General features: G+C 63.9%; 38 protein-coding genes and 1 pseudogene (1 of these 39 cut by a window edge). 23 read left to right on the top strand and 16 right to left on the bottom strand.

Annotated elements, in window-relative coordinates:
* On the bottom strand, positions 1 to 289 hold the 5' portion of the coding sequence (locus E0H50_RS38675) for a hypothetical protein (RefSeq protein WP_131296126.1). 128 nt of this gene lie to the left of the window's left edge; the window shows 289 of its 417 coding nt (coding positions 1–289); the start codon lies at positions 287 to 289; the stop codon falls past the left edge of the window.
* Positions 286 to 570, bottom strand: a complete 285-nt coding sequence (locus E0H50_RS38680) for a hypothetical protein (protein ID WP_131296127.1) — start codon at positions 568 to 570, stop codon at positions 286 to 288. The genes E0H50_RS38675 and E0H50_RS38680 overlap by 4 nt, the downstream gene beginning before the upstream one ends.
* A 277-nt stretch (positions 571 to 847) precedes the next feature.
* Here E0H50_RS38680 and E0H50_RS38685 point away from each other — a divergent pair, with 277 nt between their 5' ends.
* Positions 848 to 1360 carry a DinB family protein gene (locus E0H50_RS38685; RefSeq protein WP_131296128.1) on the top strand — a complete coding sequence of 171 codons (513 nt, stop codon included), beginning with the start codon at positions 848 to 850 and terminating at the stop codon, positions 1358 to 1360.
* Positions 1361 to 1362: 2 nt separating this feature from the next.
* Here E0H50_RS38685 and E0H50_RS38690 read toward each other — a convergent pair whose 3' ends face one another.
* Positions 1363 to 1701: an ArsR/SmtB family transcription factor gene (locus tag E0H50_RS38690; RefSeq protein WP_131296129.1), complete on the bottom strand. Its 339-nt coding sequence runs from the start codon at positions 1699 to 1701 to the stop codon at positions 1363 to 1365.
* Positions 1702 to 1762: 61 nt separating this feature from the next.
* Here E0H50_RS38690 and E0H50_RS38695 point away from each other — a divergent pair, with 61 nt between their 5' ends.
* The 10 genes from E0H50_RS38695 (at position 1763) to E0H50_RS38745 (ending at position 17662) form a co-directional block, all read left to right on the top strand.
* Positions 1763 to 2800 (top strand): flavin-containing monooxygenase, encoded by a 1038-nt coding sequence (locus E0H50_RS38695; RefSeq protein ID WP_131296130.1) that lies wholly within the window; start codon positions 1763 to 1765, stop codon positions 2798 to 2800.
* A gap of 372 nt (positions 2801 to 3172) precedes the next feature.
* A complete protein-coding gene (locus E0H50_RS38705; RefSeq protein ID WP_131296131.1) occupies positions 3173 to 3433 on the top strand; it encodes a hypothetical protein in 261 nt (86 codons plus the stop codon).
* 292 nt (positions 3434 to 3725) lie between these two features.
* Positions 3726 to 4058 carry a helix-turn-helix domain-containing protein gene (locus tag E0H50_RS43610; RefSeq protein ID WP_272948560.1) on the top strand — a complete coding sequence of 111 codons (333 nt, stop codon included), beginning with the start codon at positions 3726 to 3728 and terminating at the stop codon, positions 4056 to 4058.
* A gap of 920 nt (positions 4059 to 4978) precedes the next feature.
* Positions 4979 to 6778, top strand: a complete 1800-nt coding sequence (locus E0H50_RS38715) for a tetratricopeptide repeat protein (RefSeq protein ID WP_131296132.1) — start codon at positions 4979 to 4981, stop codon at positions 6776 to 6778.
* Between the two features lie 563 nt (positions 6779 to 7341).
* The gene (locus E0H50_RS43615) at positions 7342 to 9528 is read left to right on the top strand and encodes an AAA family ATPase (protein ID WP_202868524.1); all 2187 of its coding nucleotides are present in this window, start codon (positions 7342 to 7344) and stop codon (positions 9526 to 9528) included.
* A gap of 2 nt (positions 9529 to 9530) precedes the next feature.
* Positions 9531 to 10685: a 5-methylcytosine restriction system specificity protein McrC gene (locus tag E0H50_RS38725; RefSeq protein WP_272948557.1), complete on the top strand. Its 1155-nt coding sequence runs from the start codon at positions 9531 to 9533 to the stop codon at positions 10683 to 10685.
* Between the two features lie 361 nt (positions 10686 to 11046).
* Positions 11047 to 12117 (top strand): pentapeptide repeat-containing protein, encoded by a 1071-nt coding sequence (locus E0H50_RS38730; protein WP_131296135.1) that lies wholly within the window; start codon positions 11047 to 11049, stop codon positions 12115 to 12117.
* Between the two features lie 654 nt (positions 12118 to 12771).
* A complete protein-coding gene (locus E0H50_RS43335) occupies positions 12772 to 13236 on the top strand; it encodes a hypothetical protein (protein ID WP_165547444.1) in 465 nt (154 codons plus the stop codon).
* 686 nt (positions 13237 to 13922) lie between these two features.
* Positions 13923 to 14945: a hypothetical protein gene (locus tag E0H50_RS38740; RefSeq protein WP_131296136.1), complete on the top strand. Its 1023-nt coding sequence runs from the start codon at positions 13923 to 13925 to the stop codon at positions 14943 to 14945.
* A 1010-nt stretch (positions 14946 to 15955) separates the two neighbouring features.
* On the top strand, positions 15956 to 17662 hold the full coding sequence (locus E0H50_RS38745; protein ID WP_131296137.1) for a hypothetical protein: 1707 nt from the start codon (positions 15956 to 15958) through the stop codon (positions 17660 to 17662).
* A gap of 229 nt (positions 17663 to 17891) precedes the next feature.
* Here the strand turns inward: E0H50_RS38745 and E0H50_RS38750 are convergent.
* The 9 genes and pseudogenes from E0H50_RS38750 to E0H50_RS38785 form a co-directional block, all read right to left on the bottom strand.
* Positions 17892 to 18668 (bottom strand): annotated as a pseudogene (locus E0H50_RS38750) (transposase domain-containing protein).
* Between the two features lie 106 nt (positions 18669 to 18774).
* Positions 18775 to 20853, bottom strand: a complete 2079-nt coding sequence (locus tag E0H50_RS38755; protein ID WP_131296138.1) for a DEAD/DEAH box helicase — start codon at positions 20851 to 20853, stop codon at positions 18775 to 18777.
* Complete coding sequence (brxD, locus tag E0H50_RS38760) at positions 20850 to 22184, bottom strand: BREX system ATP-binding protein BrxD (RefSeq protein ID WP_131296139.1); 1335 nt, start codon at positions 22182 to 22184, stop codon at positions 20850 to 20852. Before brxD ends, E0H50_RS38755 begins: the two co-directional genes overlap by 4 nt.
* Positions 22181 to 24811 carry a BREX-2 system phosphatase PglZ gene (pglZ, locus tag E0H50_RS38765; RefSeq protein WP_475009288.1) on the bottom strand — a complete coding sequence of 877 codons (2631 nt, stop codon included), beginning with the start codon at positions 24809 to 24811 and terminating at the stop codon, positions 22181 to 22183. The genes brxD and pglZ overlap by 4 nt, the downstream gene beginning before the upstream one ends.
* On the bottom strand, positions 24802 to 28587 hold the full coding sequence (locus tag E0H50_RS38770; RefSeq protein WP_131296141.1) for a DUF6079 family protein: 3786 nt from the start codon (positions 28585 to 28587) through the stop codon (positions 24802 to 24804). The genes pglZ and E0H50_RS38770 overlap by 10 nt, the downstream gene beginning before the upstream one ends.
* Before the next feature lie 11 nt (positions 28588 to 28598).
* Positions 28599 to 32204 carry a BREX-2 system adenine-specific DNA-methyltransferase PglX gene (gene pglX, locus E0H50_RS38775; protein ID WP_165547445.1) on the bottom strand — a complete coding sequence of 1202 codons (3606 nt, stop codon included), beginning with the start codon at positions 32202 to 32204 and terminating at the stop codon, positions 28599 to 28601.
* Complete coding sequence (gene pglW / locus E0H50_RS38780; RefSeq protein ID WP_131296143.1) at positions 32201 to 36379, bottom strand: BREX system serine/threonine kinase PglW; 4179 nt, start codon at positions 36377 to 36379, stop codon at positions 32201 to 32203. The genes pglX and pglW overlap by 4 nt, the downstream gene beginning before the upstream one ends.
* Before the next feature lie 545 nt (positions 36380 to 36924).
* Positions 36925 to 37047 carry a hypothetical protein gene (locus E0H50_RS44340; RefSeq protein WP_272948558.1) on the bottom strand — a complete coding sequence of 41 codons (123 nt, stop codon included), beginning with the start codon at positions 37045 to 37047 and terminating at the stop codon, positions 36925 to 36927.
* A gap of 53 nt (positions 37048 to 37100) precedes the next feature.
* Positions 37101 to 37295, bottom strand: a complete 195-nt coding sequence (locus E0H50_RS38785) for a hypothetical protein (RefSeq protein ID WP_131296144.1) — start codon at positions 37293 to 37295, stop codon at positions 37101 to 37103.
* Positions 37296 to 37450: 155 nt separating this feature from the next.
* Between E0H50_RS38785 and E0H50_RS44345 the strand changes: the two genes are divergently transcribed.
* Positions 37451 to 37585 (top strand): hypothetical protein, encoded by a 135-nt coding sequence (locus E0H50_RS44345; RefSeq protein ID WP_272948559.1) that lies wholly within the window; start codon positions 37451 to 37453, stop codon positions 37583 to 37585.
* A 319-nt stretch (positions 37586 to 37904) separates the two neighbouring features.
* Here E0H50_RS44345 and E0H50_RS44620 read toward each other — a convergent pair whose 3' ends face one another.
* From E0H50_RS44620 to E0H50_RS38800, 3 genes are all read right to left on the bottom strand, one after another.
* Positions 37905 to 38015, bottom strand: coding sequence for an Imm1 family immunity protein (locus tag E0H50_RS44620; RefSeq protein ID WP_131296145.1), 111 nt, complete (start codon positions 38013 to 38015; stop codon positions 37905 to 37907).
* A gap of 540 nt (positions 38016 to 38555) precedes the next feature.
* The gene (locus E0H50_RS38795) at positions 38556 to 38915 is read right to left on the bottom strand and encodes a hypothetical protein (RefSeq protein ID WP_131296146.1); all 360 of its coding nucleotides are present in this window, start codon (positions 38913 to 38915) and stop codon (positions 38556 to 38558) included.
* Between the two features lie 30 nt (positions 38916 to 38945).
* A complete protein-coding gene (locus E0H50_RS38800; RefSeq protein ID WP_131296147.1) occupies positions 38946 to 40418 on the bottom strand; it encodes a helix-turn-helix domain-containing protein in 1473 nt (490 codons plus the stop codon).
* Positions 40419 to 40528: 110 nt separating this feature from the next.
* Between E0H50_RS38800 and E0H50_RS38805 the strand changes: the two genes are divergently transcribed.
* The 10 genes from E0H50_RS38805 to tcmP all read left to right on the top strand — a co-directional run bounded on the left by E0H50_RS38805 (position 40529) and on the right by tcmP (position 46801).
* Positions 40529 to 40729: a hypothetical protein gene (locus E0H50_RS38805; RefSeq protein WP_131296148.1), complete on the top strand. Its 201-nt coding sequence runs from the start codon at positions 40529 to 40531 to the stop codon at positions 40727 to 40729.
* An 82-nt stretch (positions 40730 to 40811) separates the two neighbouring features.
* A complete protein-coding gene (locus E0H50_RS38810; protein WP_131296149.1) occupies positions 40812 to 41138 on the top strand; it encodes a hypothetical protein in 327 nt (108 codons plus the stop codon).
* A 246-nt stretch (positions 41139 to 41384) separates the two neighbouring features.
* Positions 41385 to 41627 (top strand): hypothetical protein, encoded by a 243-nt coding sequence (locus E0H50_RS38815; protein WP_238151639.1) that lies wholly within the window; start codon positions 41385 to 41387, stop codon positions 41625 to 41627.
* Positions 41628 to 41708: 81 nt separating this feature from the next.
* Positions 41709 to 42527: a DddA-like double-stranded DNA deaminase toxin gene (locus tag E0H50_RS38820; RefSeq protein WP_238151640.1), complete on the top strand. Its 819-nt coding sequence runs from the start codon at positions 41709 to 41711 to the stop codon at positions 42525 to 42527.
* 2 nt (positions 42528 to 42529) lie between these two features.
* Complete coding sequence (locus E0H50_RS38825) at positions 42530 to 42973, top strand: Imm1 family immunity protein (RefSeq protein WP_131296151.1); 444 nt, start codon at positions 42530 to 42532, stop codon at positions 42971 to 42973.
* 165 nt (positions 42974 to 43138) lie between these two features.
* Complete coding sequence (locus E0H50_RS38830) at positions 43139 to 43378, top strand: hypothetical protein (RefSeq protein WP_131296152.1); 240 nt, start codon at positions 43139 to 43141, stop codon at positions 43376 to 43378.
* Complete coding sequence (locus E0H50_RS38835) at positions 43356 to 43868, top strand: DUF6879 family protein (protein WP_131296153.1); 513 nt, start codon at positions 43356 to 43358, stop codon at positions 43866 to 43868. Before E0H50_RS38830 ends, E0H50_RS38835 begins: the two co-directional genes overlap by 23 nt.
* 31 nt (positions 43869 to 43899) lie before the next feature.
* Positions 43900 to 44757: a helix-turn-helix domain-containing protein gene (locus E0H50_RS38840; protein WP_131296154.1), complete on the top strand. Its 858-nt coding sequence runs from the start codon at positions 43900 to 43902 to the stop codon at positions 44755 to 44757.
* 81 nt (positions 44758 to 44838) lie between these two features.
* Positions 44839 to 45315 (top strand): hypothetical protein, encoded by a 477-nt coding sequence (locus E0H50_RS38845; RefSeq protein WP_131296155.1) that lies wholly within the window; start codon positions 44839 to 44841, stop codon positions 45313 to 45315.
* A 271-nt stretch (positions 45316 to 45586) separates the two neighbouring features.
* Positions 45587 to 46801 carry a three-Cys-motif partner protein TcmP gene (tcmP, locus tag E0H50_RS38850; protein WP_165547447.1) on the top strand — a complete coding sequence of 405 codons (1215 nt, stop codon included), beginning with the start codon at positions 45587 to 45589 and terminating at the stop codon, positions 46799 to 46801.
* A 2-nt stretch (positions 46802 to 46803) separates the two neighbouring features.
* On the opposite strand, the gene E0H50_RS38855 is transcribed toward tcmP, so the two are convergent.
* The gene (locus tag E0H50_RS38855; RefSeq protein WP_131296157.1) at positions 46804 to 47553 is read right to left on the bottom strand and encodes a DUF5131 family protein; all 750 of its coding nucleotides are present in this window, start codon (positions 47551 to 47553) and stop codon (positions 46804 to 46806) included.
* 203 nt (positions 47554 to 47756) lie between these two features.
* Here E0H50_RS38855 and E0H50_RS38860 point away from each other — a divergent pair, with 203 nt between their 5' ends.
* The gene (locus E0H50_RS38860) at positions 47757 to 49232 is read left to right on the top strand and encodes a restriction endonuclease (RefSeq protein ID WP_165547448.1); all 1476 of its coding nucleotides are present in this window, start codon (positions 47757 to 47759) and stop codon (positions 49230 to 49232) included.
* The last annotated feature ends 214 nt before the right edge of the window (positions 49233 to 49446 follow it).

Here is a 49446-nt window from a genome sequence, read left to right on the forward strand (position 1 = left end):
CCAGGGTCCCGATCAGGTTGTCGTTCTTGTTGCTTTCCTGCGTACCGCCGTACAGACCCCTGATGTACGGCCCGGCACCGGCCGCCGCCCTGAACTCCAGCCCCTTGGGCCGGTGCTTTCCCTTGACCGGCTCGCTGTTCGGCAGGGCCTGGGTCACGAACCCGTTCGGACCCTTGGCCCACCAGGCGACCCCGTTGTCCCAGACGAGCAACGGCGGATCGCTCGCCACCACCATCGGCACGGTGCCGGTATCGAACTCGAGCGGCTTGCCATCGGACAGACGGATCACGTCGACGTCCGTACGGTCCGCGTGTTGCAGCACGGTGTGGTCTGCGGCCGTTCCCCGGTGTTCCCACGGTCCACGCGACTGGTGCGTACCGGTCCAGCGAGCCTTCCGGTCCGCGCATCACGGACCTCCAACTGCCAGAACGCCGACATCCGCTTCGCGACTACGACCGAGTTCCCATCACCTGAGACCCCGACGACATCAACGTCGCGCCACAGCTCGTTTCCGTTCTTGGCGTCGAGCGCGACCGTCATCGGTTTCTTACCGTCGATGATCCACTTCACCGCACCATCCGCCGCGTTGAAACAACTGACCCGACCGCTCTCCGTCCCCGTTCCGTCAACCACCACGACGGTGTCCCCCACCACCCGCACCCGCCCCGGCGCAACCAACTCACGTCCACCAGTTCCCGCGGCGTCAGTTGGGTAGCCAGGTTGGGCCGGCAGTCCTTGGGAGCAGGGAGCGGTGAGAGTTCCGGTGGCGTCATACCCGCGAACGACGTACGGGCGAGACATGACCGCTCTCCTGGTGTCCGGGCCTTCCGGCGCGCAGCATGGAGGTATGGACAGGACGTCGGTGCACGAGGAACTCGAGCGGGTTCGTGCCGACTTCCGCTACCTGGTCGAGTCGGCCGACGACGAGGTACTGCGGAGGCCGTCGAACGGCACGCGGTGGAATAACCGCCAACTGCTGTTTCACATGCTGCTGGGCTACCTGATCATCCGCGCGCTGCTCAGGCTGGTTCGTGTCTTCGGTCGGCTGCCCCGCGGAGCAAGTCGCACGTACGCGCGATTGCTGAATGCAGGAACCCGGCCGTTCGACGAGGTCAACTTCCTTGGTTCGTACGCCGCCGGCCGCACGGTCAGTCCGGCTCGCATGGTCGTGATGTTCGACCACGTCGTCGACAAGCTTCACCGACGGCTCGACGCCGAAACCGACGCGGACCTGGCGCGAGGGATGCATTACCCGACCAGGTGGGATCCGTTTTTCAACGACTACATGACCCTGGCTGACGTCTATCACTTCCCGACCCAGCACTACGACTTCCACCGCGAGCAACTCGCACTGGACTGAGGTCAGCAACAGGTCTTCAGGTAATCCTGAAGGTCGGACAGTGCTGTGGCCGCGCCGTCGCGGTCGGCTCGGTAGAGGACGGTTTTACCTTCGCGGCGGGACGTGACGATGCCGCCGCGGCGGAGGATGTCCAGTTGCTGGGAGGCGGTGGACTGGCCGATGCCGGCTTGGGCGGCGACCTCGTTGACGGACAGCTCGGCGCCTCGAGCGAACAGGAGCATGATGCGCTGCCGCGTCGGGCTCGACAGGGCCTTCAGAAACTCGTGGGTCGCGGCGCTCAACTCGACGGCGTCGGCGGGCGCGCACGACGGCGCGCTCGGTGTCTCCGCGTGCTGCGCCATACCGCCAGCCTAGCTCATATCGTTATTTCGTCATATCGGGATATTACGATATGTTGCAGATATGACAGCTGACTCAGTCGTGATCATCGGTGGTGGCCAGTCAGGACTGGCCGGGGCGTTCGCGGCGCGGGAAGCGGGGCTGCGGCCGGTGGTGCTGGAGGCCGGCGACCGGGCCGTCGGGTCCTGGCCGGAGTACTACGACAGCCTGACGCTCTTCTCCCCCGCCCGCTACAGCGGCTTCCCCGGGGCACCGTTCCCCGGCGATCCGGATCGCTACCCGACCAGGGACGAGGTCGTCACCTATCTCGAAAAGCTTGCCCTCGGCATCGACGCCGAGATCCACACCAACAGCCGAGCGACCACGGTAGAAGCCTCCGACCGCGGCTTCGCAGTACACACGAACACCGGCGAGGAGCTCCGCGCCGCCGGGGTCATCTGCGCCAGCGGATCGTTCACCAACCCCCACATTCCCGACATCCCCGGCGAGTTCACCGGACCACTCCTGCATGTCGCGAACTATCGCAGCCCCACGCCGTACGCCGGTCAACGCGTCGTCGTGGTCGGCGCCGGAAACTCCGCGATCCAGGTCGCCTACGAACTCGCCCATGTCGCCACGGTGACGCTTGCCGTACGACGTCCCATCCAGTTCGTCCCGCAAGTCCGGGGTGGCCGCGACATGCACTACTGGCTGCACGCGCTACGCCTGGACCTCCTGCCACCTTCGGTCCTGAAGAGGCTGATCAGAGGCACGCCGGTGTTCGACACGGGCATCTACAGCCACGCCCTGAAGTCCGGCCTACTGGACCAGCGACCCATGGTCACCCGCCTCAACGCCGATCAAGTCGAATGGTCGGACGGCACCCGCGAACACGTCGACGCCATCATCTTCGCAACCGGCTACCGCCCGAACCTCCCGTACCTCAAGGACCTGGGCGCACTGGACAGCACCGGAATGCCGCTCCACAGGCGCGGCATCTCGCTCACCCACCCGGGCTTGGTTTACCTCGGCGTCGAGTTCCAGCGATCCTTCTCATCGAACACACTGCGGGGCGTGTCACGCGACGCGGAGTACGTCGTGCGCGCTATCGCAGGAAGGTAGGACAACTATCGCATCGCCGACCACGCGGTCTCGATGGCCCGCCGCGTCATCTTCCTCGTCACCGGCGAGCTACCGGCACCTCCGTAGGGCGTCGGTAGCAAATCTGTCGCCGGCCCGCGATCGTTGGTGATCTGAATGGCTCTTCCCGAACTGGACGTCGCACGCACACAGCGGTGCTGCGCCGCACGCGTCCCGGCCCATCAACGCTTCCACCCCTATGACCGGCTCGCCCCGTCAAAGTGGGCGAACGTCACCGAACTTGCAGCCCGACACGGCGCGATCCTGCTCCGAGAATCTGCGGTTCGGAATACGTCTCGATGGCATCGGCTCACCCCAGGAACAGTCGACGACGTCCAACTCAGGCCACGCGCCATGCTGAGCGTCTGGCCCGACCTCTCTACCGACGTGGAAGCGGTCCAGACGAGGGTCGGCAGCCTCTGTGAGTACGTCTGGGAGAACCAGGCCGGCGATATTCAGAGCCTAACGCTCGTCGACGCCACGGCCGAAGACTTTCCGGACGGGGCCGTTGCAGCAGCCACAATCTCCCTCATCGAAGAGGAGTACAACCCCCTGCTCGAGGGAGTTCTACCCGATTCCGATGGCGTACTGCGAGCCCGCTGGTCAGCCACCTGACGAAGCGGGATCGCGAGCAGCTGCCACCCGAGCGCGACGAGGATCGGAGTCATGCGCTAACTCTCGGTGATCCCACCGACAACACAGGTCCTGCACACCTGGGAGCCGCATGGGACGAAGCCTGTCGACTGCGGGCTACCAGAGTGAACAGCGCCTGGACTGGTCGACTCGGTCCGGCTGGAGGGGCTCGCGGGGGTCTGGTGGTTCGGCTTTCCTGCGAAAGCGGTGGGCCCATGGGACTCGAACCCACAACCCGATCGGTGGTGAGGTTCGGCGAGCGCTGAGCGAGTAGCTGCGAAAAGCGAGGCGAGAAGCCGGCATGACGCAACTGGAGGTGACGAAGCGGCTCGGCTGGTCCAACTCAAGGATCAGCCTCATCGAGCGCGCGCGGCTCAAGGTCACGCGAGAGGACGCGAAGGCACTGCTGGATCTGTACCGGCTGCGTGGTCCGGACAGGGCGATCCTCCTCAGCCTGGTCGATGAAGACTCGGCACCGAGCGAGGCTGATGCCTTCTCGTGGCTCACGTCCCACGTATTCAGGAAGACGACAGCAACGATCCTCGATGACGCCCGCCAAAGCGCGCGACAGATCGCCGACCAGCTGGACACGCACGGCCCTCGATGACGCAGGACGTCTACATGGGGCGGAAGGCGAAGAACCCGGCCGCGGCAAGCGCGCTGGAGCGGGCTCCCAACGCTGATCCGGAGAGCAAAACCACGGGGTAAACCATGCACTGCGGTGACAACAGACCCCGGGTCAGGCTTCCGACCTGGGGCTTTGTAGTCACCGTGGGACTCGAACCCACAACCCGCGGAAACTGGCAGGAATACGCTCATCATTTGTCATCAATTGGCACATCTACCCGCGACCTGCGGACTTACACGACCAGGCTGCGCATCACTACCCAAGCACAGCCACGGTCTTCCGTTGATTTTGCTGAGTAAACGCGGACAGGTGCCCTCTGCGTCCTCGTAGGTCCGGTCGGCTCAACTCGCCGGTCTGGCCCGTGACCTATCTGACTATTATCACCGAGACGGGATCCGCGCGAGCGCGAGGATCTGACGTGCGCGTCTGGGTGGTGGGGCTGCTGGATCCCGCACTAATCGGCCTCGTCGGGTCGGATCTGGGGCCTATCTGCGGATGGTGAAGACCGCGTCGGGGTCGACGGCGATACAGGTCGTGTGTCGTCTCGGCGTCGTCGACGGATATCGACCATCTCAGTTCGGCGCACGATGACCGCGAGTTGGAGGCGCAGAAGGCTGTCAGCGAATCACCGGCTAGTCGCGGGCCTGGCGAGCTGGATCTGCGGCTGGATGTGGCGGCGGTGTCTGGTCCGTTGGAGATCGCCTCGTCGCGGATGGCATTTGTAGGATGCGTTGTTCCCTCCTAAGACTCAGGTTTCCGTGGCCAGCAAACGCACGGCGACAGTCGGGCTCACCGATCCCGCCCAGCTGGAGTGCGTCAGCGGGTCCGGAGGACGGAGCCGACCCGGGTTTGGCGAAAATACGGTGTGCCGGTCTGCACAACTAGGCACACTGACCTTTATGAGTGATGGCCAGTTGCCGGGCGTGGACGACGCAAGCGCGTTACGCGGCCCGGAGGACGTCAAGCGGCTCATCGAGCGCGGACGGGAAGCAGGTGCATTGGAGGCGCTGCGTGCTGCCCGGCAGTCGGTCGAGTCCTCGAGTCTGTCATTGGTGGCCGCCGGGTTCGCGCAGCTTGAGCAGTGGGCGGAAGCTGCCGAAACGTTGCGCAGGGCAATCGAGTTGCGCCCCGGCGAAGGGGACCTCTGGGCGCAACTCGGGGACGCACTGGTCGTGGGCGACCAGTGCGACGAGGCGGTGACGGCGTACCGGCAAGCGATCGACCTCGGCGTTGTGGATGAGGTGCTGGAGGCGTTACTTGAATTCAAGCTCGAGGAACGGGCGATTGAGCTTCTGACTGCCGCCCGGGAACGGCATCCGGCGTCCGCGTCGGTCTGTGGCGCGCTGGCGCTCGCGTACGGCCACTCAGGCGAGCATGAGCGCGCGGCAGACCTGTTTGGCGCAGCACTCGAGCTCGACCCGGAGAATCTCCGCACACGTTGGAACCTGACCCGCGCGCTGACGGAAACCGGACATTCCATTGAGGCATGGCGAGTCTTCTGGCAGCAGCCGGCGGAACATACGACGGGCCCCACCCGCGTCGAGCTCAACGACCATCCGAGCGACGTGCCATGGCAGGCAGGACACCCAGACCTCTTGCGCGCCTTGCAGTACGCCATCGAGTGGCACGTGCCGCAGATTCGAAGCGGTGGGTACGAGCGGGAGTCCGACCTGGCGTTCTCCTTCGACATCGAGGCCGCGACCCTCCGGTCGACGCTGGTCATGGAGCCGGCCGGTACCGGTGTCCGGTTCGTCGTTACCTCGACCGATGGGACGCCGGTTCAAGATCCTGACTTGCGGGTGTGGCACACCATCGTTGACGAGGCGCTGTACCACTTCCGCGAGCCCGGGGACACAGTCTGGTTCGCTTTGCTTGGCACGACGCCGTGTGGCCCGCTCGAGTACGCCGATCAGCGCCTGCGGGCCGCAGGCAAGGTCGGCCCAATCGACCTCAAACCCTGCGTCGCGGTCGACGAGCACACCGGCATCGTTGGACTGAGTGACGGCAAGGTGCGCCAGATTCACCCAGTGCTGCTCGAAGGGGCCTGCCGCAACGACCACGACGGCGGCATCTATGCGTATGAGGAAGGCATACAGACCCGCCGGATGTGCGCGTTGCTATCACTCGCGTGGGGGCGCTGCTGGACGATCAAGCTGCATCCGCAGCCCGAGCCTCCGCCGGGTGTTGCTCTCGACTCCGAAGTACCTCCGCCTGAGAGGTCGAACAACCTCGGCTCGACGGAGGTTGTGGAGCTGCCATCCTGGCTGGCTGCGGCATGGAAGAACGTCGAAGACGACCCCAACCTGTCGGACGCCCTCGACTCGTTCTACGAGGGCATGTTGCTGCTCAGCGACCACCCGTCCGTGGCGATGGTCGCGTTCGTCACCTGCTGCGAGACGTATGGGAGCCGCTCGATTCCACAGCGGCGATCGCGGGCGCGGGTCCAGGCAGCGCTGGAGACGGTACTGGACCAAGAAGACGCCACCGAGCTGATCGACGCCTACTACTCGCACCGCAACGAGACCGCACACGAAGGTAAGCTACACGGCCTCGAGAGGTCCTCCGGGTTGCAGGTCGACCGGATGGTCGGAGAGGAAAATCCGGAGCTGGCGTTCATCTACGGCCTCTTGAACGGTCTACGCGACGCAACTCGCGATGTGCTGCTGTCGGCCGTCGGCGAATCCCGGTCGGCCCGCTAGCACTGCGCCAAGGCCGAGGTGGGTCTCGAATCCACGGTCAAAGATTTGATAGCCACGGCAACTCTCCATCAGCCAGCTCCAGACTGCGTGTGTTGACCGGTCATCCACTTCGGTCCATCCTGACAACGGTGCTCAACGCGATCTCGCACCACGATCGGCACCACCGCAGTGGCGCTGAGGCCCGGACCTCTCGCTGACGCCACGGTTGCGACCCAACTGCGGCCCAGGCAGCGCGCCGATCCCCGCCGAGACCCCACTGCTCACTGACCAAGCAACACCCTCGACCAGATCACCTGACAAGCGCACCCAATTGATGAGACTCAGGTCGTAGGTCCGGTCGGCTCAACTCGCCGGTCTGGCCCGTGGCCTACACATTCATACCCATCGGTATCCATCGGCTCTCCACCTCCTGCGGCAGCCTCTGATGGGGCAGCGACGGAGCAGATGGACGCTCGGAACGCTGTCTAGGGGCTCGAACCGGACTCTAGATGGCTTCACTTTGCCTTGGTGTGGGGACTCGTTCTCGGCGGGATTGCCGAGGCTCCGGACTACGCTCCTTTGCTATGAGGACTACTTGGGGCATCCACAACGACCAGCCCGAGATTGATCCGGTCACGGATGAGGCTGTTCGGATCGGTTGGGATGAAGCCGGTGATCTCTCGGCGATTGAGGCCACACGAGAGGCCTTCAAGGCCGCGTTGGCGGAGCGCATGCCGGACCTCGACGAGGCCTCGACTCCAAGTAGTGCCGGGACGCTGTATCGGTTCGTCCATTCGATGGCCGACGGTGATGTCGTGGTGTGTCCCGACCGGTCCGCTCGTGCCTTGAACATCGGGCTGGTCACAGGGCCATACGAGTTCCACCCGGACAGTCGCGTTTACCGGCATTGGAGGCCTGTTCGCTGGGTGAGAACCGGTGTGCCGCGCGCTGAGTTGTCCGTGGCGGCCCAGCACGAGATCAGCGCGGCGACAACGTTGTTCCTGATCAAGACCGGTGAGGACGAGATCGAGCATCTGCTTGGTGCGCCGCAGCCCCAAACCGAGCCTAACTACTCCTGGGCGGACTACTACCCACAGCTGGCAGACGCTCTCCTGGACTTTCGTCACAACCGGGGAGCACTGCTGGAGAAGGTGTGGAAGGTATCTCAGGCGTCGGGCCGTACCGAACTGTTCAAGTATCTGCGGGCGGATCACCTGAGCGACGGGACCCGTGGATCTGTGCGTGACCTCGATCCCTTCACGGTGCTTGGCTCCTTCAACCGAGGTATCCGGCCCGACGCTCGCGCCGACATCGCCGGTGCCTATGGCACGGAGTTCGGCTTGGTACCGCCCTATCCGAATAGCTTCGACGGCGTTCCGGTGCTCAACAACCTCAACTCGTGGTTCTTCGGACGGGAGAACGAGCGGGATCCCCAGGACATCGATTCCTTGTGGGAACTGTGCGATGCCGCCGTCGGCTACGCGGCCAACGCGACGGAAGGGACGCGTGAGCGACTGGTCTCGGCGTTCGATGCTTGCGCCACCGGGGGTACCCGCAAGTTGACCATGGGCATCTATTGGATCCGCCCGCACGCGTTCGCGGCGTACGACTCCACCAACACCACCTTCCTCAAGAAACAGTTCCCCGAGCTGGCGGCGAAACTTGCTCTCAACGCCCGGATCAACGGCGAGCAGTTCCTCGCCAACACCGAGACCTTCAAGGCCTGGCTCGCCGATACGGCGACGCCCTACAGCTCCTTCCCCGAGCTGTCCAACGCGGCGTACAACTATGTGACGGGTCCAGATGCCTCTAACGTCCCGCAAATCGCCATCGGCGAGCCAGCGACCAAGCCTGTCTCGACTGATGTGGCGCTGGCCGGCGAGAGCTACGGTGTCGACTCGATCCGGGACGACGGATGCTTCATTCCCACATCTGAGCTCGAGCCGATGCTCGAGCGGCTGCGTGCACGTAAGAACATCATCCTGCAGGGGCCCCCAGGCACCGGGAAGACGTGGCTTGGCAGACGGCTCGGATGGGCTCTGTGCGACGAACGGCGGAGCAGCCGAGTCGAGGTAGTGCAATTCCACCCGTCGCTGAGCTATGAGGACTTCGTACGAGGCTGGCGTCCCTCGGGCACGAGTGAAGGACTCCAGCTCGCCGACGGACCGTTCTTGGAGATGTGCACGAACGCCGAAGAGGACCCAGACCGTCCCTGGGTGTTGGTCATTGAGGAGATCAACCGCGGTAACCCGGCCCAGGTACTGGGCGAGCTGCTGACCCTAATCGAGGCCGACAAGCGGTCCGCTGACCAAGCCATGCGGTTGGCCTACCCCAGGCAAGCTGGGGAGCGGTTCTTCGTGCCACCGAACCTGCACATCATCGGCACCATGAACGTGGCCGATCGATCGCTGGCAATCGTTGACATGGCCCTGCGGCGACGCTTCGCGTTCATCGAGCTCACCCCCTCGTTCGGCGAGGACTGGGTACAGCACCTCAACGGTCTCGGATACGACATTGATCTGCTCGAGACCTACGGCGAACGGGTTCGCAGCCTCAACGAAACCATTTCCCATGACAGCGCCCTGGGACGCCAGTACTGCATCGGTCACAGCTACTTCACACCGGCAGCGCATCTCGAGGAGACGGGCCTGGACACCGCCGGGTGGTGGCGTCGAGTTGTCGACACTGACGTGCGGCCGCTGCTGGAGGAGTACTGGTTTGACCGCCCGGAGCTCGCCGAGGCGGCCTCCGAGAAGCTGTTGGGAATGTAACCGTGCAGATACCGATCCGGAACGTCTGGTTGCTCCAGCTATATGCGTCCTCGTTTTGCCGCAGCGCCGGCACGGGACTCGTATCAATGGAGGACAACCCTGAGGATCTGCCCGAACTGGCCGCGCGAATCCTCGCTGATGAGGTGGCCGTTCGGCTGCACACCGGCCTATCGGTCGGCTTCCGGCAGACGACACGCGCGGTGAACCGGGTCCGCGGGCGCATCAACATCCTGACGACGGAGCGGCACCAGCTGCTTCGCCGTGGCCTAGTGAACTGCACCTTCGATGAGATCGTCACGGACACCCCCGCCAACCGACTGGCCAAGGCTGCTTTAGAAAAGGCGGCAGTCCTGGTGCCGAAGGAGCCTCGATACCGGTCCCTTGCACTACAACTCGGCGCCGCCGGCGTACGCGGCCCTTGCCCACCGCTCAACAGCGTGTCAGCCATGCAGCGTCAGCGGCTCCTCACCCGCGATCAGCTCATGGTCGCCGCCGCCGAGCTGCTCCTCACCCTCGCGATCCCGACAACCGAATCGGGCGGCAAGATGCTGCCGCTGCCCTCCCTGGAGGACACGTACCTTCGCAAGCTGTTCGAACGCGCGGTGTACGGCTTCTACCGCCACCGGCTGACGCCATCCGGCTGGAACGTCTCGCACGGAGACCACTTGAAGTGGGACATCTCAGCAGCATCGCCGGGGATGCCCGCGATCCTCCCGCGTATGGAACTCGACGTGGTGCTCAAGCACGCGAACTCCCCCGAAGGTGGGCAGCGCCGCATCGTCATCGACACGAAGTTCACAGCCGTCACCAAGCCGGGACAGCACGGAAAACCCACACTCGCCAGCGGATACCTCTATCAGATCTACGCCTACCTCATGTCCCAAGACGCCCGTGAGCCCGACATCAAGTCCGAAGGCCTGATGCTCCATCCCACGGTTGCGGAGCATCTAGACGAGGAAGTCGTCATCCAGGGACACCGCATTCGGTTCGCTACCGTCGACCTTCTCGCGACCCCCCACCAGATCGCGGATGGACTGTTGAGCGCGGTAGCTCCCATGTCGCACCAGCCCTCGCGGTGGCCGACGATCCCCGCTGGCAGCTTCTCAGGGGTGGCCCAGGTACGACGGCGGGCGAGGACGCGTTTGCCGCCGCAATGACACGGGTCTGTCGGGGCGACAGGGGATGCAAGCGCAGGGCGGTTGAACTTCGCTATCCAATCCATAGCCCGAGGAGGGCGAGTGGACCGTGGACGCTGCCAAAGTGGTGGCGACCGTCGGACTGACAATCCTTTGTCAGTGGCTCAAGTCCCGCCACCCCTCTCGAGGCGCCTTAACGTCTACCCGTCAGCCAGACCTTGCCAGGCGGGCCGCAAGGTGACCAAATGGCTTTGCGGAATGGGGTCTTTCGACCACTGCCTCGGTTAGACACAGGCACCATGCTGGTTCTGCTGGCTCGGGTGCGGCCTTTGCTTCGCGGAGGTCTCAAGGCTCCGAGCCAGCACCTTGCAGGAGGTGAACTATGTCAACCCGGAATCAATCCCTCCGCTGGCCGCCGCTTGTCACCGCCGGTCTCCTGACGATCGGCGGTCTCGCTCTGTGCTTCGCGGTGGTCTGGATCGCCAGTCTGAACCCGAGCACGGCACCGGCCCCAGCGGACGGTCTGTCCACTGCCGAGATCGAACGGCTCAAGCTTCTGCAAGAGGTTCAACAGCTGCAAATCAGCAACAGCCGCTCCGCGGGCCTATTGGGCGCGTTGCTGTTCACCCTGCCGTTGGTGACAGCGGTCGCTGGTGTCGCTGGCGGCCTGTTTGCGTTGTTCAAGCTGATTGAGCCGCGCAGGCAGGACTTCCAAAGCCGCGTCGACCACCTCTTCGCCGAGACCGTCACCGGTCTCGGCGCGACCGCCGAGTCGACTCGCGTAGCGGCCGCATCCGCACTGAACGCGATGGTGCGCAAGGGCGACGACCTGATGCCCGATCTGTTCGCCATCGTCACGGGCGAGCTGCGCGTCAAGGGGGTGTCTCGCTCGATGGCAACACCGCTGAGCCGCACGCTCGAACGGCTGCTGCCAGCAGAAGTGGCCAAGCATCCCGCCTCCAAGCGCGGGCGCATGGTACGACGGCCTGGTGGTCCGCGGCTGCACAGGCGCGATCCGCTGCCCGTACTCTCGCTCGACCACCTCAGCACCATGCACTTGGAGCTGCGAGGGCTGGATCTGCGAGGCTGGGACGTCGATCTGGCGTTCTCAGACCTCAGGCGGGCACAGCTGCACGACGTTGTCTTCGGTGAGATACACGGGTACGAGGTTCGGCTCGACCACGCTGTCCTGTCAGGCTCCTGGATTCGGAAGGGCTGGCTGAGGAAGGCCCGTCTGACCGGCGCCTATCTGCACTGTGTCCGGTGGGACCAGGTGCGCCTGGAGGAGGCGAACCTCAACGGCACGCAGTTGCAGGGAGCCGAGCTCAAGCAGGCCAAGTCAGCGCAGCGACGCTGCGTAGCACGAACTTCGTCGGCGCCGACATCCACGAAGCGGACTTCCGGGACACGCCGCTCGACAACTTCGACACTTTCACCCTGCAGACCCTCCTGAGCACGCACAACAACAGCTGGCGCACCGCGCAGTTCGACGACGATGTGCGCGACGCGCTGATCAGACTCAGCCAGATCACGGCCATGCGGGTGTCGGACCCGCTGCTGTCCTCATGAGAACTCCCGGACGAAGGTCAGTGGCTCTTGCTTCGCGGTTCGCGGGTCCCCAGATAGATACCGGTGATTGCCTACCGTAAGCCGATCACGGTCCTCATGGGCCCCCTCCCCACCCAACCGCTCATCGTCAGATCCGGTCAACGACGAGCACACGCGGGCGATCGTGACTACCGCCAAGCCGCAGCAGACGAGTCGGCGTCCGCCACGTCCATGCCGTACCTCAAGTCACATTCCGTGATGAGGCTGCCTGGTCTCGCAGAGGCGATACAGCCGGAGACGCCGCAGCACCCTCCGGATCGAATCCCTCGATCGGCCGACCTACCCCGGTCGCCGGCCCGCAAGAAGCGGGGGCGCGTCAGGAGGCGCTCGACTTCGAGTGGACCGCTGACAGGCGCAAACGGGCCCGGATCGACATCACCGGCTCAGAGGTTTCCGGCGATCAGGCGCTGCTGGTCCGCCGTTCGATCAGTACCGGGTGAGCTGGCGTTCTACCCGCTGCTACGCACCCACTCCGGTGCCGCTGGCGACTCTGGTTGCGGTGGCCGGGCGCAGGTGGACGGTCGAGGAGTCTTTCCAAGCAGGCAAGGGGCTGGCCGGGCTGGACGAGCACCAGGTCCGCCGCTGGACCTCGTGGCACCGCTGGACCATCCTCGCCATGCTCGCCCACGCGTTCCTCGCCGTGATGACTGCCGCCGCACGAGCCGAAACCCCTTCACCGCAAGGGCTCATCGCGCTCACCGCCAACGAGATCCGGCAACTGTTCACCCGGCTCGTCAACCACACCCAACACGGCATCCAGCACCTGCTGCACTGGTCACGATGGCGAACGCCGCCACCAAGCCCGCGCACGCGGCTGCCACCACCGCCGTCAGGCCGCCCAACTCGCCTAATCACGAATTACGGCTGGAGTACTAGACCCTGGGCTCAATCAGTCACGGTCTCCAACACTCGGTCGGTGGTCCCGCGCACTACCCAAGGTGCTGCTTTCCGCATCCTCCATTGATATCTAACGGCGTACTCGCCAGGGCCTCTGAAGTGGACGACTTGGCTTCCCGCCTTGAGCGTGGCTGCGGCATCCGGGATGATCACGTGCAGGGTGACTCCGGTCATCTCGGGAGTCGCGCGGCCCCGCCGGAGCGATGCGGCTGCTCAGGAAGAATCCCGAGGCGCGGCGCGGGCGGTCAACGGCCGGGAGGCCTCTGCGTGACATGGCTCGTGCCATGAAACCGCGTCAATCAGACAGGAATCAGTCGGCTAGAGGTGCTCGATTCCGAATCACGAGAGCTCGAGGTCAAGCAGTGCGGCAGGTAGCGGGGCTCTCATAATCCGTGGGTCGCGGGGTTCGAGTCCAGTCCGCCCCAATGCGCAAATTCGCAGGACGGAGTCAGGGTCGGACCCTCTGTCCTACGGGGACCAGGAACCGCAGCGCCAAGGTCTGCGGCCGCCTTGTCGAAGCGGTCCGCACGGTGCCCGGGCGCCGAGAATCGCGTGTAACGCTCGGTGAGCCTGGGCGATTAGCTAGTGAGGGGGCGATCTCTCTGCGGCGAAGTCAACGAGTTGGCACCCGGCGACCGAGCCAACGCTCAAGCCATGTCATCGCGCCGTTGAATTTAGAGGCGAGAACCGCAGGGTGTATTGCCCGAACGTCGCACGATGGCCCGACTATAGGAATATGGGTGACGTTCGACCATGGCTGATGAACGACAGGAAGCGAGGGCTTCTGCCGTCCTCGTCGCAATGATGGGCGCCCTCTCTGAACTCCAAGCGCAAGCGACCCAAGTAGCCTGGCAGGCAGAGTCCCAACCTCGCGGCCCTGGACCCAGGCAGCCCGGCGATCGACGCGTACGCCAAGAGGTACGCCTAGTAGCCAAGGGTCTGATTCAACTCCGATCCGCCTTTGGTGAGGTCCAAAAATGGCGTCAGGACTTTACTGAGGTTGACCCGCTTCGACAGCGCTATCCCGATCTACCTTACGAAATTGACAGGCTGGGGGATGTCGTTCGTGCGACCGATGCGGATTCGCCGCGTCTCGCCCATAGGCTTCGGCGTATCGCGTTAAGCGCGAATGGAATCCGGGTATCCCTCGATCGCTTCACCGTGAGCAGAACGAGCGCGGCGTACGCCGTTCCGTCGCCTCAACGGCACAGCCCTCACCGCAACGATGGAGCCCGCTCGACGGATCGAGAGTCGGTTGACGTCATCGTCTACCTGGACAGCGATGACGATGAGGCGTTGGGACGCGCTCTGGGCGCGGTAGATAATCTCGTGCAGGTCATGGGATACGAGGAGCCGCAGCACATCCAAGTTGAACGCGGTTCGATTTTTCGACGATCCAAGGCTGCGGCACAGAAAGCATTGAGGTCGAAGGATCTTCAGGACCGACTTATTAAAGTCGAGCGAGCGGTTGAACTTGAGAAGATCGACCTGAAGCAAGCCGAGGTAGACATCAGAGAGGCCGAGGCAGCTGGCAAGCTGATGCAGAGTCTGGCCGAGATTCCACAAGCTTGCATACGCATCGGCTCCATGTTCCTAATCAAACACGATAGCCCCGGCGGCCAGGTCGTCCTGATCCGCAATCTGTCTCAACTCGAAATCCGTGCCCTGGAGAAGTTTCCAGAGATCCAAAAGGATCCGCGCTCGGCCATCGATGCATTGGCCATCGCTATCAGCGCAATGGACGAGGTGGCATCACAGGCGCCTCCCGCACGATAGGGCTGGCCGGATTCCCCCAGCTCAGCGGGGAACAGGCTGGGAACGAACTGGGGCGAATCAAGCCAAATCGAGTTGAACCGGGCGGACTGGTGATGTCTCGACACGCCTGGAGGGGGTAGCGTCCACGGGGTCCCTCGGTTTCCTAAACCGAGACTCGCGATCTGTGTAGCAGACCCGGGTGCCACCGTGTCATGCGGGTCAGCCCTGTTGACTGGTAGCTCGCCCAGCTCGTGTGCGCGCTTCACTGAATGATTGACATCGGCCAACTTGAAGTCTGAGCGCACCGTAGTTGCCGGGTGAACTGAGGCTGGCGCCGGCGTTGCGGATGCCCTTCTGCGCGCGGAAGGTCGCGAGGCTTCTCGACACGTCGTGGCACCGTGCGCTTCAATGGGCCCAGCGCTGAGGGGGTGCGGCATGGCAGTGCGTGGAATCATCCGTAGGGAGTCAACTCCGGCGAACGCCCTCGAAGTATGTTTGGCAGGGCGGCCAGAGGTGCTGATACTCGACGTTGAACCGCTGTTGCTGGACTGGCGTTCGCCAGCAGAAGCGGATGTTTCAGGTTGGTCCTCCATCGTCACGACAGCGGCCCGAGCAGGCGTCCGCACACTGGTCGTTGTGACCAACTCCAGGCGCGAGATCTCGAATCTTGGATGCGTTCCAGCTGAGGCAGGCGATCTGGCGATCCACGTGGTCAGCCGTGCGTGGAAGCCTTGGACTGCTCGTCGGAAGCTCGGATTGTACGATCATGCCTCACGAGGTGTGGTTTGCGGCGACGTCGCCTTGACTGACGGATTGCTCGCAATTCGGCTGCGATACGGTTTTGTACATTTAACATCCAAGCATCAGCCGGTGTATCCCAGGCTTCAGGACTTCCTAGGTCGCTGCTTCCTGCGACGATACTTCTGGACTGAATCAGCGGAACGCTTGTGACGACGCGCCCACCCGGCCAGGACACAGACGCACTCCTGGCCGATTACATCGCCACTCGTGAAGACGAACGCTCATATCAGGTGACTCAGGTCGCGCTCGCGTCCCTTGCACTCACGACGCTGACAGCGCTTGGCGCACTAGTTGGCCAGTACGTTCTGACAGAAGATCCGTCGTCTCGGGCCGTGCCACCAGGACTCCTGGCCGCAGCGCCGTTGATCCCGGTGGCTCTGTTCGCTCTGTTCATCCAGGCCGGCGCTCAAGCCGCGCTGCGGTACTACTACCTCTGCAATATCGAGGAGCAGTTGGCCAGCCGCAGAACAGCGTCTGCCAGCGCTCCACCGAGCCCTGCCTTTACCCGCATGGTCGGCTCCCTGGTGGGTTTGAAGCACGGCAACCCCATCTATCGGGCGCTCACCATCATGTTAGTACTGATCGCCTTCACTGCCTTCACCGTGATCACGGTCATGATCGCCATCAGCGTTCCCCGAGCCTGGACGGCCGCGATGGCCGTCACCTATACAGCGGCGGTCTGTCTCCTTTTCACGATGGCCTGGCTCAGCACAACCGGACAAAGCTTGTACCGGGCGGCCAGTCGGCGGCTGCAACCCCAGGTAGGAAAGGCAGCGCCCTCACCCCGTGAACGGCACATGTCGTCCTACCTGGCGTTGCCGCGCGGCGAAGATCTGCAGAAGAGCTTTTACTACGTAGCCGGTCTCGTTCTCGCGCCCCTTCTCGGCGACACGGCGCTGGATGGGTCGCCCGGGAAGAAGCTGGTCGTCTACTTATGGGGATGGGTGCTTCTCGAGTATCTCGCCTACCAGGCGCGCTACCAGTGGAACGACATCAGAGGAGCGGTCGAGGACGCTGCGCATCCTGCGGCGATATCACGGGCCCGCCTGCCAACTCAGAAGCTCGGCCTCGACAGGGCGGTGTCGCTGTCAAGCGCGGTCGTCATCTTCCGCATCGGCGCGGCCCTCGTTCTCGCTCTCGGTATTCCCAGCAACCAACCGGTCGGACCACTCATTGGGGTCGCCGCAATCTTCATCCTGGCGGCCTCCTACGAGACGGCCCGCAAGCTGAAGATGCCGAAGACGACCGTGGCGCTGGTGGGGTTCGGCTATCCGTTGCGCTTCTGCCTCGGGCTTGAAATCGCGGGATACCAATGGACGGGGGATGAGTCACTGCTCGCCACGGCTATCGCCGTGGCGGCGTTCCTTTCATTCGGCTGGAGCACGGTTGGGCTTGCTTGGACCCTCGAAGCGGTGCATTTTGCTCAGGAGGGCATTCCATTGCGGGCTCACCATCGTTGGTTGCTGGGCAACGCTGGCCTCATCGACAAGGCCACAGCGCTGACGGGTCCGCCCCTCGCGACCGGATACAAGATCACAGCCGTGCCCAACCTGGCGCAGCTGGCAGCCGGCCCACTCGCCATTATGGTGGGCCAACTCGCCGCGGACGACCGCTGGGACTGGTGGCCAGACGGTGTCGTTGTCGCGCTGGCGTTGGTGGTTTCAGCCGCGCTGATGTTCATGCCGCGGTGGCCTATCGTGTGGGGCTCGACCGTGGTCCTCGGCTGCCAGACATTCTTGGCTGCTGGTGTCCTCTGGCCAACCGTCGTCGCGACGTTGTTGTGGTTGGCGTTCGCCGGGTACTACGTTGCCTTTCGCACTGCCACCTACCAAGGCCTCAAAGACACACCGCACAAGATCGTAGCCACCGTGGTCAAACGACTTCTAGGACTCCGCCACTGGTTACGGACGGGTGACTGGCGTCCCGCTGGCAAATGAAAGGAGAGGGCTAGCCGCAATACCGTTCAGTTAGTGTGGCATTACGGCATAGCTTGTTGGCTGTTGCGGTTGCGGCCAGTTGGTGTGGTGGTGGGCGCGTTTGACGTGCCATTTGACGTATTTGCGTTTGATGACGCGGGGCGCGGAGCGCCGTCGTCGGGTGGGGTTGAGCCGGCGGAGTAGTCGGCGCAGGAAGTCTGTCCAGCCGGGGCTGTCGCGGCCGTGCTGGTCAGGGGGAAAACGCGCCCGGGTGGGCGAGGGTCCGGCGGGTGATCCTGAGCGCGGCGACGAAGCTGATCCGGTCCGGGTCGTGTCCGGAGTGGGTCGCGGCCTCGGCCATGAGGGAGCGGATCACGTAGTGGCAGCACAGGTGGCCCCAGATCTCTTGGAGGACCAGGTCCGGGGACTTGCTGCGCAGCACAGTGCGGGGTCCGCGCTGGTGGGTCTTGGGTTCGTCGAAGGTCAGTTCGATCTCCCACCGCTGGGTGTAGGCCGCGGCGAGATCGGTCGCACTCACCTCGTCAGGGTCGAGCATGGTGGTGAAGAGCCTGTAGGCGGTGGGGCTCTCGCGGCCGTCATCGATGGTGTGGTCGATGACCCGGACCAGGATCGGCTCCTCGCGCCGGCTGAGTGTGTCTGACGCAGGTGGGCCAGCCAGGAGCCGTCGGGAAGATCCTCAAGGTGGGTTGGTTTGGGCCCGGGCCTGGAAGATCGCGGACTTGCTCGGCGGCGCATACGTCTCGGCCCACCCCGCGACCCACGACAGCCCATCGGTCAACTGAGCCAGTACGTCCTCATAAGAACCCTCCGAATACAACGCCATCCCGATCGAGAAGTAGGCCATCACCCGCGCCGGCAGCGAACGAGGGCGCTGCTCGGTCCGGCCGACCTCGGCGATCACCTCATCGATCAAATCCGGCGGGAACACCCGCGTGAGCACACCTACCGAGACAAGGTCCGACAGACGCCGCTCGGTCTCCGGCTTCTTCCATCCACCACGCGGCATGCCATCAAGCTACACCGCTGCATCCTTAACTGAACGGTATTGGGGCTAACGCCTTCGCCACTGTCGTCCGTCGCGCTTATCCGGCGACGGACGGCCGCGCTGCGAGCTAAGTACGTCCTACCGTGCGAATCAGAGAACGTTGTTTCACCATTGCGGCTCCCTCGGGGTCGGCCAGCCTCTCTCCGAGAGTCCTCGTCGCCAGGTCCGGGGGCAACGCCGCGGAAAACTTCAGCGCTGTGATCGCTTCAGCACTGAGTTGGGGGACTACGTTCACGTCGGCAGATGCAACCGCCGACGCGCCCACTCCCGCCGGGAGTATCACGCTCTCGTTTTCGATTTCGGTGGCGTCGAGACCTAGCCCGGCGAGCAGAGTCGCGTTCGCTTTCAGACCCGCCCAGGTCCAAAGCCGCCAATCACCGGATGGTCGCGGCTGGAGCACTAGTCCGTCCCTAGTCACTTCAGCGGCGCGTTCGGCGCGCAGTCGCTCGAGTGCAGTGGGCACACGCTTGGAAAGGTGTACATCGGGAATAGCGCCTAACAGCACATCTCGCTGAGACTGGCAGAGGTCAAAGGAGTGCACAACCGGGTCTGTGGGCCACTTTATGTCGCCCTTAAGCGGCACTTCCTCGACCCAGACGACGAATCGCTCCCAATCGACGTGTCGGATCAACCAGCCGCGACCGGCGAGCACCAGCGGTTTGCTCTGTCGGTCCCGGTTCCGCGGAAGCGCGAGCGGCGAGACGAAGCCGATCTCATCGGAGCCAGCGACCACCCGTAGCTCAAGGTCCGTGATGAAGGAGGACAGGAGATCCATGAAGTTCCGGTTGCCGAACTCCTTCTCCGCACGCGCACCGGTGAAGAGCATGCCCGAGTCCTCGATGAGGAAACCCTCCGCAGCCAGATACGCGAGCACCTCCTTCCCGTCGGTCATCACCGGCAGATCGCCCCACCAGTCTCGCCACCGCGAGGCACCGAACGCTCCCTCCTGAAGCGCTAGTGCCAGGAACTGCTGGGCTGCAAGATGGCGAGGATGTGGCGGCGCCGCGACATCCTCGACGAATCCCCGTTTCCAGAGCAGGAGCAAAGCTGCCGCATCGAGCAGCCCCTTCTGGTCCAAGGCCAAGAACAGCGCATTTCTGGCCGTCCCGGGCCGACGTCCGGTCCGGCCCAACCGCTGCAGGAAGGACGAGACAGTCCGCGGCGCGTCTACCTGGATCACTCGATCGAGGTCGCCGATGTCTACCCCGAGCTCCAACGTCGAGGTCGCTACGATGACAGTGTCGCGAGCCTCAGCGAATGCCTGCTCGCTCCTCCGGCGTTCATCCGCAGACAAGGACGAGTGCGATACGAAAGTCTGCACCTGCCGCTCTCGTAACAGGAACGCGAGTTCCTCGGCCTTACGACGCGATTCAAGAAACACCAGTCGCTTCTCGCCCTGGTGCATTCGAGAGATCACGGTCGCGGCGTTCCTAATGCTGCCGACATAGTCGAGCGTCACTTCCGGCTCAGCCGTAGTGATCGCCTCTTCGCGGACAACGCGGACCGGCCGGCGGCCCTCGGTCGAGCCCTGCATCCACGACCCGACCGCCTCCGGGTTGCCGACTGTGGCAGAGAGTCCGACGCGCTGGATCTTCCGCCCAGCGAGCCGCTCTACCCTCTCCAGAACAGCGAGCAGGTGCCACCCGCGGTCCGAACCCGCGAAAGAGTGCAGCTCGTCAATGACAACGGCGCGCACCGAGCCGAGTAGCCGTTTATGGTCCACTCCTCGCGAGACGAGCATGGCCTCGATCGACTCCGGAGTGGTCAGAAGCACGTCAGGCCGCTCCGCTAGGATCCGCCGTCGCTCGGACCTTCCAATGTCGCCGTGCCAAAGCGCAACTCTGCGCCCGAGCCAGGCACAGTAGCCGACGATTCGCGGGAAGAGGTTGTTGAGCAACGCCCGTAGTGGGGTCACATACAAAATGGACGTGTTTGTCCAGCCTCGTTGGACCATCTCGGACATCAGTGGGAATATTGCAGCCTCCGTCTTCCCTCCCGCCGTCGGCGCAACGAGCACACAATTGTCGCCCGAGCGCACCGGCTCGACTGCTGCGGCCTGGAGTGGGCGCAGATCGCGCCAGCCCAGGGAGTTGACAATGTGGAATTCGATGGCCTCGTCCAGACCTGTCGCACCTGGCACGCTCATACATCCAGCTCGATGTCGTCCACCGAGGTCACGGGAAGCCTGTCGCCCTGCGCTCGCGCTTCGCGTTCCACCTCGCTCAGCTCGTCGGCCGAGACTGTCAGGTGGTAATCGTGGCGGGGGTCGAAGTCGTCGAATAGATCAACGCGGTCGAGAACATCGGCTACGAGCTTCTTGAGGAATAGACGCGGCGCCACTCCGGTGCGCCCACCGAGCTCACCGCCGACAGCTACCGCGAGCGTGCGCAGGTACGCGTCATCGACCATGCTCCGCAGGCGCTTTGGATCCTTCGCGCCGTTGGCGTAGATGTCACGTACTCGGGTGCCGAGCTCCACAATAGAGTCCGTGGTGAAGCCGGTCAGGCGAATCTGCGCGGCGCGGGGATTGTCCCACCGGGGATCCGTCGTGAAGTCGGTCTGGAGCCGCTGAGCGAGCGGGGCGAGCCGCTGAACGCCTTGCTGGCCGTCGAAGAAGGCCGGTGTGCCGGTCACGAGAAGATAGAGACCGGGAAACCGTCCACCGTCGACCTCGTCCATGAGTTGGCGCAGCGCGTTCAGCGATTTCTCGCGTACGTCGGAGCGCATCCGCTGCAGTGTTTCGACCTCGTCGAGCACGACGACAAGTCCAGCGTAGTCAGAGTCGCGCAACACAGTGAGGAGTCCCTGGAGGAAACCCAGGGCCCCGAAGTGGTCCAGGTCACCTCTTACTCCCGCGGCCTTTTTCACAGCCGAAGCGACATGAGGTTGTCCGCCGAGCCAGGCCAGAAGCCCATCAGCCTGAGCACCGTCACCGGTTTCGCGGGCGATTCGGTACTGTCGCAGAACGGCTGCGAAAGCTGGGGCTTCCTTCGAGACACTGGCCAGTCGACGCTGCATCAGGGCCAACGAGCCTTCAACGGCGCTACGGTCCGCGCGAGTGTCTTTGACGTCATGGTCGAGGATGTAGAACCAGCCGTCGATGACGTCGCGCAGCGCGCTCGGAGGTGTCGTCGGTGTGGACAGGTTTTCGTTGATCCGGCGGTAGATGGTCTCTAGCTTATGCAGCGGTGTCTCGGTCTCGCTGATCTGAATCTCGGCAGTTGCGAAGTTCGCCTTCTTAGCGTGTTCGGTTAGCCAACGTGCAAAGAACGTCTTCCCGGAGCCATACTCGCCGCGGACCGCCTTAAACGCGGCCCCACCCCCAGCGACGGTCGCAAGCTCCTCGTCGATTGCAGCCTCGAATGGTCCGAGACCGACGGCCAGCACGTCTAGCCCCTGCCGGGGGACCGTCCCGCGCCGCAGAGCGTCGGTGATATCGCGCCGTCGCCTCGGGCTGATGCCGATTGGGTCGCTCATGCTGCTCCACCGATCTCGAACTGTTCTCTGAGCAGGCGCTCGTCGATTCGGAGAGTGACCCCATCTGCATCCATTTCGATGACGGCGTAACCGTCCACGTTGAGGAGGCGCCGAACCGCGGCAAGTACCTGACCAACTCCTGCGGCCGGAATGCCTGCCGCGGCAGCAACGGTGTCCAGGTGGGCTCGGCTACCGTGTTCCAGAAGGGCCCGAATTACGGCCGCGGCTGTCGCGTCGTCAAGTGCCCTGCGTCCGGCCATCCGCTTCTGCTCGGCGTACGTCGCCGACGCAAGCACCGCCTCCGCTAGACCGATCGCGGGTCTCTCCGTCGTGGACACCTCGAAAAGGACGCCCTGGTCCGCGGCCTTCGAAGCTTCCTCGGAGGGTTGGATCTTCCGCGGCTTTGGCAGCACCGAGCTGGTCACGAGGTTCACCGGATCGTTCCACCACGTTGGCACCTGCGGCGCTGCGGCCTCCCAGCCTGATACCCCTGCACTCATTGTTGCGGCCTGGAAGACGAGGACCGGGATGGTGATCTCAGCCAGGCTTGCGCCACCGTGGTAACCAGCCCGGCGCGCGCCGAAATGGGCATCTTCGCGCCACAGCAACACGGCGGATTCGTCGGGCGCGATCACGCGCGGACCCTTGACAAGCACCTCGCCGTGAGCAGCTGGGCCACTGGAAGCGAGCCTCCACCGAGCATCGGCTCCCGGCGAAGAGAGCGCTTCGCTGTCCCGCTCGACCACGTGTCCGTGATCTGAAGTCAGGATCACCACGCGGCGAGCGTCGGCTGCCGCCACGAGCAGCGCACGCAGCGGCTCTACCCGGTGAAGGTCCCAATCGCTTCCCGAAGTGTCATTCTTGTGGATCGCATCGTCGATCGCGTTGATGACGACCCCGACCACCCGTGCGGCGTTATCCCGCATCGCTCGCAGGAGGCCATCTGGAAGGGCAGCACCACCTTCGGCGCGCAAATCGTCCTTGTGGAAGACGAGCGAACCTGGAAAGGCAGTCGCGAGCCCCTTCTTCTCATCGTCTGCTCCGCCCTCGCAAAGCTTTCCACAGAAGAGTGTCGTGCGTGAGATGCGGGTGAGCGATGGGAGGGCAGCGACGGCGGCCAATCGTCGGTGGGTTGCTGCGGGCACCCACTCGACGAGGCCCAGTCGGGCAACTTCGCTGGCAAGGGCGGTTCCGATTGCGGCGCTCATGCCGTCAAGCACGACCAGGAGCGCACCACCGTTGTGCCGCCACGGCTCGACAATCTCTGAGAGGAGCCGCTCGATGCCAAGGGCGCCGCGTGGGCCTATATCACGCGCTTGGTGTAGTCGGGTCGCGGCTGTCTCGTCACGTCGTTGACGACGTTCCTGAACCCTGGTGATGAGTGCCTCGTAGGCCCCGGCGACGACGGGGTCGGCGTCGCCGTTCCACACCGCACCGATCGCCGCGTCGACCCAGGCGCCGTCATCCATCTGGTGCTGCAGATCCTGGGCGAGGGAGGTTGTGGTTTGCTCGTTCGTCGCGAGCCATCGCGCAAGTCGCACCGCCATGGTCGGTGCAGTCGACGTCCCCGCATCTCGATGGTCCATCAACGCTGCCAGAGCTTCTTCAACCTCCTTGCCGGAGTCGAGAGCGTTGGCGAGCGCGCGAAGCCGAGCGCGGTAGCCCGGATGCAGAATCGTCGACCGCTCCGCGCCTTTCTCCCAGTCGAGGTCGCCGAGCAACGCCTCGGCCTGCTGCAGGGCGACACCGAGCTCCGGGGAGTCATCAAGCCCCAAGCGCAGTACCACCGTCTTCGCTACCTGGGCCACCGCCTGGGCGACTTCAACCCTAATCGACTTCCCGTCAATGTACGCCTCCACGCGCGCCCGTGCAGCGATCTGTTCTTCGCACACTGGTGTTCCGTCGTCCGGCCAGAGCACATCGAGCGCCAGCCCAACGGCCAGTGGTGAGATGTGTTCCTGCCGCTGTGCAACCCGCAAAGCAAAGGCCGCAGGAGCACCCAGCTCCAAGCTGGCCCAGTCGATGACATGCCGTCGCAGCCGTTCATCGACAGAAGCCCATGACCGCCGCACATCGCGTTGGCCCAGTGACGTGAGGACCACGATCCCGTCCAGCTCGGTGTTAGCGCCCAAACCGAGAAGGTTCGCCAGCAGGGCTCCGATAGCGTGCCGCGCGGTGAGTGCCAGTTCGGTGGAGCGCGGCCAGCCGCCTGGAGGCTGGTGGTCGAGTAGGGCCGTCGCGGCCCAGTCGAGCCGGCGCAGCTCGCGGCTCACTTCGCGGGCACCGGGAAACATGCGGGGCACCGCTTGCCACTCGTCGGGGACCTCGATTTGCTGCCGGTAGGCTCGGGCGAGCACCGCGTCGCCTAGGTCGTCGCGTGGCCTGTCGGTCAGGATCACGACGCGCTCATCGGCCTCCAGGGACGCATAGATGTCAAGGATTCCGAGTTGTGACACGCCAGGTAGAACGCGCACCCAAGTGTTCCCAACGCTCACGTCCCCGTGAGTCCACTCCGGGCGGGCTCGGAGCAGAAGAACCTGCATCCCGGACTTCACCAAGTCCGAGGCGCGTTGCTGCACCATCGCTGGCGAGACCGTGACAGCTCGGACCTGTTCGCTCACTCCCACCTCCAGTCGACATGGAGCTTCTTGCCGTCCACCGGGTTCTGTAGCTCTTCGACAAGAGTCTTGCGCAAACTGTCGAGCTGAGAGATCGCTTTCACTTCGATGCTGTGGACCGCGCGGGCGCGAGTCTCTGCCTCCCGCCGGCGGCTCTCAAGCTCGGCCTCCTGCTCACGCAATCGCTGTTCCCGTTCGGCGAGTGCCTTTCGCTCCTCCTCGAGGACATGTTGCCGCTCCGCTTCCGCCCGCGCCTGTTCTTCCGCCTTGACTCGGCGCCTGTCTTCCTCGCGGCGTGCTCGTTCGGCTGCTTCGTCATCTGGCTCCTGGCCTCGTCGGCTGACGAGGATTGTGGTGGCGCCTGCTGCTGCCGTCGACAGTGCGGCGGCGAGCTCGGAGTGGAGCTGGTCGGCCTGAGCCGCGCCGCGGAGGGCTTGCACGAGTGAGTCGGCCCGCTCCCCGTCCAGGGAAGACACCTGGTTGAGCAGCTGCCACTGCGCGCCCTTGATGGCGGCGGTCACCTCCGCGGCGGTGGAGAGCGACCGTGCGAGCGCCTGGAGTTCGGCCGGAAGATCGAACTCCGCTAGCACGCGAATCCGGTCGACGTGGTCGCGCTCTCCGCTGATGGCGGCGACCAAATCGCGCGCACGACGAGCGGTGGCGAGGCGGGGGCTGACTTCAGAGAGCGCGAACACGTCACGGTGCGCGTCGAGCGCGCCTAGCAGCTCGCTGGCCGCCTGCTCGGCCTGGCGTGCTCGTGTCGACAGCGCGATTCCAACCCGGTTGACGGCTGCGCTAGACAAGTGATGCTCGCTCGCGCCCACTCCGAAGAGACTTTTGGCCCGGTCTAGCGCCCGGCCCCACTCTTCTCCTGTCGGAAGCACCGGCTCTTGCAAGGTCGTGTCGTTCGTCAGTGCGCCGATGGCCGCGGGCTCCATTCTCGCGCCGTAGCGAAAGAGCTGCCGGTCGGTGAGCGATGCCCAGGCGAGAATCAGCAGGTCTTGCGCATCCGTGGTCATCCCCTGGTCGGCAATGGCGGTCCGCAGAGCTCCCACTGTCACATCACCGCTCGCGGCGGATTTTGTGAACTCGTCGTGCCAGCGGAAGCGAACCGGGTCGAGCACATACGTGACTTCGCTCAGCGACCCTACGCCGTACCCGTCGACGACGCGTCGTACCTTGGTGGCCATCGCCCGGTCGACGGTCTCGATGCGTCCCCCAGCGGCCATGGCCTTTCGAGCCAGCTCGAGTACCGCCGATAGTTCGGCACGCCGCACCTCGTCAGTTCCTCGATCCACCTGCGGGTGATGGGGATACCGCGCATCGAGCGCTGCACCAAGTGCATCGACGACAGCACCACGGAAATTGGGCGAGGACGGCTTGAGCGGGTCATAGTCGGGTGCCAGCGTCACTAAGTGCTGTCCGTCAATTATCCGGTCACCGAGGTGATCGTCCGTAGCGGCATCGATCCCGTAGGCCTGACGCAGTGCACCAAGCACCTGCTCTCGAAGAGCGTCTCGCTGGTTTGCCAGCTGGCGGCGCGCCGGTTCACGGTCGTTGACTGGCAGGCCGGTTGAATACTGGTCAAACCTGCTGCCCGTGAGGAGATAGTCCAAGACCACGAGCTTGCCCACATCGTCCATACGTGCCGCCGTCAGGAAGTGGGGGAGCCAAGCGACGGTGTCGGTCGTCATGCCGTCCTGCTTGAGCTGGACGAGCCGCAGAAAGTCGTCGGCTGGCGGGTGGCCGGCGTCATCGAACGGGAAGTCGACGACAAGCTTCCATCGCCCCTCAGATGCGGTCAGCGTCTCGACCGGCAGGGCACGTTCGTCGCGGACGTTGCCGAACACCACATCCGCTTCACACTTCTGCCCTCGCCACACGTGGCTCACGACATAATCGCTTCCCAGGGCCCCTGTGGCAGATGCACCGATCTGATCGGCAAGGAGCCGTCGCAGCAGGCCGCGGCGGTTCTCGTGGGTGTCCTCGGTCTGAACGTGCACTAGAACGGAGTCGAAGTCCACACCGGAGAGCTGCAGCGATATGACGGGATCTGTCCCGCCTTGACTGACGGTGATCTCACCGAATTCCGCTGCCCACTCCTTCGCAAGAACAACAACCTGGCTCGCCTCCTGACCGGGCAGCATGGAGACGACGGAGCCGAAGTTGAGCGCTGCCAACTTGGAAGCCGTGAGGTCCTTCAAAGAGGCAGCACCGGGCGCGATGGCTGCGACGAGCAGCGTCTTCGCGAGCCGGTCGTCGCGTCGGAACGCGTGATCTCTTGCTACCTCTCGGCTCTGTGCTTCATCGAGCCCGTGTCGCATAACGAGGTAAGGCCGCATCTTTTGGGTGTAGAACGTGCGCGCGGCCCTGAAGAGATTCTTCATGTCGTCAGTCAGTGGCTCAGAATCTCCGAGGACGACCACGTCGAACAGGTCTCCGACAGGAATCAAATCCCCGACGGTGAGCTCGTCCCGGCTCCTTGAAAGGAGCTCACTCATGATCTTCAGGGCTGTGCGCTCGCGCTGCATGATCGAGGACAGCGCGACCATCGCGTCCACAAGTGCGGGCGAGAACGGATAGACCTGCTCGAAATCGACTGCGGCTGAACCAGCTTCGTCCGTCAGCAGGTGCTTCCAAGCCACAGGGTTGGCTCGGACCCGCCCGACCGCGCCGGCCAGCGCCGTCCTGCCCTCCTCGCTAGTGGGAGTCAGCAGACGTCTCTGGACGATCTGCGGCAGGTTGGCGGCCGCCAGGGTGATCTTCTCGAATCGACCCTCCCACCACTGAAAGGAGTCATCGAGCGCCACTTGTTCTGCGCCGACGGCGCCACCGCCAAGAAAGTCTTTGAGGTTGCGCTGACGCGCTACAAAGGAGACCAACGGCACGGGCAGCGAGCCAACGCCGGTCTCGACGAGCTTAGCCACCTTCGACGTCTCGGTTTGGATGAACGTGGTATCGCGCAGGTGATTGGCCAGCCAGAGGACAAGCTCGTCGAGAAACAGGATGACGCCGTCGTATCCGAGCTCCTTGGCATGCTGCGTCATTGCCTGAAGCCCGCTGGATATGTCCAACCAGGTGCCGGTCGACTCGAAGGATTGGAAGTATGTCTTGACGAGCGCGGCCACGAGTCGCTGTCGATCCGGGTCACCGGCAGGCTTGTGGCGAGCGGCGTCGTACCGCTCGGCAGTAATGGACGACTCGAAGGTGCCCCAGCCCGGTGATGGTGAGGCGCCACCGGCGAGCTTTGTGAAGAACCTATCCTCGCCGAGGTCGACCCTCAGCCGGTCAGCGTCCTCCAGCAAGGCGTCTGAGCGATGCAGTACGGGAGCGGCTGCATCGGAGTGCCTGGTCTTGACGGCGGCGAGATACCCTCCGAAGAGCGCAGATTCAAAGTTGTCGGCGCCGATGAGGTGGTAGTCAATAGCAAGTAGGTTCCTGTCCTGCAGTTCCGCGTGATTGGCCACGACGTCCTGTAGCCCTGCCAATGCACGAGCTTGCGGATTTCCGATGAGCAGCTGGTGCATCACTGCCATGTAGTGCGACTTACCGGCACCGAACGAGCCGTGGATGAAGGCTCCTTTAGAGGTTCCGCTCCTGAGGGTAGACTCGAGCAGTCTGAGACCCTTGTCGAACGCCTCTGCGATCGACTCGGTAACGACGTACTCGGAGAGAGTTTTCGCGGCGGCCTGTTGTGCGCGGTGGATCTGGAGGACGAAGTCGTCGTCGTGAACGGCAAGCGGGATGTCGATCGCATCCCGCAGGGGAAATGACAGATCGGTCATTGCTCTCTCCTTCACAAGCGCAGGGCCCGGGCACGAGTTGCAACAGGCGGCACCCACGCGCTCACCTGGTCACGAGTCTTCTCCACCCGGGCAAGGTACTGGTCGACAACGCCGCTGATAACGGATGCCGAGCTGGTGCCATATGCAGTCTCGATCTCGCTGTGCCATTGGTGTAACCAACACTCAAGCTCAACCAGGCCGGCCACGAGCGGCTCGATGCCAGCATCGTCGACCCCGAGCGCCTGCTGCACGGGAATCTCTCTAGCTAAAGCCAGTGCCTGGTCGCGGTGCGACCAGCCCGCCCAGCCGATGACTGGAGTGGAGTCGCCAGCGCGGCGAACGCCCGGGTAGAGAATGAAGCGCTCCTTCGGCATGTCGAACTTGCCGCGCGCCCGCCAGTACGTCGGGCTGCGGAAATCGGACTTCGCATATTTGGGCGGCAAAGGGATGGTGATGCTATCTCCCATGTCCTCGCGACGCTGGAGTGCCCAGACTTCCTGCCAGGCTCTGAATTTATCCACGCCGGACGGTTTGTATCGATGGGCGGCCAGGAACGGGACTGCCTCTTCCCAGATGAGTGATGCGATGACGGCGGCCAAGTCGGGCTCGGCATTCTCGCTCAACACCCGAGCAAGTTCTCTAACGACTCGATCATTCCGAAGCGCGTCTGCCAGCTCTGCCACAGAGTGAGCCGCCGGGCCCTGCGCATCCTGCCACAAGGCGGGGTTCTCCAGACGGGTTAGAATCGCGCCGCGCAGAGCGTTCTGGCGCTGCGCGTCCCACGATTCGATCCACCACCGCCGCTTGCACTCCGGTCTCTCAATGAGTTCGATATAGCCGTCATGCGCAATGCAGTGGAGCCGACGTTGAACAATCGCAGAATAATCGGAAGGCCACCAGTGTGGAGCGTCCGAAATCGCCACTGAATGATGTCGGTCGAACCAAGCGGTCTCTTCCTCACCGCTCGCAACGCGGCGAGCTAGCGCGATCTCAAAAGCCCGCTCACCCAGGGCCAACTCGTCGAGCCCACTACCGCGGTAGGTGAGATCTTCTTCAATTAGGCCATAAATTCGATAGGAGTCCCAGTCGAGCTCCTCCTGCTCGAAGATCATTCGCGCTCGGAGCCGCTCCCAGTCTGCCCTGGCCTCGCGAAGCCGTTCGGCCAAACCTTCGGCGCCACCTTGGTCCATCCAGACCATGATCACCTGGAGGGGCGATGCACCTTGTACGTCGCCTGCCAGAGTGTCAAGCATGCGGCCGCGATCTATTGGCAGCTGATCTGCGATCGGGAACTGATCGAGTTTGGTTCCCGTGAATTCATACCGCGGCTCCCAGTCCTCATCGCCAATTCCGCCACCGATGCCGCCATTCCCTTTGTTGTGACATACTTGCTTGAGCCAGAAACAGGCGACCGAGCTATTCAATGCGGCGGCAAGCTCAAAGAACTCCGACTCCAGACTTTCTGGTGGTAGCTCAATGCGGAGGGCACCAGGCTTCTCAATGTCATCTCGCCTGACGATAGCAGCATGGAAATGAGTAGCGATCTTTGCGAAGGCGATTCGCGGGCGAGCATCGCGCTGAGCGCTGACTTGGTGCCACGACAACCAGTCGATCCCAGATTCACGATAGGTAGTACCTGAGAATGTAGCCCGATTCCACAAGGATCGGCGCCACGGCCACAGGGAAGTTCGCGACGTCTCGGCCGCGCTCGCCGCGGCCGCTGGTCCGCCCGCGAAGAACAACTCGCCGATCTTGCCCGCCGCCCAGTCTCGAACCGCATTGCCGTCAATCGCGCCGGCTATGTCCCCTGCATCTACGCCAAGGCGGACGAACGTTCCGACGGGCGCAGCAAAGTAGTCCTCGGCGTGGCTGTCGCCGAACATTCCCATTCTCCACACCCTGGCGCCCATTCGCCCCGGAGCAGCTTCGATCGCCTCCTTCAATGCGGTAGCAGTCTCCCCGCCAAGAGACCACGGATGGACGGTCAGGTTTTTCCGATCCCGTAGCGAAATCGAAACATACCGGCCTTCAAACCAATCGTCATTGACATGTTCGACGATTTCCCTCCAAACGCGCCCCTTCGCCGGATCGACAGGTACGCCGGGTTCGCCTCTGACGCCAGCAACAACACGAACATGGTTATCCACTGGCCGCCGACGGCGACCAATCAGGATGACCGTCGGTGTGCCGTGGCCAGGAATATGAGCACGCGATGTGTCAATCACGCGAGTTAGGTCGACCGGATTCTCCAAATGAAAGCCAGCAAAAAGGTCTTCCACGACTTTCCTACCGAACTCCCGCTTCATGAACCCGTTCGCTGTGATTTGGCCTACGTATCCCGCACCCCGACCTTGTTCGCCGCGAATGGCAAGTCGGAAGAAGAGCTCCATGAATGGTATTGATAAGTTGTACTGGCCGTGAGCCGTGCGATATGCTTGCCGATATATCTTCCGCAGCGCCCTATCGGTTACGGCGATGTACGGAGGATTGCCAACCACGACGTGATATTTACCCGGTCTGAGTATTTCGAAATAGTCGGAAAGGTCCTCAGAGTCATATAGATAGGTCCTTCCTTGCTCATCCTCGGCGAGCACGCCGAACGTCTCCGGCACACCTCCCTGCTCACCGAGCAGGGAGTCGCCGATCGCCAGCCGAAATCCCATGGCAGGCACCCCGACGAGCGATCGCTCTCCCATTGTCTTGAGGCCCGCGAGCGTCAGCCGGAAGCGGGCGATGGCAACCGCGAAGGGGTTGAGATCAACGCCGTGAATGGACGCCATGGCACGGCGTATGCGTTCTTTGGCGTCGAGCGCAGGCGCCTCCTCGAGCCACGCGCGGTTGAGTCGTTCGAACGCGCCAAGCAGGAAGTGGCCCGACCCGCAGGTGGGATCGATTACCTTGAGGCCATTGAGGCCGAATTCTGCGATCGCGGACGTCAGAGTCTGTTCAAGGATGAATTCTTCGACAAAAACTGGCGTCTGCAGCAGCGCGTAAGTCTTCTTCGCGTGCTCGGAGAGGTCCTGATAGAGATCGCCGAGGAAGCGGGTGTCGAGGTTGGGGTCGGTGAAATCGTGGACCAGCACGCCACCTGCGTCCGTGCGACGCCAGAACGCGATGAGAGCATTTGCCGACTCCGGACTGATCTCGGCCAACCACACAGGGTTATGGCGTGGGTCGACGAGACCCGCTCCAGCGGGCTGTGCAGCCAGCACGCGGAAGCCCTGCTGGAGCCAGTGTCGGCGGTTGTGGATGGGGTTGGTGCGGAAGTAGGCGGTGAGGTTTTCCTCGGCGCGCTGAGTGCGGTCACCCGGGCCGGCGATCCAACCGACTGCGATAGGCATACCATCGAGCCGGGCACCCGCGAGCAAGTCGTTGTCCTCGCAGAAGCGCAGGAACGCTGTGGCGACGACCCAGGCAACCGCCGCCTGGTCGACCTCATTATCACGCCAGTCCATCCAAGAGTGGCCGGTGCGCTCACGCCGTAGGGCCTCTTCATACTCCGCCCGGAGGCGCGCGCCCCACTGATTGCTGCGATCCTCTGCGCTGGCGCGGAGGTCGATCTGGAGTGCCTTGAGCTGCGTTTTTAGGTCGGCGAGAAGGGCGGACGAGTCGATCACGTACGGGCTCCAGGGTTCGTGCGGGGCAATGCGGCGGGAACAAGGAGGGACAGGTCTGGTGGGAGGCTGGTCCACCCGCTCGGACCGAGCGGAACGGGCTTGCCCTCCAGCAGCGGCACTTGCTGATCAGCATGCATGGCGACGAGCAGCCACCGCGCTGCGGGCCGCGGAGTGCCGATGTCGAGCAAGGTAGCGAGCAGCTGTGCCATGCCGTACCGGACAAGCGGTCCGGCGTTGACAATCAGCAGAGGCACACCTGCGGCCATGCGCTCCTCCCAACGAGGGTGCACAGCTTGCTGCACGAGGCGCGAGAGGTTCGACCAGTCCGCCCCTTCCTTATGTCCGGCATCGACACCGAGGGCAAATCTCCAGTCGATCCCATGACGGTCGGCGAGCTCCTTGGTCGCAACGACGACAAGGGCAGCCACGTCGAGCACCTCAACGTCGAAAAGGCCTGGTAGCTCGCGGACAGCAGACAGATATCGCCTCGGAGGCACGCAGAGAGTGACTGCACCACGACGACCCAGCGACTCACTCAACCGACCGACGACCTCTGGAACAGCGGTGTGAGCGAAATTTGTGAGGCTTGTTGGAGTCAGGGTTCCTGTGCGCGCGGTGGACTCGAGCTCGTAGACACCCTGACGGTTGACGATGCCAGGGAGGACAACACTTACGAGGTCATCGAGTCGGTGGGAGGCTTTTGGCAGCTCGACAGCCGGAAAGCGCGCGGCGACGCTCTTGCGCACGGCGGACTCAGTGATGCTCCGCCCCGGCTTACCCCGCAACGCCTGCGCAACGGCCTCCTGCGGATCGAGGTCGGCTCGATAGAGCTCGTCGAAGCCAGACACCATGGCCGTGCTGCTCGTCGAGGCTGCCAGGACGAGCAGTCGCCGATCGGCGAGGAGAACCATCGAGTCACCGGCTTCATCCTCGAGCACCTTCCGGAGCGCTGCGATTGCGGTGTTGTGCGGCACGACACCGTCCTCCACCAGCTTGTCCGCTCGGCGCCCCAGCTCGATGGCGACATCAGTGAGGAGATCCGCCGGCGGGAAGGATTGTCCAGTCGCATCGGGGTCCACGGTTTCGGATAGGGCAATGAGATCGGCGCGCTTGGCACCGCGCCTGCGCAACTCCAACGCTGGCTCGGGCATCCGACAGTCGAGCTCGTACACCGCGCGGAGCAATGCTGCGCCTTGTTGAGTGCGCTCAACGCCGTCGAGCAGCGATCCACGCTGGGCAATCAGCGCGGCCACGAGCGACGAAACCGACATGACGCGGCCCTGGCTGGCGAGGATCGCGATTGCCTCGTCACGTACGCTGTCGAGTAAATTGGGTCGACCCGTGCTCCATACGGCGACCGCGTTGTCGACTGTGTGCAGGACTCGCTCGCGAGTCATCCGCAGGTGTTGCGCCACTTCACCTGTGGCGGGCCAACCGCGCACGCTCTCGCCGCCATCGAGGCCCAGGACCGAATCGATGACAGTCCGCTCGGCACCCCTGAGCCTTGAGCGCAGCATTGCCACCACTCGCTCAGTGCCTATCGGTCCCGCCTGGCCAGCATTCTCGGTGCCCCTCAGCCGCCTGCGCCACTGCCCGATCCTTGCCTGGATCTCTTTGCGGTAGGTCTCCCCCAGGCCCCGGATGGAGTTGATCTGGGTCGGGTGGACTCCCAGGAGATCACCGACGGTGGCAGCATCGAGACGGCCTAGCCCAGACAGCGCCCGGGCCGAGAGGCCGGCACGCTCCAACGGTGTTTCCAACGTGGCCTGCCCCGCCAACTCGTCGTTGCCCCCTCCACCCTGCTCGTGCGTGTCGAGGGACGCGAACACGTCGAGCCACGCGTCAGCCAACTGATCGGCGCTGCCGAATCGCTTAGACGCGTCGGGATCCAGTGCGCGGTGGAACAGTGCCGTGAGTTGGGTAGCGATCGAGGACTCGAAGCTCGTCGGCTCGACCACGGCGCGGTCGCCAAGGTCCGCCGGACGTCCCGCTCCTTCGCCCCACCATGGGAGCTGACCGGTGGCCATCTCGAAGAGTGTCGCAGAGACCGCATAAAGCTCGGCCGCACGGTCGTAGCGATGGCGCTTGCCACGACCCAGGTAGGGGTCGAGATATCCTGGCGTGCCGGAGCCGAGGTTCTCGACGCTCTCACTTGCCAGAGAGAAGTCGAACAGGACCAATGACGGCTTGCGCGAGCCCGGGTCAGGCGTGATTCCAAGGTTTGCGGGCTTGATGTCGCGATGGAAGATTCCCTGAGACTCGAGGTAAGACACTGCTTCCAACAGCTGTCCACCCAGCTGCTCAAGCTGACCGATCGTCGAACGCCCCTCCTTGGCCAGTCGGGTTGCGAGAGTCTCCTTACCGGCATCTGAAAGGAGGATCACGCTCCGGCCGTCGACGTCAAATGGGCCTTCGAACAGCCGCACTACCCGCCGATGATCCAACGACCGAAGGACGTCGGCCTCAGCGGCGATCCTGCGGGTGGCCGATTCGCTGCGCGCTACCTTAAGAACGAGTTCGCGATCCGGGTCGTCTGACTCCGTGTCTTGAACAGCCAACGCCAAGCCGCTAGAGCCTTCGCCCCGGCGCCCGGTCACGATAAAGCGGTCCCCGACGATGTCGTCCTTCTGTGCGTCGAGCGGGTCGTAGACAGGGATGGGCTGATCGCCAGCGTCGGGACGACGTACCTCGTCCCAGGCTGTGCGTAAAAGCTCGAGTACCTCTTCGACCGTCGTGGGTCGCTCCGACTCGACGGCGCTGGTAGCCATGGCCACGACGTCGGCGATCGCGTCAGGCATTCCTGGCGCGGCCGCTCGTGGGTCTAGCGCCCGAGTGATGGCGAGCTTCTCCTCGAGCTCGGCGAGGGTGGCCGCGGGGGACCTACCGGTGAGAATCAGGTACGCCAAGGCTCCGAAGCCGTACACGTCGAGCGGGATGCTGGGAAGGTTCTCCGCGGAGTGGCGCGCCTCGGGTGCCAGGTATAACCAATCGTCCTGACTGGTGATCCCCATCAGATCGCTTGCTCCGGCATTTATGGCAGTCCAGCGGGTGGACGCATCGGTGGAGCGATCCTTCTGGCCGAAGTACCAATCGCGGATGGCAGGCTGCGGGAGTGGCGTCTTAGTGGGGATGACCCAGACCCGGCGCGGCGCAAGCGCGCGATGCATCAGATGACGATTGTGTGCATAGCGGAGGAGTTCCCCGACCCGGATCACCAGCGCTACCCGCATGTCGAGATCCAGATCTGCGCCTGCCGATGCGAGATACGCATCGAGTGGCAGCTCGGCATCGTCGTACTCGAAGACGAGGGCAGGTCCGTCGTCGGTCGTCTTGTAATCGACCGGCACCGCGATACCGTGGTGCCGGACTCCCAGCGTGAGCTGGAACTCGCGCCTCGCGAGCTGCTCGATACGCTGACGCTCGCCGGCAGCTGCCTTCGGGGGGATGTCGTACAGACGCAGGCGCCGTCTTACGTCTGGCATCGCGGGCAGGCTGACGAGGACGTCCTGCCAATCTGGCCCCTCAGCGATCGGCGCCGAGTCTGCGACTACGAAGTCCCCGACGAGGCGCGTCTTCGGAGTGGCGCGGAAGTCTGCGCGACCGCACAACGCTCGAATCTGCCGAGCTCGCACAATGTCGATTGCTTGGTGTGGATCCGCCGCCGGCTGCCCCAAGAATGTGCTCAACTTCCGCAAAGGCGGAGTCGCGTGGATCTGAAAGCCATCCAAAGCGAGGACGCCGCTCCGGGCGCGCTCTTCGAGTTCAACCGTGCTGTCGTTCCCGTGAAGGACTACGAGCGCATTGATGTACGGCACCGTTCTCCGTGCCGCCGGGTTGGGGGTGTAATCCCTGAGCAGGCTCGCCAGGCGCTTAGCCTTGCGGTCGGTGAGGAGCCACGGGTTTTCGACGTTGCGGCGCCCGTGTATCCAGCGCTGGGTGCTGCCCCGGATCGTGCCGTGCCAGCCTTTGAGCTCAACCACATATAGCCCTGTTCGCGTGAGCAACAGAACATCGAGCTCGGCCGAGCGACCATTGTTGTCGATGAAGGTAAGATTCACCCAGGCTGTGGTGATTCCGTCCTCCGGCAGGGCCTCCCGGAATGCATCGAGCGCTGCCGCCTCGGAGGCGGTCGCTGGCTCCCCCATAACGATCCAGTTGCCAGAATCGGCCTTCATATTTCCCCGTGCTCCCCAGTCGCGGCGTCTTCCCGAGGTCTCTTCAGGCTCGCGCCACCACGCGGGTCCCACTCGTCAACTTTGCTGCCTCGAAGGCCGCGCAAGCACCCCATCTCACGGGGTAGCATATGCCTCCGGTCGCGCGGTGAGTAGACGCTGTCCTTGGTGACGCCGAGCCATGCTGCGAGGCTCTCGGTAGACGACCAAGGCCCAGGCACGGCGATCCCTTCCCGACGTCCGATATGCTTCCAATGGGACTTGCGATCGTACCGGACGGGCCCAGATTCAACTCAGCTTTGCTGGCTTGTTCTGCGAGGCGAGAGACCGCATCGGATCGCCGACAGACTCCGTCATGGCGGTGCCCGAGACAGTCTGCGGATCGCCACCTTCAACTGCTCACGGCGGGCATGCCGCGGCGAGGGGTCGCCGTACTTGACCACTTGGCGCCACTTGTAGAACCACGCTGGGAGACCTCGAGCTCCCGGCACGCCACCGCCTGCGGCACTCCGTGCTGCTCCTCTGGATGACGATGAAGGTGGCCACGGCTACCGGCCGATCGTGTCCTTGCCCCAGAGCGCCGCCGAGCGCTTGAGTACATCGCGCTCCATCGCCAGCTCATCGTTCTCCTTGCGCAGCCGGTTCAGCTCGGCCCGCTCATTCTCACTCAACCGGCCGTCACATTTGGCGTTGGTGAGTACCAGAACAGCCGACCCGTCGCTTATCAACGCGCCAGATCAGGCGAGCAGACCGTGACGTCGTCGATGCCGTCGCCTGGCCGGCACTCCTCGGCAGTCAGCACGCCGGGCTGAGCAACCCAGGGCTGGCCGTCAGCGGTCGTGCTGATCTGCGTTTCACGGTCGTAGTGTGCCTCGTCCGAGACCGCCTGCTCGACGGTGGTACGCGCGAGGTGGGACATACCGAACGGAGGGCGCTCATGATCCAGGCCATACTTCGAGAGGTCAGGCGGACTTGCTGTCGTGCAACGGGAGAACGTCAATGTCCCTAACGGGCCAGTGCGGGTACGTCTGCGTGGTGCCAACCTTCTTCCACCCCCAGCGTTTGATACATCGCGTGAGCTTGTGCACCTGGGCGGGCGATGAGGCTCGCGAACGACTCTGGCCGGTCGGCGAGGAGAGCACCGACCAGCTGGCGGGAGAAGCCGCGGCCACGGCAGTCCGTGTGTACGCCGATCTCGGTCACCGCTAAAAGAGGGCCCGAGGCAACGTCGGCAGGAGGCGGGTCAGTCTTGACACCGGTCCACCAACGTCCACGAGGAAAGTGAATCCGTACGAGAACCCAACGAGACGCCCGTCGAGCTCGCCAGCGACCAGAACGGACCCATCAACGCCGGCATGCTTCGTTAGACGGATCTCGAATTGCTCGATGTCTCCATCCGACATCTCGTGAGGTTCGGAGTGGGCGTTCGCGTAGAGCGGCTTGAGCCTGGGGATGAGTTCGGGTGTCTCGGTCCCCGTATGGCGGGGTCAAGATCAGGCTCATGCTCTCTGCCTCGCCGCGTGAGCCGTTAGTCGACTGCCTGCTCCCAGGCCACCAGCTCCGGACGTCTGCCAGTGGCGAGGAACTCGGAGGCCGCCGCACGAGCCTCCTTTACGGTGATCGCGCTGCCTTTGCCCATGGTCCTTCAACGTCGTCGTAGAGCGTCAAGGAACTGAAGGCCGCCCCTAGCCCAATGTTCATCGTGGCGAGCTCGTCCGCACTGACCAAATCGACCCTGGTCGACCGGGCAGACTTGCGACTCGGTCAAGCAGCTCGTCGAGCTGAGCCTGACTGCCGATGCGCTCCTGCCCCGCGCCATCGTCGTAGTAGGCCGTCAAGAAGTCGTTCATGCGAGTCCTCTCCCATCACCGCTGCAGACCGCGCCCGTGCAATCAAGCGCACGAGCCTAAGCACGCAGGCTGGTCATTGGTTCGCAGCAGCGGTCCCGCCGCTACGCGACTCCGCGGCGAGGAGCCCGACTGGCGGAGCCGCCATCGCGCTCCCCGAGTTCAAGCGACCGAGACCTTTATGACGAAGTGGCCGCGTCACTCAGCGCCGCGCAGATTGACGTCTGGTGGGTCCACGCGGACGGCACAGTCGAGCTGTCGTGAACTAGCCTCGACGGTCCAGGGCAGACCGCGTTCGTAGGCAGCACGGCCTGCACAGATGCCAGCGGGTGTCAGTTGGCGCGTTCGATCCGTTCAAAGATGTCTGCGTCAGTCTCTCGCTGCCAGGCTGGTAGCTCGTCCCAGTCGGCGACGTAGCTGGGTTTGGGGTCGGGGATGTGGCGGTAGATTTGCGCGATCCAGCACAGCGCCACAAACCGGCCCTTCTGCTCCCGGCTGAGCTTGCTCGTGTTTCCTTCAGAGACCTCGACGAACGCCCGCACCTGCTCGTAGACCGCCGCCACGCTCTCCCGCTCCCAATCGGGTGTCTCTTCCCACGGTGCGACGTACCCGGGCTTTGGTTCGCCGGGGTAGTGCTTCGTCACGCCTGCGATCCATGCGTCACGGAAGATGCGGCCCTGTTCGTTCGACAACAGCGTTGCTCCTTTGGACGGGTGAGATTCCTACAGCGGCGAGCGCTCGACGGACAGGCATGCCGAGATGTCTTCGCTCAAGCGCAACAGCCGCGCATCGTGGCGGTGGCTGGCGAGCTGCTCGTTCAGGCCGGAGAGCTTGCGAGCGATCACGCCCGAACCAGACTGCTTCGTCAGGTCCATGGCGGCGGTTGCGTAACTCACCGTCTGCTCGACATCTCGGCGCATCACTCCTACGTTTGCCAGGTCCACCAGCACACTACCGCGCCGGCGCAGCGAGACGGGCGTACTCAGTGCTTCTTGCAAGGACCTCTCCGCCTGGTCCGGTTTGCCGAGGAGGGTGTAGCAGGTACCGCGTTGCTCGGGCAGCCGCGAGCCGTCGAAGCGCAGCCATCCTCCGGTCTGACTCTCGCGGCCTAGCCCTCTCACCTGTTCGGCCTGTTCCAGTGCTCGCTCGCTAGCACTCAGATCACCCAGTCCAGCGGCGGCCTCGGCCTGCACGGCACTCACCCAGTAGCGCGTGGAGAGGGCGCTATCGCCTTTAGCAGCCAGATCAGCTGCCGAGGCCAGCATCGGGACCGTGTCCGCGAACTGCTGTTCATACACGCTAATGAAAGCATGCCGAGTCAGGGAACAGGCCCACATGTCGCGGGCATCCGCCTCGCGGGCAGCCTGTGCGGCCAGGGTGTAGCAGTGGGCCGCCGAGGTGTACTGGTCGTTGTCGAAGAAGACCTCGCCGGCCAGCTGAAACAGGTCACAAGTCAGCTCGCAGAGGGCTTGGCGCGTAGCTGCTCGGTGTGTCCGTTTCAGTCGGTCGACCAACTGAGCGAGTTGTTGCGTCACCAGTGGATACACCGCCTGCTTGGCAGTTGCCATCGCGAAGATCTGCCACAGGTGCTGGTTGAAGTTCGCCAGCTCCGCAACCGACCCAGCGTTCAGAGGCCCGTCGGCGACGAACTCGCTCCGATCGCCGACCAGCTCGGCTCCCGCAATAACGGTGCCCGCCAGGCTGAGGAGTCGCAGCAAGCCTCGGCGCGGCAAGTCGGTCTCTGTGAGTTTTCCAGAGGCCACCGTCTCGGCGGCCGGCCGCGATTCTGACGGTCCGCTGCCACCTAAGACAGCGTTGAGCTGCGCACTCGAGACTCCCAACGCCTCCGCGAGCCGCGGGCGGGCAAACGGCACTGGCACGGTACCGCCAGCCTCCCAGCGCGCCACGGTCGAGCGGTCCACGCCGAGATGCTCAGCCAGACGCTCTTGGCTGTACCCAGCCGCGCGTCGCCACTCGGCCAATCGGGTCCGCTTGCCTGCCACCGTCGTATCTCCACCTCCCACCGGCTGCTTGGCAGAGTGCCGCGCGTGTGCAGCGTTGGTCAAGGATGCGCCAGAGATGCCACAAACGTGCGCTGTCGTGTACCCAGCGTAAGGGATGCAATTGGGTCTAGGCCGGACCAGTGGTGTCGCTCGACATCCCGCGCCCCGCCGCCTCAGATTGTCGCCCCTCATCTCGACGTAGGAGTTGGAAGCGCCATGACCGGTACGTGGGTCCTCACGCTCATCGCAGTTGTGCTGTACGGGTTCATGATCCGAGACATCTCGGAGGAGGTGCGTGGCGAGTGACTGCCCTCGTCGACGACCAAAGCCCGACCGACCGCCGGGTCCGGGTCTGGTTTGGTGAGCATGTCATCGCGGATTACACCGCCGAGCCGACGACGGCCATCCAGTACCAAGCCGCGATGACTCGGCGCTTCGCCAGTCTTCGCATCACCATCGAGCCAGTGACTGTGGCGGTGGACGAAGATGCTGCCAACTCGTGAACGGCCTACACCGACGCGGCTGGTGGTCCCGACTTTGGGAGCGTTTGGTCGCGACGTTCCGCCAGTGGATGGACGAGGAGCGGTGACCGACTACGCCCGGCCACTGCTGCTTGGCTATGCCCGGCGTGACCTGTACTTGTCCGACCGACACATCGACGACCTGAAGTGTGAATTCGAAGCGTTCGCCAAACTCGAAGGCTTTGCCATGGGCTCGGTCTACCTCGAAGACCCCGATACCGCTCCGGCAACGTTCGAGGCGTTGGTGGCCTCGGTCAACCGCTGCCAGATCACGGCAGTAGTCCTGCCAAGTCTTCGACACCTTGCACTGGTCGGAAAGCCGGCAGCGGTACAAGTGCAGTTCGAGCGCGTCACGGGGGCTCGCATCGTGCTGCACAAGGTCGCCCCATGAACCGGCGGGATCGGTGGGGAGCCGTCGTCCTCAGCCCTCACGTGCAGAAGATCGCTGCACACCCACCGGTCCCGCCATCTGCGGTCCTTGTCCGAGTCGTCCTCTCCCCTGTGGAGGACTCGGACAAGGGTCGCCCGATAGCCGGCTGGCGCGGGACGCGGAGGCGAGTCCGTCCTGCGCCAGCCGTTCCACCCTCTTCTCAGCGCCCCTCGGAAGTGAGGCCAACATATGTCCCAAGTCGAACAGATGAAGATGCAGCTGCACGGTCTGGCCGACCAGTCGCGGCAAGGCGCGGCCAGCTTGGCCGGGTTCAAGCAGCGCTTCGAGCAATCCAGCCAACAGGTCCGCGCCCTGATCCGCGGTACGGCAACGCGGGCCGACCAGGACATTGCAACGATGCTCGATGCAGCCGCGAAGTCCGTCGACCAAGCCGTGCAGTCGTTGCAGATCGCAGAGGCTGGCTGTCGCAGCTACGCAGACCAGATCTAGCCGGCCACGGCGCGCATGCCATCCGAGCTGCAGCGGATCGCCGTACAGCTGCTCGCATGCCTGGACGAGTCGACGCGGGCGGTGAACTACCTGCACGACCGAGCCAGGAAGAGCCGCGAAGCCGCAGCATGGATCAGCAGCTCGAGCAACAACCCAGGCGCCCGCATGGCCGCCATGCAGCTCGACGAGGCAGCGCGGCGCTGCGAAGAAGCCGCCCACTACCTCTCGCAGGCTGAGTCCCGAGCGAGGGCGTGGGTTGAGCAGATGGTCAGCGGAATACGGACCGCCGAGCCGGGCGGTGGCTCCGCAGGTCGGCGAAGGCTCGGCCCGGGCGGAAGCACCCCACCCGCCGAACGTCGGCAGAACGAGAACCAGGAAGAGCCGGACGCTGGCGCGTCGGACAAGATCGCGGGAGCCGGCGGCGACGGGACTCCAGAGGAGGTACTGCCGGCACCGAGAATCAGCGACGAGGAGGGCTGGCGTCTGTTCGGGACACTGCCGATCCGTGACGGGTCAGTCGTCAGCCGACCGAAGACGCGGGGCCTGTGGAAGGACGCCGATGGCAAGGAACACCCGCTTGTTAGCGGCCAGCGGAGCAGCGACGGGCAGGGGGTTGACCCGTACTACCAGCAAGTCAAGGAGTTCATGCGCGAGCAGCGGATCGGCCGCCAAGACGCGGATCCGATGGTTGCCTCACATGTGGAGGCCAAGTTCGCGTTGTTCATGCGTGAACGTGGCCTGAGGCACGAGACGATCGTGGTCAACAAGATCCCTTGCCCCGGTCGATTCGGCTGTGACCAGTTGCTGAAACTGTTCCTGCCACCAGGCAGTACCTTGACCATCTTCGGTCCCAACGGATTCAAGAAGACGTACGCCAGCCAAGACAGAACGGGTGAGTGATAATGCCGAACACGGTGGAAGCCTTCTACGAGAGCGATGAACCGACGCTTATCGAGTCCGCCGACGACGTCGATGCACTTATCGATTCCGTCTTGGCAGGGTCGTTCGACAACTCCGTCATCACGCTCTACTGCACAGCCCGTCCCCTTATGGACTCCGGCGTTCCTGATCACGAACTGCGGGTCGCCCTTCACGCCGAGGCCAAGGTCGGCGGCATCCGCTACGCCGGCGACGACGGCACTCACGAAGGCAGCTGGTACGTCCCTGGACAGGTCAGCCTGCGCGAGGAGGTCTTCTACAACTACGCCGGTCACGATCAGGGCTGGCCGCAGGACTCCGAAGTCAGCATCGATCAGGTACGCCAAGCGGTGCGGGAGTTCGTAAGCGGCGACGGCGCCCGACCGTGGTCCTTCGAGTGGCGCGACTGGCCCGAAGGCGTCAGCTGAACCCGGTATCGGAGGCAGCAGCCAACCATCGTCTCACCCCCAGATCTGGCAAGCACCTTGCGCGGACTTGCGAGGTACTCGCCAAGAGCTTGGCCACGAGCGGACGCCCGCTCGATGATTTGGCCGGGCACCACCCACAGCGCAGTACTCAATCCGGAGGTCATCGTGGCACTACAGTTCTACGGCAAGGACCCAGATTGCCCAGGCAACAACTGTCCTGCGGTCTTCCGAGACGAGGAGACTGGAGACGTCTACTTCCAGGGTGAGACGGTTGTCGATCCGACCCTGCTTGCCAGGCTGTCCGAAGACAGCGGCCTCTCGGACTCGGAGTCGGTCGTGAAACTACCCGCCAGGATGGCGGAGATGATTGTGGAGGCGTGTCGTGCCGGAGCCGTCGTTCGATGAGCTGCTCGCGAGCAGCACGCGAAGTGTGCTGAAGCTGGAGCTTCGCGACCAGTACATGCTCGACGACCCCGCCTTCGCAGCATGGAAGGCGGGTGATCTCGACCAGGCGGTCCGCGAGTACACCGGCTGGACAGAGATCGCCAGCTCTGCAACAGCACGAGGCGTCGCGTTCAAGCGGGTCCGGATCATCAGCGAACCCGTGTCGGAGTACATCGCGTTCGAACATGCCGTGACCTCTCGGGTCAACGTGGTTGCGGGCGAGGCGATTCGCTGGGTACCTCGCCCACGAGTGTCGGCGATTGCCCTGCCTGGCAACGATGTCTGGATCTTCGACGAGGCAACGCTACAGTTCGGTCTGTTCGCCGGTGACGGGCAGTTTGTCGGCAACGAGGTCAGCACCGATCCAGGCGCAGTGAAGCTGTGCCTCTCGGCCTTCGAAGCCGCGTGGGAATGCGGCATCGACCACGAGCAGTACTCCGTTACGCTTTAGCGGTCCTGCCTCTACGTCGTTACCGATCTGGATGCCTGCTTCGCAATCCTCAAGTGCCCAGAGCGCCCGTCAGGCGCTCGCTGACCGGCTGCGGGATATCAGACTCGACGCGGGACTCTCCGCGCGGGCGTTGGCCACCGCGGCCGGTTGGCACGAGGCCAAGACGTCCAAGATCGAGCACGGCAAACAGCAACCATCCGAAGCCGATCTGCGCACCTGGTGCGCAGTCTGCTCCGCGACGGCGCTCCTGCCCGAGCTCATCGCCGAGCTGCGGTCGGTCGACTCGATGTGGCTGGATTGGCGACGCGTCGAACGGACCGGGCTACGCCATCTCAACGCCTCCGTCCGCGACCTCTACGAACGCACCAAGCAGTACCGCTCCTACTGCCAGACCATGGTGCCCGGACTCCTGCAGACCGCGGACTACACGACGGCGGTGCTCACCTCGATCCGGGCTCGCCGGCACGTCGCGATCGACGACATCGCCGCAACCTTGGCCGAGCGTATGGATCGCCAGCGCATCCTCACCCAAGGCGGGCACACCTTCGCCTTCGTACTCGAAGAAGCCGCGCTGCGCTACCAACTGGGCGGCCCGACGGTACTCGCCGGACAGCTGCGCCATTTGCTCGACGTCATGCAACTGCCGTCGGTGAGCCTCGGCGTGATTCCCGCCGACATGGACCGATCGCCACGCTGGCCGGTCGAAGACTTCTACATCTTCGACAACGCTCAGGCCAACGTGGAGCTGGTAACGGGCTTCCTGACGATCACCCACCCACGCGAGATCACCATGTACGCCGAGACATTTACGGCACTCGGCCAGCTCGCTGTGTACGGATCGACCGCCCGCGCCCTGATCAAGGCCTCGCTCGCGCATCTACCTGTCTGAAACCCCTTCCCCCTCAGCGGACGCGAGCAAGTCTGAGCAAGTTCATCGAGACGACCACAGCGCGACTTCTACGGTCAGAGCGTGATCATCGGGAACAGTTCTCGGACTGGTGGAACCAGCCAGTACGACGTCGCGACCGCACAGCCGACGGATCGGCTGCCGGGCCGAGAGCGCGGGCAGCGGGGCCACACCGGCGGCAACTGCTATTCGCTGACCTGCAACTGCGAACCCGCTGACCGCAAGCAAGCAGTCAGAGGACCACGTGCCTACGCCTATGTGTGCGGGCCTCTCCTCATCTGCCAACCCCAGGTCACCCGGACCAGACAACAACTGGCATCCTATGCAGCCGACGCAGGCCTCGAACTCGCCGCGGTCTTCGTCGAGGAAGACTGGCAGTGCCTGTCGGCGTTCGAACGCCTCTTCCACGCAACCATCCGCGACCAGGTCGACGTCGTCCTCCTACCGAGCATGCTGCACTTCACGGCCCTCGGCTCACCACGCTCGATCAAGCCATCCTTCGAGGCCGTCACCGGCGCCCGTATCGTCACGATGCTCTGACGGAACATCCCATGGCCGGCGAGGTCGGGACCCAAAGCCAGTCACAACACCCTGCCTCGCAGGGAAGCTCAACGCGGGGATCCAAGTTGCTCAGGCCTAAGTACACACGGCGAAGCTGACAGGCGAGTCTCGAGCATCGCATGGATGCCACCTCCGCCACGCGCTCTGCTGCGAGACAGCGGATTGATGACGTAGCGTAGTTGCTCCAGCATCTCTCGAGGAGGCGGTCGCCGTGGGCGTCTCGACGGGCCCTGCGTCGGGTGAGCCACCCGTGCCCGCTCACGATGCGCTGGAGGATTACGCGCTCAGTGACGAGGCCGGCGGCGAAAGCGTTCAGACCGACGATCCCTTCTTCGTCTCGAAACAGGCAGCTGCCGTCTTCAAGCACAAGCTCCTCAAGGTCTACTTTCCCAAGTTCGCCGGCAAGGCAGGCTCGAACGAGCCGGACAGGCGCTTGGTGTACGTCGACACCCATGCTGGCCGCGGATCGTACGACGACGGAACGCCAGGTAGCCCGCTGCTGATCGCACAGAACGTCGCCGGCATGACTCAGCGGCAGATCGACTGTCTCTTCGTGGAGGCACGCCGGTCCAACCACCAGCATTTGAAGGCACTGCTGGAGCGCGAGATGCCGCCCACCGCTGTATGGGATGCGCTGCACGGAGCGGCGAGTGAGCACCTTAACCATGCGCTGTCCTTCGCAGCCGACTCTCCGCTGTTCATGTTCATCGACCCTTACGGCTTGGGACCGACGTTCCCAGAGGTGACACGTATCCTGAACCGGCCGCGCCGCGGCTTCGGCAGCAAGACCGAGGTGCTCTTGAACTTCATCTCTGGCGCCTTCGCCCGCGCCGGAGGATACCTGCGAATGAACACGCTGACTCCACAGCGGCTCAAGACGCTCGAGCATCTGGATGAGGTACTCAACGGCCCCTGGTGGCGCGACGCCTACCTGTCCGTAGATGTCCCGAGCGCCGCCGTCAAGCAGATCGCAGCGGAGTACGCCAGACGCGTTGGGAACGCGACGGGCTGCAGATCGACGTTGATCCCTGTAAAGAACCGCGCACACCATGTACCGCTGTACTGGCTCGTGCACTTCACCAAGCATCAAGACGGCGTGTGGTGGATGCGCGAAGCTGCCAGCCAGGCGAGCGCTGAGTGGCGGAGATACTGCAGTCCACCACCGGCAACCGACGACGACACACTCTTCGCACTGGAAGACCCGTTCCCGGGGGAGGAGCTGACGCGCCAGCAGCAGTGGATAGATCACATTGAATCGAATGCCCGCCGAGTGCTCGACCGGGCCAAAGTGATCAACGTTCCCGTCGATGCGGAGGAACTCTATGGCGAGGCCCTAGGACTTGCCTGGAGCAAGCATTTGCGGCAGGGCCTGGCTCGCTTGTATGACGACGGACTGCTGCAGCCCAAACCGCTGGCCAAAGACCTCGACAAGTATGTGGGAGTCGCTCCGCCTGCCGGGCCTTGATGTCAACCGGACCCGACCGCCCGTGGCATCTCGTCCCAGACCTCTCCATCCAGCACCCGACCGAGCGCCTTCGGCGTCCTGCCACCCCACTGCTTGAAGAAGAACGGCACAGCACTCTGTTGGCAGGCATCTCGAATCCCGCGAGCCCAGCTCAGATCCATCGGGCGGCAATTGGGGCCGGATTCACCGCCCGCGATGACCCAGTCGATGCCGGTCAAATCGATGCCGTCCAAGGGGCCGAGCAGTGGTTCACATGAGAGGAACCTCACCGCCGACGGCACTGCCCTGAGATCGTCGACTCGCGACAACGTATCCGAACTCTCGACTGAAACGCCCATCCAGAGATTCTGCGGCCAGTCGAGTCGGTCAGCCATCCTCCTCAGACGGACCGATCGCTTGGTCAGCACCTGGTATGTGTGGCGCGGAGTCTCCCTGATCACGTCGAAGACGTCGCGGACAAAGGCGATCGGAACGCGGGCGTGAAAGAGGTCGCTCATCGAGTTCACGAATACCACGCGTGGCGAACGCCATCGGTGTGGCTCCTGCAACGTGCTGGCATGTGTCGTGACTCCGAAGCCCGGTCCAGACGTCCGCGGATCACCGTCGTTCTGATACTTGGCGTTGCCCATCGCCTTTAGCCGCTTGGACAGAGTGAGCGCGTAGCAGTGATCGCAGCCGGCGGAGACCCTGTCGCATCCGGTGACAGGATTCCAGGTCGCCTCGGTCCACTCAATGGCCGATCTGTCACTCATCCCGCGATTCCTCCATCACTACCCGAGCAGTCCGCTCGAAGCCCACGATGATCCTAGGTCGCACCGTTGTCGACTCGCCTCGCCGCCACCGCAGCACGACGCTGCGGATAGGCAGCCAAGCACCGGCATGCCGACTTCTGACCCACAGGAGGAAATGGAGAGCGACCAGCCCAGGGGGTGCTTCCGTCCGCGATGATGGCGCAATGATGAGTGAGTCGCTCAGGACGCGGTTGGATGAGCTTGAGAAGGTCAGCAGTCCCGCCCGCCGTGGACAACGGCTTGAAGGCGTCGTCGCTGAACTCTTTAGGCAACTGCACTTCGAGGTCCGGCTCAATCCGGGCGCCGCGAGGCCCCGGCAGACCGACGTACTGGCGAGCAAGGCCGGCGAGGCGTACCTCATCGAGTGCAAATGGCGCAGCGACAAGGCGACCGTCGACGACATCGACAGTTTGAGATCACGGCTGCGGAGAACAGACCGTGGCGTTGTCGGGATCCTCGTCAGCTTCAATGGATTCAGTGGATCTGTGCTCTTCGATGTTGAGCACCACCGAGAGCAGCCTGTGTTGCTGATCTCGGGCGATGAGCTGCGACTGGCAGCTGATCGGCGTGAGAACCTCTCGGATCTGTTGTGGCGGAAGAAGGAGGCTCTCTCCACCGATGGCAGAGTGATCGTTGATGAACCGCTCATCAAGCGCCGTAAAACCAACCGACCGATCATCAAGTTGCCGAGCGCTAAAGAATCCTTCCTGATGGCGAATGGTGCAGCGAGCTCGGTTGTCAGCTGCGGCGGCTCTCTCACGACGATGCTGTTCGCCCAGTATCTTGCCGACATTGACTGGGTCCCCGCTGCCGGACACGGAGTGACACTGGATGTCACGCCAGCCGCTCGCAATGAACGTGAGCTCCTGGGCCTTCTCACGATGCTGGCGAACCTTGGGTGGGTGACGTCGAGCGCCAGTTGGAGTATCAGTCAGTCGACAATGAGCTGGCACGGCATAGGGCCAGACGCGTTCGCTGCCGAACTCCTGAGGTGGAAGGAACGAGCGCGTACTCCGGGAGCTCACCACAGTGAGGAGATCAGCTACTTCGACCGCTGTGATGGCGGCTTCTACACATTGACGGCCAACATGGCCGCTAGCCGGTCCCGCACAACAATCGCCCCGAGTCTGTCCTTCCAACTTCAAGGGATACCGCTCGACACCGGCCCGCTTCTCCAACTCTGCCGATCGGCTGGGATCCACCACGGCGTCTACTTCCGACCACGTGACGAGCGATCAGTACGCCGGCACCGCGGCGCCGCCCCGCTTGCGACAGATGTGAACCCGATCTGCCTGATCATCTCGCCCGCGTCAGGACCTCAGCTGAAGTTCGACCACTGGGTGACTGGCATGGTCATCGCGAACCCCTTCCATCAAGTGAAGGGCCCAAGCCTGCCAATGGACATCCCCGCGCAGATAGGCGAGAGCGAACAACTCGTCTGCTCCTTGGCGCACCACCACCCAAACGATGGCAGGCAACTCGCCTACCACCTTGACCACATTGAGGACACGTCAACATCCAACGCTATCGTCATTCGCCCTGTGGTCGACTGGACGGAGCCCGACCGGCCGGCACAAGACGACGTTCCACCGCGCTTACAGGATGAGCCACGGTCTACAGATCGCAGAGCCTCGAGCTAGCCGTCGACGGTCGATCGCTGTCGACCCGTGCCGACGCCAGCACCGCCCCACAGAGCAAGCATGACCCCGGCACACCTCTTGCATGCTAGGACATTCCGTCGCCGAAACGACTAGATGAACCACCCCGGGTTTGATGCACACCTCCTTCGTTGGGAAGGTGGCAGTCATGCCGAGCAAGTACGACGAGCAGACCCGGGCCAAGGCGGTTCGTCTG

Source organism: Kribbella sindirgiensis (assembly GCF_004331435.1).
GTDB classification, from domain to species: domain Bacteria; phylum Actinomycetota; class Actinomycetes; order Propionibacteriales; family Kribbellaceae; genus Kribbella; species Kribbella sindirgiensis.

Excerpts from the sequence above, each read along its gene's own strand:
- E0H50_RS38685 (WP_131296128.1), top strand. The coding sequence starts at position 848 with ATGGACAGGACGTCGGTGCACGAGGAACTCGAGCGGGTTCGTGCCGAC.
- E0H50_RS38690 (WP_131296129.1), bottom strand. The coding sequence starts at position 1,701 with ATGGCGCAGCACGCGGAGACACCGAGCGCGCCGTCGTGCGCGCCCGCC.
- E0H50_RS38695 (WP_131296130.1), top strand. The coding sequence starts at position 1,763 with ATGACAGCTGACTCAGTCGTGATCATCGGTGGTGGCCAGTCAGGACTG.
- E0H50_RS38705 (WP_131296131.1), top strand. The coding sequence starts at position 3,173 with ATGCTGAGCGTCTGGCCCGACCTCTCTACCGACGTGGAAGCGGTCCAG.
- E0H50_RS38715 (WP_131296132.1), top strand. The coding sequence starts at position 4,979 with ATGAGTGATGGCCAGTTGCCGGGCGTGGACGACGCAAGCGCGTTACGC.
- E0H50_RS43615 (WP_202868524.1), top strand. The coding sequence starts at position 7,342 with ATGAGGACTACTTGGGGCATCCACAACGACCAGCCCGAGATTGATCCG.
- E0H50_RS38730 (WP_131296135.1), top strand. The coding sequence starts at position 11,047 with ATGTCAACCCGGAATCAATCCCTCCGCTGGCCGCCGCTTGTCACCGCC.
- E0H50_RS38740 (WP_131296136.1), top strand. The coding sequence starts at position 13,923 with ATGGCTGATGAACGACAGGAAGCGAGGGCTTCTGCCGTCCTCGTCGCA.
- E0H50_RS38755 (WP_131296138.1), bottom strand. The coding sequence starts at position 20,853 with ATGAGCGTGCCAGGTGCGACAGGTCTGGACGAGGCCATCGAATTCCAC.
- brxD (WP_131296139.1), bottom strand. The coding sequence starts at position 22,184 with ATGAGCGACCCAATCGGCATCAGCCCGAGGCGACGGCGCGATATCACC.
- E0H50_RS38770 (WP_131296141.1), bottom strand. The coding sequence starts at position 28,587 with ATGACCGATCTGTCATTTCCCCTGCGGGATGCGATCGACATCCCGCTT.
- pglW (WP_131296143.1), bottom strand. The coding sequence starts at position 36,379 with ATGAAGGCCGATTCTGGCAACTGGATCGTTATGGGGGAGCCAGCGACC.
- E0H50_RS38785 (WP_131296144.1), bottom strand. The coding sequence starts at position 37,295 with ATGTCCCACCTCGCGCGTACCACCGTCGAGCAGGCGGTCTCGGACGAG.
- E0H50_RS44620 (WP_131296145.1), bottom strand. The coding sequence starts at position 38,015 with ATGGGCAAAGGCAGCGCGATCACCGTAAAGGAGGCTCGTGCGGCGGCC.
- E0H50_RS38800 (WP_131296147.1), bottom strand. The coding sequence starts at position 40,418 with ATGAGGGGCGACAATCTGAGGCGGCGGGGCGCGGGATGTCGAGCGACA.
- E0H50_RS38815 (WP_238151639.1), top strand. The coding sequence starts at position 41,385 with ATGAAGATGCAGCTGCACGGTCTGGCCGACCAGTCGCGGCAAGGCGCG.
- E0H50_RS38825 (WP_131296151.1), top strand. The coding sequence starts at position 42,530 with ATGCCGAACACGGTGGAAGCCTTCTACGAGAGCGATGAACCGACGCTT.
- E0H50_RS38840 (WP_131296154.1), top strand. The coding sequence starts at position 43,900 with ATGCCTGCTTCGCAATCCTCAAGTGCCCAGAGCGCCCGTCAGGCGCTC.
- E0H50_RS38855 (WP_131296157.1), bottom strand. The coding sequence starts at position 47,553 with ATGAGTGACAGATCGGCCATTGAGTGGACCGAGGCGACCTGGAATCCT.
- E0H50_RS38860 (WP_165547448.1), top strand. The coding sequence starts at position 47,757 with ATGATGAGTGAGTCGCTCAGGACGCGGTTGGATGAGCTTGAGAAGGTC.